Genomic DNA, 57,671 nt, shown 5'->3' with positions numbered 1-57,671 from the left:
CGGTCCTCTGCGCGGTCAGCGTCGTCAGCCACACCAGCCGGCACACCGCCGACAGCCTCGCCGCGCACGCCCTGCCCCGGCTGCGGGCGTGCGCGGCGGAGATGGCGGCGGAGCTGGCGCACGCCGGCGGCGAGGTACGGAGCGCGACGCTGTCCCCGATGCTCGACGATGCGTATCTGCGCGCTGCGAAGAGGGAACTGGGGCCGGACTTCCTGCAGTCACTCGCACGGGGCTTCGCGGTCCTGAGCACACTGCGCCTCCCCGGCGGCCTCACCCTGACCGATGTCGCCGAGGGCACCGGTCTCGCCCGCTCCACCGTGCGGCGGTGCCTGCTTGCCCTGCGGCATCTGGGGTATGTCACGGTGTCCGCCGACGGGCGGCGCTTCGTCCCGCTTCCCCGTGTCCTGGAGCTGGGGTACGCGCCGCAGTCGCGGCTCACCTTCGACGAACTGGCGGCCCCCCATCTGGCGGCCTTGGTCCAGCGGGTGCACGACTCCGCCTCGGTCGCCGTGCTCGACGGTGCGGAGATCAGATACGTGGCCAGGGTCGCGGCCACCCGCGTCATGGGCGTCGAACTGGCGATCGGCGCCCGGCTGCCCGCCTACGCCACGTCGATGGGGCGGGTGGCGCTGTCCGGGCTGACCGATACGGAGCTGGCTGACCGGCTGCCGCGGCCCCTGACGCCCCTCACCTCGTACACCCGCACCTCCAGGGCCGGCGTCACCGCGGCGGTCAAGGCGGTGCGGCGCGACGGGTACGCGCTGGTGGACCAGGAACTGGAGGAGGGGCTGCGCTCCATCGCCGTACCGATCCGGGATCAGGACGGCCGCGTCGTGGCCGCCGTGAACGTGGCCGCACACGCAGCCCACCGCAGCGCCGACGAACTGCGCGGCGACGTGCTCCCCGAGCTGGCCGCCACCGCCGGGCGGATCGAGGCGGATCTGGCGGCGGCGATCGAGAGGTACCCGGAAGTTCTCGTGTCCGCGGGGAAAAGGGTCCCGTCAAGGCGTTGACACCTACGACGACGCTGCTCCAAACTCAGGGCCCGATAGTGGACCTTATTTCACCTAGCGAACAATCGGGCAGACGTTGGTGTTGGCTGAGATCGTGAGGCTGGGCAGGGACCGGTGACGGATGCGTACTGAGGTCGGGATAATCGGGGCCGGACCCGCCGGACTCCTGCTCGCCCGGCTGCTGCATCGTGCCGGCGTCAGTTGTGTGGTGCTGGAAAGCCGTGACCGCGCCTACACCGAGCAGCGTCAGAGAGCCGGGATGCTCGAACAGGGCACCGTCGACGCCCTCCGGGCCGCGGGCGCGGGTGAGCGCCTCAACCGGGAAGCGCTCGAACACGACGGGATCGAGCTGCGATTCGACCGTCGTTCGCACCGGCTGGACTTCCCCACGCTGACCGGCGGCCGCTCGGTGTGGGTCTACGCGCAGACCGAGATCGTCAAAGACCTCGTCGGCCTCCTGGTCGAGGACGGCCCACCGCTGTTCTTCGAGGCCGAGGCGGTGGACGTGACGGGCCTGGACGGGGAGCTCCCGGTGGTCCGTTTCCGTACCGGCAGCGGCGAATCCATCCTCACCTGCGACTACGTCGTAGGCTGCGACGGCTACCACGGCATCACCAGGTCGGCGCTGCCGGCGTCGGTCGCCCGTACCTACGAGCGCACATATCCCTACGCGTGGCTGGGCGTTCTGGCCGAAGCGCCGCCGTCCAGTGAGGTGCTCGTCTACGCCCACTCCCCGCGCGGCTTCGCCCTGCACAGCATGCGCTCTCCCACCGTGAGCCGGCTGTACCTCCAAGTGCCGGCCGGCACGGACGCCGCGGCCTGGCCCGACGACCGGATCTGGGACGAACTCGACGCCCGCTTCGCCATCGACCGGGACTGGAGTCTCACCCGCGGCCCTATCACGTCCAAGGCCGTGCTGCCCATGCGCAGTTCGGTGACGGAGCCCATGCGCCACGGCCGCCTCCTGCTCGCCGGGGACGCCGCGCACATCGTGCCGCCGACCGGCGCCAAGGGCCTCAATCTGGCCGTCTCGGACGTAGTGGTCCTCGCCGAGGCGCTGGCCGACCGCAAGGACACGGGGTCCACCGCTCTGCTGGACGCGTACTCCGACACCTGTCTGCGCCGGGTCTGGCGGGCCGAGCACTTCTCCCACTTCATGACCACCACCCTGCACACCGACCCCGGGCAGAGCCCGTTCGACACGCGCCTCCAGCTCGCTCAGCTCGACCGCATCACCTCCTCCCTGCACGCCGCCGCCGATCTGGCGGACAACTACGCGGGACTTCCCATCGGCCGTCACAGGACATGACCACTAGGGGCTAGACATGCGTCGTTTGCTCGTAGGGCTCGCCGCCGCCGCACTCACCGTCGGCAGCCTCTCGGCGTGCACGGACTCCGAATCCGCCGACGGCACCGACTCGGCCGGCGACTCCGGCGAGACCACCGCCGTCAAGGTCGGCGTCATCCCCATCGTCGATGTCGCTCCCCTCTACCTGGGCGAGGAGAAGGGCTTCTACCGGAAGCACGGCATCGACCTCTCTCTCGTGCCGACGCAGGGAGGCGCTGCCGTCGTGCCCGGGGTGGTCAGCGGCGACTTCCAGTTCGGCTTCTCCAACGTCACGTCGCTGCTGGTCGCGCAGAGCAAAAAGGTGCCGGTCAGGGCTGTCGCCAACGGCGTCGCCTCGACCGGTCAGGACGGAGCCGACTTCGGCGGCATCACCGTGAAGAAGGACAGCCCGCTGAAGTCCGCCAGGGATCTGGAAGGCAAGAAGGTCGCCGTCAACACCCTGGAGAACATCGGTGACACCTCCGTGCGGGCATCGGTCGAGAAGGCGGGCGGAGACTCGTCGACGGTGGAGTTCGTGGAACTCCCCTTCGACCAGATGCCCGCGGCTCTGGACGCCGGACAGGTCGATGCGGCCTGGGTGGTCGAGCCCGGACTCGCCACGATCAAGGCCCAGGGAGGGCAGGTGATCGCCTCGAACTACGTCGACGTCGCCGCCGACCTCACGGTGGCCATGTACTTCACTTCCACCGAATTCGCCGAGAAGAGCCCGGACGTGGTGAAGGCGTTCCAGGACGCCACCCGCGAATCGCTCGCCTACGCCGACAGCCACCCCGACGAGGTGCGCCAGATCATCACCACCTACACCAAGATTCCCGAAGCGACGCTGAAGGACGTCACCCTGCCCAAGTGGCCCGAGGAGCCCAACCGCGACTCCATCGACACTCTTGCCGAACTGGGCAAGCAGGACGGGCTGTTCAGCGAGATCCCGAACCTGGATGAGCTGCTGCCGTGACCCGGATTCCCTTCGGGGGCAGGCGCAGCTCGGTGACGCTCGGCCTGGCCGGCATGGCCGGGCTGCTCCTGACCGTCGAGGTGCTGCCGCGGGCCGGCGCCGTCTCGGCCGACTATCTGCCGCCCACCACCCGGATCATGCGGGCCCTGGCCGTCGAGCTCAACGACCGGGCCTTCTGGCGGGCAGTCGGCGACACTCTCACCGGCTGGGCTCTGGGCCTGGCCATCGCGGTCGCGGCAGGTGTGCTGGCCGGAGTTGTGATCGGAAGCGTGCCGTTCCTCAGGGCGGCGACCGCTTCCACGGTCGAGTTCCTCCGCCCCATTCCGTCGGTGGCCCTCATCCCTCTCGCGGTCCTGCTGTACGGCACCGGTCTGGGCTCGACGCTGCTCCTCGTGGTCTACGCCGCCTTCTGGCAGGTGCTCATCCAGGTGCTGTACGGCATCAGGGACGTCGACCCCGTCATGCGGGACACCGCGCGTTCCTACAGCCTGGGCACGTGGGCGCGCATCCGCCATGTGCTGTGGCCCACCGCGCTCCCGTATGTGATGACCGGGGTGCGGCTTGCCGCCGCGGTCGCTCTGATCCTCGCCATCACCGCGGAGCTGATCATCGGTTCCCCCGGGCTCGGTTCCCGGATCGCGGTGGCCCAGACGTCCCAGGCCGTGCCCGAGATGTACGCCCTCATCATGATCACCGGTCTGCTCGGGCTGCTCATCAACATCGCCGCGCGGGCNGTCGAGCGCCGTGCGCTCTTCTGGCACCAGTCAGTACGCGGGGAGGCCGTCTTGTGAGTGGGCTTCTGCGACGTCTCGTCCTGGCACTGGCCCTGCCCGCTCTCCTGGCCGGTCTGTGGTGGCTGCTCTCCCGGGACAGCGAGAGCATCTACGCCCCTCCGCTGTCGACCATCCTCGCTGTCACCGACGACGTGTGGACCGCGGACCGGCTCACCGGCGATGTCCTGCCCAGCCTGCTCCGCCTGGCCGGCGGGTACGCCCTGGCGGCATTCGCCGGGGTCGGAATCGGCGTGCTCATCGGCAGCTACCCGGCCGTACGCGCGCTCACCGAACCGGTGCTGGAGTTCTTCCGTGCCATCCCGCCCCCGGTGGTGATTCCCGTCATCATGCTCTTCGCCGGCATCGGGGACACCATGAAGGTCACCGTGATCGCGGCGGGCTGTGTGTGGCCGGTCCTGCTCAACACGGTCGAGGGCGTGCGTGCCGTGGACGGCGTGCTCGCCGAGACCGCCCGCTCCTACGGCATCACCGGCGTCTCCCGGCTGCGGCGGCTCGTGCTGCCCGCCGCGGCGCCGCAGATCTTCACCGGGCTGCGGCAGGCGCTGTCCATCGGCATCATCCTGATGGTCATCAGCGAGATGTCCGCCGCCAGTAACGGTCTCGGATTCACGATCGTCCAGTTCCAGCGCAGCTTCGCCATTCCCGAGATGTGGAGCGGCATCCTGCTGCTCGGCACCATCGGATTCCTGCTGTCCGTCATATTCCAGATGGTCGAGAACCGGGCTCTCGGGTGGTATCGCGGACTCCGTGGCTCCCAAGGATCGGGCTGAGTCGTATGACATTCGTGGAGGGACGTCACCCGATGCTCGACGTACGGGGCCTGAGAAAAACGTACCGGGGGCACGGACGGGAGGTGGAGGCACTGCGTGATCTCACCTTCACCCTCGACCCGGGCGAACTCGTCTGCCTGGTCGGCCCGTCGGGGTGCGGAAAGACCACCCTGCTGAAGTGCGTCGCCGGACTGCTCACCCCCACGTCGGGAGAGATCCTGCTCGATGGACACCCCGTCACCGGGCCCCGGCCTGGAATGGCGGTGGTATTCCAGGAGTACAGCCGCAGCCTCTTCCCCTGGATGTGCGTGCGCGACAACGTCGAACTGCCGCTCCGGCAGAAGAAGTCCCTCGGAAAATCACGCCGGCGAGACCTGGTCGAAGACGCGCTGGACACAGTGGGCCTCATAGCTGCGGCCGACGCCTACCCATGGCAGCTCTCCGGCGGAATGCAGCAGCGGGTAGCAATAGCCCGCGCGCTGGCCTACGAGCCGGAGATCCTGCTGATGGACGAACCGTTCGCGGCTGTCGACGCACAAACCCGGGCGGGATTGGAGGACCTGGTCAGAAATCTGTGGCAAGAGCGCGGGATGACCGTACTCTTCGTCACACACGACATCGACGAAGCCGTCTACCTGGGACAACGCGTCCTCACGCTTTCGGCGTCCCCCACCGTGGTCCAGGACGAGCTGACCATCAGCCTGCCCCACGAGCGGGATCAGATGGAAACCCGGGCCGACACCCGGTTCGTCGAACTTCGTACGCACGTCTACGCCCAGATACGGGCCGCCTCGAAGGATTCTGCGCCAACGAAGTGACCGGCCGGACCCCCTATTTCACTGCCGCGCCGCCACCAGATGAGTGACCGGATGCTCCGCGAGCGCGGAGTTCGCTCGACCCTCATCCGCCGAGTCGTGTCCGCAACGAAAGGGCACCAAAGGACGTTCAGATCGGACTGTGGCCTTGTCCCGTAGCCGTTCGCGCGCTCCGTCTCCACTGTCGGACACGGTTCTTTGCTCTGGTTTCAGGAAGAGAGCCGCGGAGCAACGACGTTCGCGGGGCGGGTTTTTCGCCAATCTCGGTGGGGCTTGATTGCAGGCGGGTCGAAAGTTTCGTAAGTCGTCTCGATGACTGAGAACGAACGTGTCCGCTGGGTGGGTTTACCTCCACGCTTTACGTGCGGTCCTAGCCGGGGCGTGGTGGGTGCGGGGGTGTCCACTTACGACATAGGGAAATTATCATCGATTGACGTATTAATAAGGCGGCGACCTCATTTAGTGCGGCATTGGTGCAGCCTCCGGATCAACCACCCTCCGCGGATGCGTCCGTTGACTGTTCATATGGCCGACCATAGCGTCAACCGTATCTCCAACAGCCACCGGCGTCCGCCGGCCGGCTTGCCGATGACCGAGAAAGGGTGACACTGATGACAGGTTCATCAGCCCGACGTCGAACGAGAACAAGGGGCCGGCCTTCGATCGGCGGCAGTCGCACCGCACGCGTTCTCGGAGTGATCGCCGCCGCCTTCATGATTGTCATGAGCGCGACGAGTGTGGCGAGTGCCCGGGGCGGAGCCGCCGAGTCGGGCCGTGAAGCCGTGGCCGCCACCGTGAGCGGTCAGAACCCCTCAAGGGCGCTGCAGAACGAGATGGGCTTCATCGGCTGTTCCATGGCGGAGAACGTCGCGCAGGGGTACCGCGCGGTCGGCGGGACGCGGATGTGGGGTCCGTACGGGACAGGCGGCATGGTCGTGCAGGCGTGGACCGATCCCAACTCCAGCGCCTGGCAGTCGTTCGACCGGCAGAAGAACCAGTACGGGACCCCGACGGCCGTGTGGATACAGATCTGCATCTTCGCCCAGAACGGCGCAACCTATGACGAGGTGAAGCAGCTGATCGCCAACACCCGCCAGCACACCTCCTCCAGCACGACGATCTACATCACCGGACAGCCGTTCTACGACCCGGGCCAGAGCTGCTTCCTGGCAGGCGCCAACGGCCCCCAGCTCACCGACGACCTCGCCCGGCAGGCCGCCGCCGACCCGACGCAGAACGTCGTCTACTCCGGCTCGTTCCACCTCGCGAGCAACGAGGTCGCCGACGGCTGCCACGCCAACACGGCGGGTCAGCAGTCGCTCGGCAGACAGGCCATGGGGTTCTGGGGCTAGCCTCGCTGCTCCGGCCGGGCACGGCTGGTTGTGGAGCGGAAGCGCAAAAGTGCCCTCCTGACCTGGAACGATGACCTCTGCTGAGGGGAAGCGCGCCGACGGCTGCGGCGACACCTGTGGCCGCAAGCCCAGCTAGTGCCCCGAGTGAGGGGCGCCGTCGAGGGGCGGGGATGCGCGACTTGCGGCTGCACGACGCGCGCCGCACACCGCCTCCACTGTCCTGCTTCTGGCCGGGGATACCGGAGAGGAAAGTGACGGCAGCCGGGCGAGACAGGCCGCGGGCATGCTGACCAGGGTGGAAGGGGTAATCGGGACCACGGCTCAGACCGATCCGCCTCCGGGCAACGACGAGGCCCCGCAGCGGCGTGCCGGTGCGGGGCCTCGTTTTGCCTGGTCAGGCGGGGTGCGGAGGATACGAGATTCGAACTCGTGAGGGTGTGAACCCAACACGCTTTCCAAGTCGCCGTGCGTGGGTCCGCGGGCGGACTACGGCGTCCTGACCTGCGGTTGAAAGCGGCGATGAGCGTTCGGCGGGCCGTGCCGGACGGCAGTGAATGAGACCAAAACTGAGACCACCCCTGGTCCCGTCGTCCCACGTCAGGTCGTCTTCTGGGCATGATTTGCCGGATCTTGCGAGTTCACTCCGGACTGCTCGCCAGCGGGTCGGGAAGGGAACTGCGACCGGATTTGGCCGTCCTTCGCTCTTTACGCCATGCGCCCGACCCCACACTATCGGTAATCAAGATGGTTGAGGGGGCGGGGCCGATGGCTGTAGGAACGAGCAAGGCGTACTGGAGCGAACAGGGTCTGCCGAGTGTTCTGAAGCACAGTCTGCTTGGCCGCTACATTCCGCAGTTCGGAGGGATGACCGGGGCGCGCGATGGCCGGGTGATCTATCTGGACGGCTACGCCGGGGAGGGGCGGTATGAGAGCGGCGAGGCGGGATCGGCGGAGATCGCGATGCGAGTGGCCTCCAAGCATCTGTCGCAGCATCGGTTGCGCTGGACGTGCTTCTTCACGGAGCGGGAACCGAAGTCGTTCGAGCGCCTGGAGAAGGTGGGGGCGATCTACCGGAGGCAGGGGGTAGATGCCCGGGTGCACCACGGCGATGTCGACAGCGTTCTGGATGAGGTGTTACGTGCTGCCACCGGCATGCCGCTGTTCCTTTTCCTCGATCCATGCGGGCTCGGGCTGCCCTGGCAGCGACTGGTGCGCGCCATGGCGGCGCGCCGGACACCGAAGCGATGGCCGCCCACAGAGTTCCTGATGAACTTCAGCATGGTTGCCGTGCGCAGGCTGGGCGGAAACGCGCGATCAGACAGGGGCGTCGAGCGGTCCTCGGAGCGGTTCGACGAGGTGTGTGGTGGTCGATGGTGGCGGGACTTCTTTCCTGCTGGGAAGGTGACGGCGCCCGGTGCGGACGAGGCGGTGGCCGCGGAGTACGCACGACGGCTCGCCGCCGCCACTGGCATGCTGGTGCAGACGGTCCCAGTTGCGAAGGCCCCCCACCACAAACCGGTGTACCACCTGGTCTTCGGCACATGGCGTCAGCACGGATTGTGGGTCTTCGGAGATGCCGCCGCCCGGGCTCGCAATGCCTGGTGGGAGAAGCTGGAAGTGGCCGATACGCAGAACGACCCGGATGCCCTGTTCTCCATCACGTCGTTGATCCGCCCTGATCCGAAGATACTGACCGACGAGGCGGTGCCCGTGATGGCCCAGAACCTGGATCAACTGATACAGCACGGCCGACCGATCAAACTCGTCGATCACACGTTGGCGGTCTTCGGCGAATACTACGGGCAGGTGACCGAACTGGCTGCACGCCAAGCCGTCAAGCGCCTGCACCAGCAGGGCAAGACACCGAGCACCGGAGTCAGCAAAGGCGGAAGGAAGATCCGGGACTTGGTCGTAGAGCCGTTGCGCTGAATCATCCCACCGCTGCGGTCATCGGCATCTGGTCCCAGGTGCGGCCCTGCAGCAGGCGCCCGCTGACTTTCGGTGTGCGCCCACCCCACTGCTTGAAGAAGAAGGCCACTCCGGCTTCTTCGCAAGCATCCCGGATCTGAATCGCCCAGACTTCGTTCATGGGTCGGTGGCCGGGGCCTGACTCCCCACCGGCGATCACCCAGTGGATACCGGTCAGTTCCAGACCACCAAGCGAACCGAGCAAGGGTTCACAGGAAAGAAATCGCACCGCGGCTGGCACCCGTCTCAGGTCATCCACTCGGGGAAGCTCCTTGGCGCTCTCCACTGATACGCCCATCCACACGTTCGGCGGCCACGGTAGGTGCTCGGCGATCTGTCGGAGCCTGCGGGCCCGCTTGGTGAGGATCTGATAGGTGTGCTGCGGGGTATCGGCCATCACCTGGAAGACTTGCTGGACAAAGTCCAGCGGTACGCGGGCATGAAACAGGTCCGACATCGAGTTGACGAATACTGTTCGCGGGCGCTTCCACCCGTAGGGCACCCGCAGCGCGCCTGGATGCACCGTCAGCGCAAACCCTGGTCCTGACGTCCGTGGCTCACCGTCCTGCTGGTACTTCTCCGCGCCCATCGCCTTCAGCCGCTTCGCCAGTGCCAGCGCGTAGCAGTTGTCGCAGCCAGCAGACAGACGATCGCACCCGGTGGTCGGGTTCCAGGTCGCCTCTGTCCACTCGATCGAGCTACGGTCACTCACAGGACCCCCTCTGCATGCCGGCTGTTCGTCACCGCGCCCACGGTTCGCGGCGTGTCCAACGATGTCGAACCGCGTCGGACACCGCCATCCAACCACCGCCGCTAACTTCCCCAAATTGAATACACCAACGCACACCGCGAGGCGAGCGCAACAGGACAACCTCCCGACCGCAGAAGGCGCGGTTGTACCGGCCAGGCCGCCGGGGAGGACACCGAGGGCGGCTGCGGAGCCCTCGCCGCCGGGCTCCTCCAGATCGGCATCGAACCCGGAGACCACTGACCTCCGTGCCTCGGATCGCGGCCCGCCTGGCAGAACCCTCCCGATCGGCACGCGAACTGGCCATACTCGTCGGTGAGTTGTGGCAGTCATCAGACGGTCAGCGGGGACGCTATGACGGCGAACACAGGTACGGCGCGGGGCAGCACCCTCTTCGGCACCGCGGCGGTGGTCGCGGCCGTGGCCGGGGGCGTGGGGGTCTTGTGGGTTCCCGTGCGAGACGTCGCACTGGCTGGTTTGTGGCCGCTCGCGGGCTGGCTGGTCCTCGCTGGGGTCGCCTGGTGGTGTGCCGAACCGGCGCTCAACCGGAGTGCCGCGACCTCCCGCGGTGCGAGTGGCTTCCGGACGCGCCGGCTGAACACGGCCGGCCTCCTGGCGACGGTCCTGGTGGCCGAACTGACGATGCTCGGAGCCCGGTTCGCCCGCGCTCACGAGTACGCGTCGGCGTGGGCGTCCGGGGGCGTACTCCTCGTGCTGATCGCCGGGGCCTCCTGGCGTATCTCCGCCGTCAACAACGGCACGCGCGGCTGGGGCAGCCCCGTGCCGTCCGACAACTTCCCCGTCATCGTCGCGTTCGGTCTGGCCGAGGCATGCGGCGGCTGGCTCACCGCCCGGTTCGCCGTGGAGGGGCCGCCGTCGGCGGCCTGGGTGCTGGGCTGCGCCGTGGTGGTGCTGGCGGGGGGCTTCTGGCTGTCCGGGTCCTGGGGTGCCGATTACCCGCACCTGACGGTGTTCGGTTCGGCCGCGTTGCTGGGCGTGGCCGGTGTCGTGGCGCGTTCGGCGGTGCGCGGAGAGACGGCGGCCTCCTGGTCGGTGGGCGGGGCGGCCGCGGGGATTGCACTGCTCATCGTCCTGGTCCCTGCCCTGTCGGAGCTGCGGTGGCCCAGGGCGGGCCGGGGTGCGGGGGCTCCGCCAGGGGCACAGCTCGCCGGGGTGCTCGTGCCGCTCGGCAGCCTCGCGTGGGCGATGTGGAGCGGGAAGCCGTGGAGTGGGCCGGACTCTGGTGACCGGCTGGTGGAGGCGGGCTGGCTGGCGGTGGCGGCAGCCGGGCTGCTGGCGGCGCAGTACGGAATGCTGCTCTGGACGAACACGGCGCCATCGGCGGACCGGGCGTCCGGGCTGGCCAGCGTGGTCCGTACGACCCCACGTGGACACCCCCGCCCGGTGCCGGACGACCTCGCCCGGCTTACCGTCCCGCAGCGCCTCAGGAGCCCGCTCCAGTCCCCCGGCCTGATCAACCTTCTCCGGCGTGCCGCCCTGACCACTGGGCTCGCCGTCGACGAGATCTGGCCCCGGATCGCGCTGGTCGTACCCGACGAGGTCGGCCGGCGGATCCGGAGCGGGGAACGGAGCGTCCTCATCTGCCGGATCGCCGTCGCGAGTGCCCTGTGCACGACGGGCGTCTGGCTGTTCGTCACCCTCGCCGGCTTCGGCGGGATCGACGCCGAGCGGGGGGTGGCCGTGCTGCCTGTCGCGGGACCGCTGGCGGTGGCGGCTGCGGCGTTGGCGCAGGCGCGCAGGTCGCTGGTCGAGGTGTACGAAGCCAAGGCGGACGCGGTTGGTGTGTACCGGTACGACCTGGCGAAAAGGATGCACCTCTCCGTGCCGGAGAACCCTTCGGGCGCGGACATGCGCCGGCTGGCCGCCGAGTTGAGCGGTGACCGGGATCCGGACCTTCACGAGGAACGAGGTAGGGCCGGGCTCAGAGCGGGCGATCGTGCCAGGCCCGACGAGTTCGCCCTCGCCGTCGCGAGCATGGTGAGCACGGACCTGAGGAGCATGGTGCTCCACTCCGTACGGGACGAGCTGTCCTCCCTGACGGCGCGGAATCCGGTCGCTGGCACTCCTCTCACGGAAAGCCAGCTAGCCCTTCTCGCCCAGGAGGTCGCCCGCGCCACGGCACAGCCGGTCGGCACCCGGCTGGAGCGGCATCTGTCGGGTCTCCAGAGGAAGTTCCACGAGGAGATGCGGTCGGCTATCCGCACCTCGCTGACGGAGGCCGTGACCGGCCCCGCTCTGACGAACTTCGTCGGCTACTTCGCCGTCGTGCTGGAGGACAGCGACGCACGGGACGTACGGGCGGAGGGCGGCACGATCAGGGCACCTTCGGGGCGGCGCCTCCGGCTGTCGGTCTCTCTCGTACGCGACGAGCAGATGGGGGAGTTCCCCTCGGTGGTCGCGAGTCGGCAGGGCAGCACCTTCTTCGTCGTGGAGCCGATCCGTGTCGAGGGCGGCCGGAGTGCCGGCACCGCCTCCTTCGACGTCATGGCCGACAGCCCCACGCTCACACCCCTGCCCCAGCGCAAGAATCTCCGCGTCGAGGACAAGCAGCAGACCACTTTCGTGGTCCAGGTGCCGGAGGAAGGCAACCACGAGATCTGGCTGCAGCTCTATCAGGCCGGCCACCTCGTCCAGGTCGTCGCCCTGAAGATCGAGGCGACGGAGGCGACGGGAGAGGGATGAGCGAGGCTCGGCCGCCGGATGTCTCCGTCCGGGCCCTGACGACCGACGGGGCGACCCACCTGGAGTTCACCGCCCTGCGCGAGGACGTGGCACCGCTGCGCGTCACCCTCGTCGGCGGCGATGCCGCGCTGACCCGGGTCCGTGAGGCCCTGGACAAGGGGCTGACCCGCCTCAAGGACGAACTCACCGGCTTCGAGATCGAGGACGGGGAACTCGACCGGGTCTTCCAGAGTCTGCACCGCCTCGGCCGTACCCTGCTCTTCACCCTGTTCGGCCTGGAACAGTCCGTCCTCCAGGGGCTCCAGGCGTTCTGGAACAGGGCTCTGCCATGCGGCATGAACCCCACCCTGCCGCCCCCGCTCGTCGAATGCGTCGGTGTCCACGACGGCTTCCTGCCCCTGGAGTTCCTACCGCTGTTCCGGATGTTCCCGGGCGATCCGGTCGACACCCGGGGCGCCTTCGCGGCCGCGTGCCGGACCTTCGTCGGCTACTCGTGCGTGGTCCGCCGCGCCCTGCTCACCGCCCCCGTGCAGGGCAGGCTCGCCCTGCACACCGGGGCGCAGGGGCGTCTCCCCGCCCGCTACTTCTATTACGAGCACCTCGAAGGAGCGGCCGAGGAACTGGCATGGTTCGCCGACTCCGGAAAGCACCACATCGACCTCGAAGGCCCGTACCCCGACGGGGCGGACGGCGCACCGGACCTCGCCGCGCAGATCTTCGACCCCCGGCTCCTCCTCGACGGCACCCGACGCGAACTCCCGGACCAGATCCAGCACTTCGCCTGCCACTGCTACACCCGCTCCGACGACGCACTCGCCGCAGAGATAGAACTCAGCGGCGCCGGCCACCACTCCCGCACCACGGTCGGTGACCTCGGGGCCGACCTCCTCGCACTCGCCGCGAGCCGGGAACGGCGCACCTTCGATCTGCCGCTCGTGGTGATGAATGCCTGCGGCTCGGGCCGGATGCGCGCCCCCGGGGCGCCTTCGTTCCCGTACCTCTTCCTCAAGAACCGCAACCGAGGCTTCATCGGCACCGAGACCGAGATCCCCGACGACGTCGCCGCCGCATTCTCCAGAGCGCTGTACGAGCGCTTACTCATCCGTCGACTGCCGCTGGGCCGAGCGCTCCTTGAGTCGCGCCTGCACCTTCTGCACACGCTGCGCAATCCGCTCGGCCTCACCTACGCCGCGTACGCCGACCCCGGCCTGCACGTCTGTCCCACCCCTGAGGAGACACTCCATGCCCGAGCCCACCCCTGACGCCGACGCCGACGGCACGATCAGCGTTCTCGGCCTGGAGGACACCGACCACGGGCGCGCTGATCGCCTGTCCTTCCGCCGGCGGGAGGACTGGCGGGTCGCCCGCACGGAGATCCCCGCGGAAGCACTCCGGGCCCGCCTCGACGCCTTCGTGACCACGATGCAGGGCGTGATCGACTCCCTCCCGCAGCGCGCGGGCGAGTTCAGCCTCGACGAGGTCACCTTCAGCGCTGAGGTGAGTGCCAAGGGCACCGTGTCGCTGCTCGGCTCCGGGGGCGAACTGGGAGGGCAGGCGGGCATCACCTTCACGTTCACCCGGACCGGCACCCCTGGGGAGGAAGCTCCGGTCTCCCATGCTGCCGTCGCGCCGGGTCAGCGGAGGACGGGGTAGTTGGCGCGGAAGGTGTAGTCGAGTGGGCCGTGAAGGCGATCATGGGCTGGTCGTCTTCTGCGAAGCCCAAGCGCTACCAGCACGTCACCGACCCGCTCCTGCGCGAGGCCGCCCACAAGGTCGGCGGACTACTGTGGACGAAGCCGGACAGTGCCGTGATCGGGGACACCGAGCGAGCGCCTGACCAGGGCGCTCACGGCGCCACCTGAGGGGCGACTGCAACCAAAACTGCAACCAGTGCCCTCTACGGCCACAACGAGGCCCCGCAGCGACGTGCCGCTGCGGGGCCTTGTTTTGCCTGGTCAGGCGGGGTGCGGAGGATACGAGATTCGAACTCGTGAGGGTGTGAACCCAACACGCTTTCCAAGCGTGCGCCCTAGGCCTCTAGGCGAATCCTCCGCGGGCAACAGTACAAGACGGGGTGGGGTGGTCGCGAACTCGTTCGCCGGGGGTGGGATCGGTTAAGGTGGACTCGCCCCTCACGCGGCGCTAACTCGCTGAACTCCCCCAGGGCCGGAAGGCAGCAAGGGTAGGTGGGCTCTGGCGGGTGCGTGGGGGGCACCTCGTTGTGCGGGGTGGTGTGCGGGGGCGGGGGTTTTCGCGGGTGGACGCCGTTGTCGGCGGTCACCGATATCGTCGTAGTCGTGTCGCAGCTCGCTCTCTACCGCCGCTACCGGCCCGAGACCTTCGGCGAGGTCATCGGGCAGGACCATGTGACCGGCCCGCTGCAGCAGGCGCTGCGGAACGGGCGGGTCAATCACGCGTATCTGTTCAGCGGGCCGCGCGGCTGCGGGAAGACGACGAGCGCGCGCATCCTCGCCCGGTGTCTCAACTGCGAGCGGGGGCCGACGCCGGAGCCGTGCGGGGAGTGCCGCTCGTGCCGGGACCTCGCGCGCAACGGGCCGGGGTCGATCGACGTCATCGAGATCGACGCCGCGTCGCACGGCGGTGTGGACGACGCGCGTGAGCTGCGGGAGAAGGCGTTCTTCGGGCCGGCTGCCAGCCGGTACAAGATCTATATCGTCGACGAGGCGCACATGGTCACCTCCGCGGGGTTCAATGCCCTGCTGAAGGTGGTCGAGGAGCCGCCCGAGCACCTGAAGTTCATCTTCGCCACGACCGAGCCGGAGAAGGTCATCGGGACCATCCGGTCCCGGACCCACCACTACCCCTTCCGCCTCGTCCCGCCCGGCACCCTGCGCGACTATCTCGCGGACGTCTGCCGCGTCGAGTCGATCCCGGTCGAGGACGCGGTGCTGCCCCTGGTCGTACGGGCCGGGGGCGGCTCCGTGCGGGACTCGATGTCCGTCATGGACCAGTTGCTCGCCGGGGCCGGTGCCGAGGGTGTGACGTACGCCATGGCCACCGCCCTCCTCGGGTATACGGACGACGCCCTGCTCGACTCCGTCGTCGACGCCTTCGCGGCGGGCGACGGGGCGGCGGCGTTCGCGGTCGTGGAGCAGGTGATCGAGGGTGGGCACGACCCGCGGCGGTTCGTCACCGACCTGCTGGAGCGGCTGCGGGACCTCGTGATCCTCGCCGCCGTGCCGGACGCCGGCGACAAGGGGCTCATCGACGTTCCGGCGGACGTGCTGGAGCGGATGCGGCGCCAGGCCGACGCCTTCGGCGCGGCCGAGCTGAGCCGCGCGGCCGACCTCGTGAACGAGGGGCTGACCGAGATGCGCGGCGCCACCGCGCCGCGGCTGCAGCTTGAGCTGATCTGCGCGCGCGTGCTGCTCCCCGGCGCGTACGGGGACGAGCGTTCGGTGATGGCCCGGCTGGACCGCCTGGAGCGCAACGCCGCGACGGGCCCGCCGGCCATGGGGTACGTACCGGGACCGGACGCCCACCAGCCGCCCCGCGACGGTGTGGGTGGTGGGGGTGACGCCGTAGGCGGTGTGGGTGGTGCCGTCGGTGGTGGCGGTGGTGGCGGTGGTGCCGCTGGTGGTGGTGGGGGTGCCGCTGGTGGCGGTGGTGGTGGCGGGGGTGCCGTCGGTGCGGATGGTCGTGGCGGTGGCGCTGGTGGGGGCGCTGTCACCGGTGGGGGTGCTGAGGCTGCTCGGGCGGTCCTTGCCGAGCGGGGTGGTCCGGTTACTCCCGGTGCCGGGTCCTCCGGGCCCGGGGCTGGAGCCCCTTCGGCCGGCGGTGCTGGCGGGTCTTCTGGGGCTGGGGCACCTGTGGCCGGCGGTGCTGGCGGAGGGGGTTCTTCGCCGCCTCCGGCGGCCGGTGGCGGCGGGGGGCAGGCCCGTCGGCCCGGGGCCTGGCCCGGGAGTGCCCCGGCGGCGTCCGGGGCGGGGGGCGGGGGCGTAGCGCCCGCGGCGGCGGCTGCGCCCGGGCCCGCGGCCGGACCGGCGGCTGCGCCCGCACCCGTGGCGGGAGCGGCGGCTGCGCCTGCGCCTGGATCTGCGGGTGCGCCGGCATCTGGATCTACGCCCGCACCTGCGGGTGCGCCTGCGGCTGCGGCTGCGGGCGGTGGTGTCGTCGCTGCTACGGCCCAGGGGGTGCCCGCGCAGCAGGGCGGTGGTGTCGCGGGGGCCGCTTCCGTGCGGCAGATGTGGCCCGAGATCCTCGAGGCCGTCAAGCACCGGCGGCGCTTCACCTGGATCCTGCTCAGCCAGAACGCCCAGGTCACCGGGTTCGACGGCGGGACTCTCCAGCTCGGCTTCGCCAACGTCGGCGCCCGCGACAGCTTCGTCAACGGCGGCAGCGACGAGGTGCTGCGCGAGGCGCTCGCGGAGCGGTTCGACGTGCAGTGGAAGGTCGAGGCCATCGTGGACCCGACCGGCGGCAGCGGCTCCGGGGGGCCCGGCGGTGCGCCGGGCGGCTCCGGGGGCGGTCCGGGCGCGGGGGGCGGGTTCGGCGGCGGCGGTGCTGGCGGCGGCGCCGGGTTGCGGCAGTCCGTACAGACCTCGCCCGCGCCCTCCGTACCGGCGCCGGCTCCTCCCCGGCAGCCCCGGCCCGCGGCCGGCTCCGGCGGGGCGCCTCCGCCCGATCCCGGGCCGCCCCCCGATCCCGGCCCGCCTCCGCCGCCGCTGGAGGACGACATCCCCGACGAGGACGACCCCGACCTCGACGACACCGCCCTGTCCGGCCACGACCTCATCGTCCGCGAGCTGGGCGCCACCGTCATAGAGGAGATCCGCCACGACTAGGCCGCGTCCTCCGGAAGGATGAGGGCGGCCGGGGGAGCGGTGACTCCCCCCGGGGCAACCCCGGGGGAGCGCGTCCTCCCTGCGATGGACGGCAGCGCGGCGGCTGAGAACGTAGGCTCGCCTGGACCGGCCGGACACCCGGCCGGCGACCTCGACGGCGTAGGTCGAGATGCCGGCCGAGACGTAGGCACAGAGAGACGTAGGCACAGAGAACTGCGGTAGCGCGACAAGGAGCGAGCGACGTGATGCCTGGTGGTGGCCAGCCCGACATGCAGCAGTTGCTGCAGCAGGCCCAGAAGATGCAGCAGGAGCTTGCCTCCGTCCAGCAGGAGCTGGCCGAGACGCCGGTCGAGGGGAGCGCCGGCGGCGGGCTCGTGAGGGCCACGGTGACCGGCTCCGGCGAACTGACCGGTCTGGTGATCGACCCGCGCGCCGTCGACCCCGAGGACACCGAGACGCTGGCCGACCTCGTCGTGGCCGCCGTGCGGGACGCGAACAGCGCCGCGCAGCAGCTTCAGCAGGAGCGGCTCGGCCCGCTCGCGCAGGGGCTCGGCGGGATGCCGGGGCTGCCCTTCTGACCCCTCCCGGAGGCCCTCGGGGGCCCGTTCCCGCGGCCTCGCGGGGTCGTTCCCGGCCGTCCGGATCTGCCGGGTTCCGGAACCCGAGGCCACCCCAGAAGCGGGTTGAACCCGGCGGTAGCGGCTAGCTTGGTGCAGGAGAGCGGACACGAGAGAGGCGTTGCGTGTACGAAGGCGTGGTCCAGGATCTGATCGACGAGTTGGGCAGGCTGCCCGGCGTCGGTCCCAAGAGCGCGCAGCGCATCGCCTTCCACATCCTGCAGGCCGAGCCGGCCGACGTCCGCCGGCTGGCGCATGCACTGACCGAGGTGAAGGAGAAGGTCCGGTTCTGCGCGGTCTGCGGGAACGTCGCGCAGGAGGAGCAGTGCCGGATCTGCGCCGACCCGCGGCGCGACCCGGCCGTCCTGTGCGTGGTCGAGGAGCCCAAGGACGTCGTGGCCATCGAGCGGACCCGGGAGTTCCGCGGGCGGTACCACGTGCTCGGCGGCGCGATCAGCCCCATCGAGGGCGTCGGCCCGGACGACCTGCGGATACGGGAGCTGCTCGCCCGGCTCGCGGACGGTGCCGTCACGGAGCTGATCCTCGCCACCGACCCCAACCTCGAAGGCGAGGCCACGGCCACGTACCTGGCCCGCATGGTCAAGGCCATGGGTCTGAAGGTGACCCGGCTGGCCAGCGGTCTGCCGGTCGGAGGGGATCTTGAGTACGCGGACGAGGTCACGCTCGGGCGCGCTTTCGAGGGGCGGCGATTGCTCGATGTCTGATACGGAACCACGTGCCCGCCGGCTGGATCCCGGCGCAGCGCCCAGCAGCCCGGCAGGCCGCCGCACGCGGCCGGGTGGCGCGCGGGGCGCCGACAGAGGAGGTCTGCTCGATGTCTGACGCCACCCTGCACCAGGCGACGCAGGACCCGGACAGCTTCGCGGTCCAGATCGCCGACTCGATCGAGAGCTTCATCGTCGCGGTCACGGAGGTCGCCAAGGGCGACGAGCCGAACAGCGCCGTGCCCTTCCTGCTGCTGGAGGTCTCGCAGCTCCTGCTGGCCGGCGGCCGGCTCGGCGCGCACGAGGACTTCGTACCGGAGGAGCGGTACGAGCCGGACACCGGGCCCGAAGCGGACGTCGACGAGCTGCGTGAGCGGTTCGCCGAGCTGCTGGACCCGGTGGACGTCTACTCCGAGGTCTTCGACCCGTACGTGCCGCGCAGCACGCCTGTCGCCAGCCGGATCTCCGACGACCTGGCCGACGTGATCACCGACTTGCGGCACGGCCTCGCGCACTACACCACGGGGCGGGTCAACGAGGCGCTGTGGTGGTGGCAGTTCTCGTACCTGTCCAACTGGGGCCCGACCGCGAGCGCCTGCCTGCGCGCGCTGCAGTCGCTGGTGGCGCACGTACGGCTGGACACGCCCCTGGGGGAGCTGGACGGGCTCGACACCGACAGCGACGCCGCGCTGGACGACGGGCGGCTGGAGGAGGAGGCGGGGCGCGTGATGGCGGAGGAGATCGCGGAGCCGCTGGGGCTCCGGCGCAGCTGAGCGCGGGGGCTGGGGCCTCGCCGGGCGGCTGGGGCTGCCGCGTATCCGGGAGGCTCAGGCTGCGGCGTATCCGAGAGGCTGCGGCTGCTGCGTACTCGGGTCTGGGGGCGTGGTGTTACGGGCCGGGGGCGCGCCCCGTAGCGCGTACGGCGCGCGGGTGCGGCGTACGCGCCCGGATTGTGGGGCTCCGGATGTGAGCTGCCTTACGTTTCCGTGTGCCTTCCGCGGGTCCCGGGCAGGTGCGTCACCGAGCCGGCACGCCCCGTTGCGTACCCGCCGGCTCGGTAGAATGAGCCGACCGAAACACCATTGCGAGGAGCGCACGTGGGCCTTGTCGTGCAGAAGTACGGCGGCTCTTCCGTCGCCGACGCCGAGGGCATCAAGCGCGTCGCCAAGCGGATCGTCGAGACCAAGAAGGCCGGCCATCAGGTCGTCGTCGTGGTGTCCGCGATGGGCGACACGACGGATGAGTTGATCGATCTCGCCGAGCGGGTCTCACCGATCCCCACCGGCCGCGAACTCGACATGCTGCTCACCGCGGGCGAGCGGATCTCCATGGCCCTGCTGGCGATGGCGATCAAGAAACTGGGGCACGAGGCGCTGTCGTTCACCGGCAGCCAGGCGGGCGTGATCACCGACGCCGTGCACAACAAGGCGCGGATCATCGACGTCACACCCGGCCGGATCCAGGAGGCGGTGGACAAGGGCGCCATCGCGATCGTCGCCGGCTTCCAGGGGGTTTCGCAGGACAGCAAGGACATCACCACGCTCGGCCGCGGCGGCTCGGACACCACGGCGGTGGCGCTGGCGGTGGCGCTGGAGGCGGAGGTCTGCGAGATCTACACCGACGTGGACGGCGTGTTCACCGCCGATCCGCGGGTGGTGAAGAAGGCCCGTAAGATCGACCGGATCCCGTACGAGGACATGCTCGAACTGGCGACCAGCGGGTCGAAGGTCCTGCTGCACCGCTGCGTCGAGTACGCCCGCCGGTACAACATGCCCATTCACGTCCGTTCCTCGTTCTCGGGGCATCCGGGCACATGGGTAGGCAATATCTCCGAGGGAGCAGAAGGCATGGAGCACGCGATCATCTCCGGAGTCGCGCACGACGTCTCCGAGGCGAAGATCACGGTGGTCGGTGTCCCGGACAAGCCGGGCGAGGCCGCCGCCATCTTCCGCGCGATTGCGGACGCCGAGATCAACATCGACATGGTGGTGCAGAACGTCTCGGCCGCCGCCACCGGCCTGACCGACATCTCCTTCACCCTGCCCAAGACCGACGGCCACCGCGCGATGGAGCTGCTGACCAAGGCGCAGCCGTCGATCGGCTTCGAGTCCCTGCGCTACGACGACCAGGTCGGCAAGATCTCCCTCGTCGGCGCCGGCATGCGCTCGCACCCGGGCGTCACGGCCACGTTCTTCGAGGCGCTGTCCAACTCCGGGGTCAACATCGAGCTGATCTCCACCTCCGAGATCCGTATCTCGGTGGTGACCCGCGAGGACGTCGTCAAGGACGCGGTACGCGCCGTGCACTCGGCGTTCGGCCTCGACAGCGAGAGCGACGAGGCGGTCGTCTACGGCGGCACCGGCCGCTGAGCGGGTTTGCCACCTGAGCGGGTTTGTCACTTGAGCGGGTTTGTCACTTGAGCAGGTTGTCACTTGAGCAGGTTTGTCACCGATCCGTTGGTCCATACCGCTTGCGCCGAACACCCTTGCCATCCGAGGATTGCGGTTCGCGCCGTCTGCAACCGCGGCGGCGCCGCGAAGCGTCTCTGTCCCTGCCCGCATTGGCCGGCCGCACGGGTAGCGAGGGAGTGGGCATGGCGGTACGCGTGGTGACACCACCGGTGTTGCCGCCGTGTGCGTACAACCTTGACAGGGGTCGGTGTGTCAAACAGGCGTGGCAGAGGCACTCAGCATTGCGACCCTTCCGGCCGGCCCCGCGCTGCGCCCCGGTTCCTCCGCGGCGCCCCGGGGGCTGCCGGTGATCGCGCCGTGGTCCGGCCGGTCTGCCGCGAAGAAGTCCGCGGGGGACGCTGACGACGCCATGGCGGAGGGCACCAGCGTCGACCACCTCACCGAGACGTACCAGACCCACTACCGGTCGCTGCTCGGTCTCGCCGCGCTGCTGCTCGACGATCTCGCCTCCTGCGAGGACGTGGTGCAGGAGGCGTTCATCCGCGTGCACTCGGCGCGCAAGCGGGTCAAGGACCCGGACAAGACCCTCGCCTATCTGCGGCAGACGGTCGTCAACCTGTCACGTTCCGCGCTCCGTCGGCGCATCACCGGGCTGAAGCTGCTCTCCAAGCCCATGCCCGACATGGCCAGCGCGGAAGAGGGTGCGTACGAACAACTGGAGCGCGACCAATTGATCCAGGCGATGCGCGGGCTGCAGCGCCGGCAGCGCGAGGTGCTCGTGCTGCGTTACTTCGCGGACATGACCGAGGCTCAGGTGGCCGAGGCGCTGGGCATCTCGCTCGGCTCCGTCAAGGCGTACGGCTCCCGGGGCATCGCCGCACTGCGGACAGCCATGGGAGCGCGGACATGAGCGAGCGTTTCTACGGATCGGGCCCGCCGTGGGAGCGGGGTTCCGAGGGATCCGGCGGGTCGGGCGCGGGGGCCGGGACCGGGGCCGGACGCGGGGCAGTGGACGTGGCGGAGACGGCTGGGACGGCGGAGACTGCCGAGTTGCCGGATGCGCCGGATACGGCGGATACGGCGGAGGCGCCGGCGGGCTCGGACGAGTTGACGGCGGCGGTGTCCGGGGCGGCGGTGCCCGAGGCGGCAGGACCGGACGACGGGGCGGCGGCGCGGGGTGCGTCGGGTCCGTCGGAGGGATCCGGCGGTGCGGAGGGGCTGGACGGCCCTGGTGTTCCGGACGGCTCTCGTGTCGGTGTTCCCGACGGGCCGGGTGGTCTGGGCGGGCCGCGTGGGTTGAGCGGTCCGGTCGGCTTCGGTGGTACGGGCGGTCCCGGCGGGGCCGGGATCCCGCGGTGGCCCGGCGGCTACGGCGACGGGGACGGCGGTGACGACGCGGACGGCGAGGACGAGCTGCGGCTGCTGCTGCACTCCGCGGTCGACGGCCTGGAGCCGGCGCCCGGCACGCTCCAGTATCTGCAGCGGGCGGTGCCCGCGCGGCGCGCGCGCCGCCGCCAGTTGGTCGCGGTCGCCGCGGTCGCGGTGGTCGCGCTGGCGGTCTCGGTGCCGGCGCTGATGAACGTCGCCGGCTCGACCAGCGAGAAGAGCCCGCGTCAGGACGTCGCCAACAGCCAGCCTCCCGGCGCCGGGCAGGGCGGGGGCGGCACCGTGGAGGGCAACGACTCCGACGCCACCGCCGGCAGCAAGGAGCCGGGCGGCAAGGAGGAGAAGACGCACAGCCCCGGGCCCGACGAGAACACCGCCGCCCCGACCGGCGGCTCCGAGGACACGACGGTCGCGGAGCCGTGCGCGCCGGCGCAGATCAGCGAGCCGGTCGCGGCCAGCCGCACGCCCGACGAGGCGGGCCGGGTCACCGGCTCCTTCACCGTCACCAATGTCTCCAGCACCGCCTGCGCGGTCGAGTCGTCCGAGGGCGTGCGGGTGGGCGGCACGTTCGGCGCGGCGAGCGCGAGCGCGGTCGACACCCGAACGCACACGGTCGGCGACGCCGCCACGGACCTGCTGCCGCCGCCGGAAGCGACCGGCGCGCTGGTGCTCGCGCCCAGCGAGTCATACGTGGTGGAGTTCGCCTGGGTGCCGGAGACCAGCAGCGACGGCGGCTGCACCACCTCCGCCACCACGCCGGCCCCGGACCCCAGCGACGACACGCAGTCCTCGCCGGACGAGACCCAGTCCGAGACCGACCAGGGGACCGAGACTGGCGGCGGTGACACCGGCGGCACCGGCGAACCGGGCGAAGGCGACGGCACGGGCGACGGCTCCGTCACCCTGACCCACTCGCCGGAGGCCGACTCCTCCGCCGTGGCCAGCGTCACGGTCGAGAACGCCTGCGCCGGCACCGTCTACTACACCGAACCGCTCCCCGGCACCTGACCCGGCCGCGTTTCCCGCCCCCTGGGCGGGCGGCCGTCGGGGAGGCCGTACCGTGGAGGCGTGTACCGGTTCCTGCTGACGCCCCGGTGGTGGGTCGTCAACGTCCTCGCCGCAGTGGCCATCCCGGTCTGCCTCGTCATGGGCGCCTGGCAGTTGAGCCGCTTCGAGACCCGCGTGGACACCCACCAGGCACAGCAGGAGAAGCGGGACGGCGCCGCCGACGACGCCGCCGGCCGGCCGATGGGCGAGCTGCTGCCCGTGACTGAGGAGACGACCGGTGACGCGGCGACGGTCACCGGGCGCTACGGCCCCCAGCTCCTCGTCCCCGACCGCACCCTCGACGGCGAGACCGGCTTCTACGTGCTGACCCTCCTGCGCACCGACGACCCCGTGGGCGCCGGCCCCGTGGGCGACGACGCCGCCGGAACCCCTACCTCCGTTCCGGTGCTCCGCGGCTGGCTGCCCGGCGAGGCCGACCCGGCGAAGGCCCCCGAGCCGCCCGCCGGCGAGGTCACCGTCACCGGTGCCCTGCAGGTGTCCGAGAACCAGGGCTCCCCCGGCGTGCACACCGAGGGCGGGCTGCCGCGCGGCCAGGTCGGCATGATCAGCGCCGCGGCGCTGATCAACGTCGTGGACGAGCAGGTCTCCCCGGCCTGGATCACCCTCTTCGAGGCCGACGGCGGGATGCGGCCCGTCCCCGCCGAGGTCCCGGAGGGCAGCGGGCTCGACCTCAAGGCGTTCCAGAACCTCGGTTACACGGCCCAGTGGTTCGTCTTCGCCGGCTTCGTGATCTTCATGTGGTACCGGCTCTTCCGCCGCGAGGCGGAGGTCGCGCGCGACAGGGCCCTCGGCCTCACCTCCCCCGATCCTGACGAGAGCGGTCCCCGGGACCGGGACCCGGCCGCTGCGGCTGCGACGGCTGCGGAGCCAGGTCCGGAAGCAGATGACGCCGGACGAAGTCGAGCTCCAGCCTCAACTGCTTGATCCGCTCCTCCACGACCAGCGAGCCGTGTCCCGCGTCGTAGCGGTAGACCTCGTGCGGATGCCGGCGCTCGGCCAGCCGTCCGACGTAGTTCTCCACCTGCTGGATCGGGCACCGCGGATCGTTGACCCCCGCGGAGACGAACACCGGCGCCCGCACCTTGTCCACGTACGTCAGCGGTGACGACGCGGCGTAGCGCTCGGGGACGTCCTCCGGTGATCCGCCCATCAGCGTGCGGTCGATCGCCTTCAGGGCCTCCATCTCGTCCTGGTACGCCGTCACGTAGTCCGCGACGGGCACCGCCGCCAGGCCCAGCGCCCAGGCGTCCGGCTGCGTGCCGAGGGCCAGGAGCGTCAGATACCCGCCCCACGAGCCGCCGCCGACGACCAGCCGCTCCGGGTCCGCGAGACCGGAGGCGACGGCCCACTCCCGCACCGCCGCGATGTCCTCCAGCTCGATGAGCCCCACCCGGTGCTTGAGCGCGTCGGTCCACTCCCGGCCGTAGCCGGTGGAGCCGCGGTAGTTGACGCGGACCACGGCGAAGCCGTGGTCGACCCAGGCCGCAGGGCCGGCCGCGAAGGCGTCGCTGTCCTGCCACGTCGGGCCGCCGTGCACGTCGAACAGGCAGGGGAACGGGCCCTCGCCCGCCGGCCGCTGCACCAGCGCATGGATCCGCCCGCCGGGCCCGTCGACCCAGGCGTCCTCCACCGGCACCGAGCCCGGCGCCGCGGGTCCCGGCGGCTGCAGCACCACGGCCCCGTCGGCGGACCGCACCTGCGGCGGCTCCGCGCCCGACGACCAGTGGAACTCCACCGTGCCGTCCGGCCGCGGCGTCGCCCCCGAGATCGTCCCCGGCGGGGTCTCGACCCGGGTCAGGGCGCCGGAGTCGGCGCCCTGGAGCCCGTACCGCCACAGCTCGCTGCGTGCTTGGTACGTATGGAGCACGAGCAGCGCGCTGCCGTCCGGATACCACTCCGCCGACACGTCCCCCGGCAGGTCGAGCTCCAGCTCCCGGGTCTGCCCCGAGACCGGGTCCCAGACCATCGGCTCCCACCGCCCGCGCCGCTGGTGCCCGACGAGCAGCCGCGCGTCGCCGGCCACCGGCGCGAAGCCCAGCACCTCCAGGCCCAGCTCCTCCCGGCCGCCCTTGGTGTCGTCCAGCTCGGCGACCACCGCGTCCCCGCCGGGGGCGCCGGCGAGCCGCAGCACGCGCAGGGCGGCGTGCATCGCGTCGCCGTGCTCGGTGTGCTCGATGGCGAGCAGCCTGCCGTCGTGCGAGAGGTCGCCGACGCCGGCGGACTCCCGGTGCCGGTAGATCTCGCTGGGCTCGCCGCCGGGCCGGACGAGGTGGATCGTCGTGCCCGTCTCCTCCGTGGAACGGCCGATCACCGCCGTGCCGTCCCGCCCCAGCGCCAGCCCCGCCGAGTACGCCGCCGGCAGCCCCGGCGCCGCCGCCCGGTCCTGCCCCGGCGCGGCGCCCGCGAACGGCTGCCGCCGCCACACCCCGAACTCGTCCCCGTCGGTGTCGCAGAACCACCACACCCACTCGCCGTCCGGTGTCAGCGCGCCGTCCGTCGTGCCGTTCGGCCGGTCCGTGACCTGGCGGACGCCGCCCGTGCGGCGGTCCCATGCGTACAGCTCGAACGTGCCGGTCTGGTTCGACACGTACAGCGCGCGGTCCGGCGCGTCCTCCGCCCACCCGGGCAGGCTGATCCGCGGCGCCCGGAACCGCCGCTTCCACGCCGGCTCCGCACCCGCCGGCCCGCCGTCTCCGGCACCTGCGCCGTCTCCGTAGCTCTCGTAGCCCTCGCCGCCGAAGCTTGCGTCGTCACCGGCACGTCCCGCTTTGCCCCCGTCGATCTCGCTCATGCCGCCATTCTGCGTCCTCGCCCCGGCCGTTCGGCGACCGCACCGCCAATCTGTGGATTACTGCCCAGTTGTGGATAAACTCCCGCCGCCGCGGACCCCGGCTCCCCGATCCCGGCTCCCCGATCCCGGCTCCCCGATCCCGGCTCCCCGATCCCGGCTCCCCGACCCCGGCTCCCCGATCCCGGCAACCGCCCCCGGCAGCCGCGCGTCCTACGGCCGACCGCCCGACACCACGTACTCGAACAGCGCCTTGTTGCTGTTCCGTTTGCGGATGACCTCCACCTCGACCCCCGCGAAGCCCGCCTCGCGCAGCAGCGCCGCGTACCACTCCTGCGCCGGCACCTGGTTCCCGTAGAAGGTCGAGTTGCCGATCACGTAGACCACCTGCCCGCCGCCGCGCACGTTCTCGTACGCCGCCCGGAAGTGCCCCCACATGTCGTGCACGTACTTGCCCACGTAGTTCGCCAGCAGCGGCCCGTTCCGCCCGCCGTCCCGGCGGATCGCCGCCTGCGTCCGGGCCAGCTCGCCCGCGACCGGCTCCGGCACCCCCTCGGCCTCCGGCTCCGGCGGGCGCCAGGCCCGTACGCGCGAGGTGGCCGCGCCCCAGGTGCCGCCGATGGCCTGCCAGTCCAGCCGGCCCGCGTCCTCCGCCCGCCGCAGGTGCCGCATCCAGTACATGTACGGGCGCAGCTCGCGGATGTACGACATGCGGTTGACGTACGGCGGCGAGGTCAGCAGCAGGTCGCAGGGGGCGAGCCGGTCGGCGGCGGGCTGCATGTCGCGGGAGTCGCCGTACAGGACGCGCGCCGTGCCGGGCAGCGGGGCCGCGGCGCCGGTGAGCGTGGTGCCGGCCTCGCGGCGGAAGGTCTCCAGCACAGCCCGGGCGGCGGCGAGGTCGAGCGCCTGGAGAGTGCCGCCGCCCTCCTGTTCCCCCTGTCCCGCCTGTTCCTCCTTGAACGACATGCTCTGGTGGTTGAACGCCGCATTGCTCGACGCGATCAGCGTCCGGCAGAAGGCCACGTCCAGCAGGTCCCGCCCGCCCGGCGGCAGCCCGCCTGCCGCGGCGTCCAGCGCCCGCCGCACCGCCTTCAGCGCGTCCAGCGCGCTCCGGGCCCACCACCGCCCGATGTTGTGCAGCTCCGGCTGCCACAGCCCGTCGGCCTCCGGCAGCAGTTCCTCGGCGCGGTGCACCAGCGGCGCGAGCGCCCGCCGGGTCTCGCGTAGCTGGTCCGGCTCGTACGCGGCCGTCTTCGTCTTCCCCAGCCAGATCAGGAAGGGGTTCACGTCCAGCGACTGCCCCGTCAGCCCGTGCTCGGCGGCGGCGAGCGGGGTGGTGCCGGTGCCGGAGAAGGGATCGGTGACGACGGAGCCGGGCGGCATCTCGGCGGCGTAGCGGCGCACGAGGCTCACGGAGTAGGCGGGGGTCAGCCGGAGCCAGCCGTGGCGGCCGGCGCCCGTGTTGGCGCGGTAGGTGAGGTGTGCGTTCTGACGGGTGTCCGACCGCATGCTCTCGCTCTCGCCGATGGGGGCGGGGGGTAGCGAGGATCGTAGTGGGCGGCGGCCGGTCGCCAGGTGTGAACGGGCAAGTCCCCTCCGTACGGGGGCGATGGTGATCCGCGATCTTCCCGTGGGCTTATTGCGGCGGCATTGCAGCAACGCCTCCGGTGCATCAAGCTGGTTCCGCCGGGCGGGGTCCGGCGGTAGGTGATCGTCTTCCCGCCGGTGCGCTCCGGCTGCCTGTGCGCCGGGCCCCGCCCGTCACGTCCCCGGTTCCTTCCCGGCGCGATCTCCCGTACCGGCTCGCAAGCGCTTGTCGGCGCATCCCCCATCTGCTTGACTCCGGCTGCCAGTGCCCCAACGCACCGGGGGAGGACCCCATGGAGTTCACCCGCAGACGCCTGCTGTCCACCCTGCCCGCCGCCGGCCTGCTGGCGGTCCTCCCGGCCCGCCACGCTGCCGCGGCCGAGACCGCCGAAGCCGCCCAAGCCGCCGACCCCGCGCTCCTCCTCGCCCACACCCGCGCCGTCTTCGCCGGCACCCCTGAGGTCAACGCCCGCCCCGAGGCCGCCGCCAAGGTCGCCGCCCTGCACGGCACCGCCCGCGCCAACCTCGCCGCGATGGCCGACACCGGCACCGCCACCGGCGAGCTGTTCGCCGGTGTCCCCCTCGGGACCAGTGACGTCAACCTCACCACCTCGTACCTCAAGCTCTACGAGATCGCCCTCGCCACCCGCGCCCCCGGCGGTGACCTGTACGGCGACACCGCCGCCCAGGGCCGCGCCGTCGAGGGCCTGGTGTGGCTGCACGAGCACTACTACGGCGACCACTCCCGGGGTTACTACGGCAACTGGCACAACTGGGAAATCGGCATCTCCACCCACGTCGGCAAGACCTTCGCGCTCCTCGCCGACGTCCCCGGCGCCGTCCCCGCCGGGCTGCTCGCGACGTACGTCGCGTCCATGGACGCGTACCTCCGCAACGGCAAGGACGGCGACGTCGACCTCGACTCCCGCTTCCACACCGGCGCCAACCTCGCCGACATCACCACCAACCGCATCATCCAGGGCGCCCTGCTCGCCGCGGCCGGGGAGCCGGGCGGCGAGGCCCGTATCGCCAAGGCCCTCGAAGACCAGCTCACCGTCTTCGCCACCATCGACCCGTACGACATCCGCCACGGCAACACCGACGGCTACTACGCGGACGGCTCGTTCATCCAGCACCACTCCGTCGCGTACACCGGCTCGTACGGCAAGGCGCTGCTCACGCGCGTCGTCCAGACGCTCAAGATCCTCGACGGCACGGGCTTCGCGAACACCGACGCGCTCGTGCCCGTGGTGCAGCGCTGGGTGCGCGACGGCTTCGCGCCGCTGATCTTCGAGGGCTGGATGATGGAGGTCGTCAAGGGCCGCGCCGTCTCCCGTACGACGTCCGGCTACGCCGACGTCGCCGTCATCGTCGAGGCCGTCGTCGACCTCGCCGACTACGCGACCGAGGCCGAAGCCGCCGCTCTCAAGAGCTACGTCAAGCACATCCGCGCCACCTCGCGCGCCGCGCTCGACCCCGCCAGGTTCGTCTCCCCCGTCAGCGTCGTGCGCTACGCGGACATCGTCGGCGACGGCACGATCCCGCCCGCCGACCTCAACCCCGCCGCGCGCAGCGTCGCGTTCAACGCCATGGACAAGCACGTCCACCGCCGCCCCGGCTTCGCGTTCGCGCTGGCGCGCAGCTCGGACCGCATCAGCAAGTACGAGTACATGAGCGGCGAGAACCTGATGCCCTGGTTCCAGGGCGACGGTGCGTACTACCTGTATCTCTCCGGACAGGATCAGACGCGCGCGTACGGCGTCGACTACTACACCGTCGTCTCCCCCTACGGCCTCGCCGGTGCCACCGCGCCCGTCGAGCGGCGCGGCACCGTGCCGGAGCTGTACGGCGGGCTCTGGTACGACAACCCCGGCCACCCGCTGAACTTCACCTCGTCCTCCGAGTCGCAGAACACGTACGTCTACTTCCCGCGCGGCACCAACAGGCACTCCGGCGGCGCCGTCCTCGGCGCGTACGGCACGTCCGCGATGGTGCAGTCCGACGACGTCGCGTACGCCGAACGCGACCTTCTCCCGGACGACTTCGCCGTCTACCGCAACGCGACCGCCACCAAGTCGTGGTTCATGCTCGACGACGAGGTCGTCGTCCTCGCCGCAGGTGTCGGCGACCCCGCCGGCCGCACAGTAACTACTGCTGTCGACGCGCGCACCGCGGACCCCTCCGCCGCCGTCACCGTCACCGGCGCGCACCGCGACGGCAGCGCCTGGGAGGGGCCCGGCACGGCACCGCTGAGCTGGCTGCGCTACGCGGACGCCGCCGAGGGCACGGCCGTCGGGTACGTCTTCCTGGACGCACCGGCCGTCCGGGTCGGCCTGGAGGACGTCACGCGCAGCCGCCGCGCCGTACGGACCTCCAACCCGGACACGGCGGTGACGCGCACCGTGTTCAGCGCCACCGTCGACCACGAGCCGCGGCGCGGGCGCGCGCGCCTGGCGTACGCCCTCGTGCCGCACGCCTCCGCCGCGCAGTTGGACACGTACCGCAGCCGCCCCCCGCTGACCGTGACCGCCAACACCCCGCACCTGCAGGCCGTCCACCACGCCACCCTCGGCCTGACCGCCGCCAACGCGTTCACCCCCGGCCGCCACGACACCGCCGGGCTGAGCATCGACGGCCCCGCCTCGGTGCTCGTACGGACCGGGGACGACGGGCGCGTCGGCGTGGCCGTCGCGGATCCGACGATGGACCGCGGCACGGTCACCGTGGTGCTGCGCGGGCGAGCGCTGCGGAAGACCGCGGGGGACGACGGGGTCCGGGTCAGCCCGGTGCCCGGCGGGACGAAGCTGGAGGTGGACACGCATCACGCGTACGGCAGGAGCCTGACGTCAACTCTGGAGGGCTAGCCGGTACTTCGTCCGGTTCGGGGCCATGTGCGCGGAGGCCGGCGGGGCTACGCTGAGGTCACAGGGGCTCGGGCGAGCCGGCGGCCGGACCGGGGGAGGACGAGTGTCTGAGTTGTTCCTGCGTGGCCTGAGCCGGTGGCAGGCGGACACGCAGCGCGAGGCCGTGGCGGACGTGTACGTCGCGTCGTACAACGGCACGTCGGGCGGGGTGCCCGGGCGGGAGGGCTTCCTGCGGCGGCTCGAAGACCACGTGCAGCGGCCGGGATTCGAGATGGTGCTGGCCGGGGGCGACCGGCCGGTGGGCTGCGCGTACGGCTTCCGGGCCGACCGCTCCGGCGAGTGGTGGCCGGACTTCCCGGAGGGGCCGCCGCTGGCGCTGACCGAAGTCACCTCGTCCCCGCGGGCGTTCGTGGTGGCCGAGCTGATGGTGGTGCCGGACCAGCGCCGCCGGCACATCGCCACGCGGCTGCAGCAGCACCTGCTGGCCCGCTGGGCGCCGTCGCCGGCGGTGGCGCTGCTGCCGCAGGGCAACGCGGCGGCCGATGCGGCGTACCACACCTGGGGCTGGACGCGGACGGGCAGCCTCCACCCGGTGCCGCCGACGCCGCCGCTGGACCTCTGGACGCACCGCAGTCCGCCGCACTGACACCGACGGCGGGAAGCGCCCGCCCGACCGGCGGTAGGTTTGTGCTGGCTTCCGGGAGGTTTGCGCCCGGATGGCGGCAGAAGGGTCCAGGGCACAGGGGGTTCCGGTTGGCCGGGCAGGCGCGGCGGTTCTGGGCGGAGCTGGCGGCGGTGTACGAGGCCGCCGGCCGGCCGACGCTGGACCGGCTCGTGCGCCTGGGCCGCGAGCAGAGCCCGCCCGCGGCGGTCGCCGACTCGACGCTCAGCGGCTGGCTGAACGCGCGCACCGTGCCGGGTCCTGCGCACACGCGGTACTTCCTGGTGCTGACGGCCTTCCTGCAGAGCGAGGCCGGCCGCGGCGGCCGGGCCGGATACCCCGCGCGGCCGGAGGCGTGGTGGGGAGAGCTCCTCGGGCAGGCCCGCCGGGAGCGCAACGCCAACCGCGGCGGCCGTCCTTCCGCCGACGGCACGGCGCCCCCGCCCGCCGGAGCGCCCCTGCCCGCCGAAGCGCGGCCACCCGGCGCGTATCCGCCGGCCGAGCCGCCCCGGACTGCTGAGCGGGCCCCCGCCGACCTCTCCGCGCTCCCGGCTCCCGGCCCCTCCTTCGTCGGCCGTACGGACGAACTGACCGCGCTCCTCGACCTGTTACGCCCGCCGCCGGACGGCGCCACGCCGCCCACGCCCCCCGTGGCGATCTCCGGCCTCGGCGGGGTGGGCAAGACGTCCCTGGCCCTCCACGCGGCGTACGAGGCGCGGCGCACCGGCTGGTTCCCCGGCGGGGTGTACTTCGTCGACCTGCACGGCGCCGACGAGACCCCCGTCACCGCCGACGGCGCCCTGCGGGCACTCCTCCGCTCCTTCGGCGTCGAGCCCGAGCACACCCCGCCGACCGCGGACGAGCGCGCCGGACTGTACCGGTCCGTACTGGAGCGGGTCGCGGCCGACCGCGGTCCCGTACTGCTGCTCGCCGACAACGCGGCGACCTCCTCCCAGGTACGGCCCCTCCTGCCGGGCCACCCGGCGCACCGCGTCCTGACCACCTCCCGCAACGTGCTCGCGCAGCTCGGCGCACACCAACTGCGCCTCGGCATGCTCCCGCCGGAAGCCGCGCTCACGGCGCTGCACGAGGCGCTGACCGCCGCCGACCCCGGCGACCGGCGGCTGGCGCGGGAGGACGGCGCGGCGAGGGAGCTGTGCCGGCGGTGCGGGCACCTCCCGCTCGCCCTGCAGATCGCCGCGGCCCTGCTGGTCGCCGACCCGGGCAAGCCCGTCGCCGAACTCGCCGACGAACTGCGGGACATGGCCACGCGCATGCGCTACCTGGACGACGGCGAACGCGCCGTACGGGCCGCCTTCGACCTGTCGTACCGCCTGCTGACCGACGAGCAGGCCCACCTCTTCCGGCTGCTCGCGCTGCACCCCGGCGCGGACGTGTCGGTGGCCGCGCTGACCGCGAGCTACGGCGGGCCCCTCCCGGTCCGCGGCGTCGACACGCTGGTCCGCGCCCATCTGGTGGAGCCGCGGGACGCGCACGGGCGCTGGCGGATGCACGACCTCGTACGCGCCTACGCCGTGGCCGAAGTCCGCGCCGACCGGCGCCTGCACGAGCGCCACGAGGAGGCGAGGGGCCGGCTGCTCGCCCACTACGGCGACCGGGCGACGGCGGCCAGGAGGCGCCTGCTGACGCCGTCCGCTCCCGATGCGCCCGCCGTCCCGGCCCCGGATCCTGCCGGCTTCGCCGACCGCGAGGCGGCTCTCGCCTGGCTCGACGCCGAGCGCGGCTCGCTGGTGGCGGCAGCCCGCTGGGCCGCGGAGCCCGCCCACGCGCGCGCGGGCGTGCGTCTGGCGCTGAACCTCGGCGAGTACTTCGGGCTGCGCCGCCGCTACGACGACGCGGTGACCGTGTACGAGCACGCGCTGCGGGCCAGCCGCGGGCTGGGCGACCGGCGCAGCGAGGGCAAGTGCGCGAACAACCTGAGCGTCGCCCTGCGCTGGACGCAACGGCTGGAGGAGGCCGTCGCCGCCTGCCGCACCGCGCTGCGGGCGTACGACGACCTGCCGGACACGTACGCCGCCAGCCGCGGGCGGAGCTGGCACAACCTCGCGAACGCCCTCGCCCTGCTGCGGCTCTTCGACGAGGCCCTCGCCGCCGAGGACCAAGCGGCGCGTATCGCCGTGGAAGCGGGCGACGCGGGTGCGCTCGCCCGTGCGGAGAACGGCCGGGGGCACGTGCTCCTGAAGCAGCAGCGGTACGACGAGGCGCTGACGGCCCTGCACCGCGCGCGGAGCCTGATGCCGGACACCCATGACCCGCCGCTGGGGGGAATGGTGACCAACAACATCGGCAGGGTGCTGCGGGGGACGGGCCGGCTGGACGAGGCCGCGAGCGCACACCGGAGCGCACGGGCCGTCTTCGCCGCCCTGGGCGACCGCGAAGGCGAGGCCACGTGCCGCAACGAAGTCGCCCTCGTCCTCGCGGACCAGGGGCGGTTCGCCGCGGCGGCCGAGGAGCAGCGCGGCGTGCTCGCCGTCCTGCGGGGGATCGGCGCGCGGTACCGCGAGGCGCTCGTCGGCCACGACCTCGGCCGCAGCCTGGAAGGGCTCGGGGAGCACGAGGAGGCGGCGGAGGTGTACGAGCACGCCGCGTCGGTCTTCGCGGAGCTGGGGGCCGACTACCACCGCGGGCTCTGCGACGAGCGGCTGGCCGCGCTCCGCGCGCTCCCCGGTGCGCGGGGGACGGGAGGGCCCGGATGAGCGCCCCCGGCACGGCGAACGATGACACCGGCACCGGCACCGGCACCGGCACCGGCACCGGCGTCGGTGCGGTGCGGCCCGCGCGCCTGTCCCCGACCGCCTCGCTGCTCTACGTCCAGCCCACGACCCTGTGCAATCTCGACTGCTCGTACTGCTACCTGCCCGACCGTACGCGCGCCCGCCGCATGCCCCGCGAGGTGGCCGACGCCGTGGCCCGCGGCGTGTCCGCCTGGGCCGAGCGGCACCCCGTGCGCGTCGTGTGGCACGGCGGCGAACCCCTCGCGGCCGGGACCGGGCGCTTCGAGGACCTGCTGGACGCGTTCCCGGGCGGCAGCCGCCATCCCGTACGCCACGGCGTGCAGACCAACGCCACGCTCCTCGACGGCTCCTGGTGCGAGCTGTTCGTCCGCCGGCGCGTCCACGTGTCGGTCAGCCTCGACGGCCCGGCCGGCCGGAACGGGGCACGCGCCGACCGCGCCGGGCGCGACAGCACCGAGCGCACCCTGCGCGCCGTCGGGCTCCTGCGCTCGTACGGCATCCCCTTCACGGCCATCGCGGTGGTCCGCAGCCCTTCGGCCGCGACGGCCGACGCGCTGTACGACTGGTTCGCCGGGCTGGGCTGCACGTCGCTCGGGGTCAACCTCGTGGAGCGGAAGGGGGCGTGGCGCGAGACCGGGACGCCGGAGTACGGCCGGGTCGTGGAGTTCTGGGCGGCCCTCACGGCCCGCGTCCAGCACGACGGGCGCCTGCGGGTACGGGACGTCGACGACGCTCTGCGCTACGTCGGGGACCAACTCGCCCGGGGCGGAGGACGGGCCGCGGACGGCCCGCACCGGCCGGTGCCGATGGTCATGTGGAACGGCGACGTGATCCCCGTGGGGCCGGAGCTGGCGGGCTTCTCGTCCCCCGCGTACGGGCGGTTCGCGGTGGGCAGCCTGCGCACGTCCGGGCTGGACGAGGTGATGGCGCGCGCCGCCGGGGTCCCGTGGGTCGCGGAGGCGATGCGCGGGGTGGCGTCCTGCCGGGCCGTGTGCGACCACTTCGGGTACTGCCGCGGGGGCAACCCTGCGAACAAGTACTTCGAGACCGGTCGATTCGACGTCACGGAGACCGAATACTGCCGCAGCAGCAGAAAAGCGTTGATGGACGGAGTGCTTCTCCATGCTGAACGACAGTGAACACCCGGGCGGGAACGGGTCCCTGGCGGACCGTATCGGCCGGCTGCGTGACCCGCTGGCCGCGCTCGCGCGGTCGGTTCCCGCCGCGGAGGGGCGCGAACCGCGCCCCAGCGCATCAGCGGATCCCCTCGAATGGGAGGGGTGGGACTCCTGGGACGAACCAGAAGAGACGGACGGGCCGGAGAACCTCGGAGAGCCGGAGACAGAGCCGGAGACAGAGCCGGAGACAGCGGACGACGCGGCGGAGGCGACCGGGGCCGGCGACCAGGCCGACGGGACCGGAGGCCCGCGGGGCGACGGCTGACCGCACCCGCGGTGCTGAACCTGCTCCTCAGCCTCACCGAAGCCCCGGCGACCGCTCCCCGGCCGGATCGGCCGCGGAAGGCGGGTCAACCTGAGTCCGCCTTATTCACCCGGAAGAGGCGAATAAGGAGCGGATGGGACAGAAGTGGCTACGCTCGTCCGCGTGCCGGGTACCCACGCCGCCGTGCTGCCGCGACTCTGCCGCGCCGTGATCGCTCTTCTCGCGGGTCTTGCGATCATCGTGCTGGCCCCGGTGTTCGCGTGCGTGGACGCCGGTACGCCGCACCACGAGGGCGAGAGCCTGCGGGGGACCACGCTGGCGCTGGCGCTGGCGCCGGTGGCGTACGCGGAGGCGGCGCACGACCACGCGGTGGCGCACGACCACGCGGCCGGCCACGGCGGGGCGGGCCGGGACGACGCCGCGGCCGGCAACCGGGCCGACAGCCGCGCTGACGGCCCTCTCGCCGCCCCCGCCGCAGACCACCTCCACGACCACGCCACCCACGCCGACTGCCGCGCGGCGTGCTGCGAGCCCGCCGCCGCCCTCCCGCGCGCCGTCGTACGCGACGACCCCGCCGGCTCCGCCGCCCTCCCCGCGCCGCCCGCCCCCGCCCCCGTCGCCGCTGCCGCCGCGCTGCCGGCAGCCGAAGCGGCCCCCGCCCTGCCGCCGTCCGCCGGCCTCCGCCCGGCGCCCCGCCACGGCCCCGCCCTCCTCCGTCTGGTCTGCGTCAGCCGTACGTGACGGCCCCCGCGCGCACGGCCGCGCCCCCGGCCCCCACGTACGTACGCGAACACCCGGCCCCGTACCCACGCGGCCGTGGAAGGACCACCCATGCACTCCACCATCCGCACCGTCGCCCCCGGCGACCTGGCCGGCTTCGCCGCCGCACACCGCCTCCCCGCCCCCGCCGGCGGCGCCCGCAGCACCCCCGCGGGGCTCGTCGGCAACACCCCCGTGCTGTGGATCGGCGAGCCGTTCAGCCCGGCCGGCCACGGCTTCTGGGCCAAGCTGGAGGGCGCCAACCCCGGCGGGCTCAAGGACCGTTCTGCGCTGCACATGGTCGCCGCCGCCCGCCGCCGCGGCGAACTGCCGCCGGGCGCGCCGGTCGTCGAGTCGACCAGCGGCACCCTCGGCCTCGGCCTCGCGCTCGCCGGGATCACGTTCGGCCACCCGGTGACCGTCGTGACCGACCCGGGGCTCGAACCGCTGCTGCGGCACCAACTGGCCGCGTACGGGGCGCGCGTCGAGATCGTACGCGCCCCGCATCCGTCCGGCGGCTGGCAGCAGGCCCGCCGCGACCGGGTCGCTGAACTGCTGGCCGCGCGGCCCGGCGCCTGGTGCCCGGACCAGTACCACAACCCCGACAACCCCGCCGCGTACGACGCGCTCGCCCTCGAACTCGCCGTGCAGCTCGGCCGCGTCGACATCCTCGTCACCGCCGTCGGCACCGGCGGCCACTCCGCGGGCGTCGCCCGCGCGCTGCGCGCGTTCTCGCCGGGGATGCGGCTGGTCGGCGTGGACTCGGTGCGCTCCACGGTCTTCGGGCAGCCGGCGGGCGAGCGGCTGATGCGCGGGCTAGGCAGCAGCATCCACCCGCGCAACGTCGACCACGCGGCGTTCGACGAGTGCCACTGGGTCGCCGCGCACGAGGCGGTGTGGGCGGCCCGGCGGCTCGTGCGGCACCACTACGCGGGGGGCGGCTGGAGCGTCGGCGCGGTGGCCTTGGTCGCGGGGTGGCTGGCGCGTACGCACGGGCCCGCGGTCCGTATCGCGGCCGTCTTCCCCGACGGCGTGCAGCGCTACTGGAACACCGTCTTCAGCGACGACTACTGCCGCGCCCACGACCTGCTCGACCGCCCGCCGGCCGCGTGCCCCGACGAGATCGCGCACCCGGCGGAGCGGACCGTCGAGCGCTGGACGCGCTGCGGCACCGTCACTGCCCCGTCGGCGGTGCTGCCTCGATGAGCGGCCTGGTGGGGGAGTTCCGCTCGTACGGTGCCGGGGTGCGGCTGCTGATGGTGCAGCAGTTCACCATCAACACCGCCTTCTACATGCTGATGCCGTACCTCGCCGCCCATCTCGCCGACGGGCTCGGCATGGCCGCGTGGGCCGTGGGCCTGGTCCTGGGCGTACGGAACTTCTCCCAGCAGGGCATGTTCCTGCTCGGCGGCACACTGGCCGACCGGCTGGGCTGCAAGCGCATGATCGTCGCGGGGTGCGTGCTGCGGACGGCGGGGTTCGGGCTGCTGGGCTTCGTGCAGTCACTGCCCGCGCTGGTGGCGGCATCCGCGCTGACGGGCTTCGCGGGGGCGCTGTTCAACCCGGCGGTGCGGACGTACCTCGCGCAGGCCGTGGGGGAGCGGCGGCGCGTGGGGGCGTTCGCGTTGTTCAACGTCTTCTATCAGACGGGGATGTTCGTCGGGCCGCTCGTCGGGCTGGCTCTGCTGGCCGCCGACTTCCGGCTGGTGTGCACGGTCGCGGCGCTGCTGTTCCTGGGGCTGACGGTGGTGCAGGTGCTGGCCCTGCCCGAGCGGGACACGGTACGGGCCGTACGCCCGGGGGCGCGCGGGGTACTGGCCGACTGGCGCACGGTCGTCTCCAACCGCCCCTTCATGCTCTTCTCCGCCGCCATGATCGGCTCGTACGTGCTGTCGTTCCAGGTGTATCTGGCGCTCCCCCTCCAGGCCCACCGTGCCTTCCCGGCCGCCGGCGACGGCGTGACCACGGCGCTCTTCGCCGTCTCGGCGGGCGTGGCGGCGGCGGGCCAACTGCGCGTCACAAGTTGGGCGAAGAAGCGCTGGCCGGGTCAGCGTGCGCTGGTGTACGGCATCGCCCTGATGAGCGTCGCCTTTCTGCCGCTGTTTCTCACCGGGGCGCCACCGGCCGGCGGCGGCGCGGCGGCGCGGACGGCGGCGCTCGCCCCGCTGCTGCTCGCCGCGGCCCTGCTGGCGCTGGGCACGGCCCTGGCGTACCCCTTCGAGATGGACACGGTGGTGACCCTGGCCGGTGGCCGCCTCGTCGCCACGCACTACGGGCTCTACCACACGGTGTCCGGTCTCGGCATCACGCTGGGCAACCTGGGGACGGGCGCGCTGTGGGACGCGGCGGAGGGGTATCCGCGGCTGCCGTGGCTGGTGCTGACCGCGACGGGCGCGGCCTGCGCGGGCGCGCTGGCGGCACTGGCCCACGGCGGGCGGCTGCGCGCGGTGCGGCCGGAGCCGGCGTCCGCGTGAGCGGCACGCGCGCGGTGGTTCCCGACAGACGTCGGCGACCACCGGGTCGGCCCGTGACGGCGCCCGGTGGATCACGCCGTCAGCCGTTCCTCCAGCGGCCGTATCGCCACGCTTGCGACCAGCACCAGGAGGCCGACCACCACCCATGGCAGCACCCGCTCCACGCCGTACAGGAGCCCGAAGAGGCCCGGCGTGACCATGTCGGCCGTCGCGAACGAGTACTGGAACGCCGCCAGGTACGTGCCCCGCGCCCCCTCCGGCGCCGCGTCCGCGGAGAGCGCGTTGGAGGCCGGCCCGTGCAGCATCTCCGCGACCGCCCAGAGCAGCATCACCAGCGCCAGATAGCCGACCAGCACCGGGCCGCGCGGCAGCAGGACCGCGAACGCGACGGCCCCGCACCACCCCGCCCACGCCACCCCGCCCCAGGCCATCGCGCCCCCGCGGGAGGTGGTCCGGCGGATGCGGTGGGTGACCGCGGCGGTGGAGGTGGCGACGACGGCGGTGGTGAGGGTCAGAAAGACGCCGACCGCCCAGCCGGGCGCGGCCAGCCCGCGGACGACGTAGACGGGGGTGGCCACGGCGAGGAGGACGGTGCAGATGTTGAACAGGACGTTGACGCCGATCAGCAACAGATAGGCGCGGTTGCGCAGCAGGTGCCGTACGCCGTCGGCGGGCTTGCCGGCGACGGCGCCGGCGGCCGGCCGCGGGCGGCTCCGTACGAAGAAGGCGACGGCACCGGCGGCGAGGACGAAGGACAGCGCGTTCGCCAGGATCATCCCCCGGTACGCGTGCTGCGAGGCGAGCCCCAGCAGCACCCCGGCGAGCACCGTCCCGGCGCCGGTCCCGGCCGCGCGGACCATCGCGGCGCGGGCGAACCACTGGTCCCGGCCGCGGCCGTCGGCCTGTTCTGCGATGAACGCGAAGACCGACGACCAGTACACGCGCAGCCCGGCCGCCTCGACCAGCGCCGCGGCGAACAGCGACACCGGCCCGTCCACCGCCAGATACAGCAGGAACCCGCCCGCCTGCAGCAGTTGCCCCGCGATCACCACCGGCCGCGGGCCGATGCGGTCCACGACCCGCCCGACGAGCAGCGGAAGCAGGAGCGCGGCGGCGGTCGCGGCGGTCATCAGCAGGCCGACGCGCGCCTCGGAGAGGTCGGTGGCGGCGAGGAAGTAGACCATGGACAGCGGCAGATAGAGCCCGGACCCGACGGCGTCGATCCCGAGCGCCACCGGAAGCGCCCAGGCCGCCCCGTCCCGTCCCTGGCCCCGCCCCTGTCCCTGTCCCCGCACCTGCCCTCCGGTCCGCACCGACAGCCCCCGTCCGCGCCCCGACAGCCAAGTGCAACGTTGTAACCCGATGTCCCCGCGAAGTCAATCCGCTGCACGGCACCCGGTTTAGCCTGTGCCGTATGGCAGTACTGGACGCGCTGCACCGTTTCAACCAGCGGCATCCCTGGAGCCACAACGACCACTACGGCCCGTGGATCGCCCGGCAGGTGGCCGCGGCCGGGGCGCGGGACGTGCTGGACGTCGGGTGCGGATCGGGGAACCTGGTGGCGTTGCTGCGGCGGCGCGCGGGGGCCGTGACCGTGACCGGGCTCGAACCCGACGCCGCGCTCGCCGCCGTCGCGGCCCGGCGGTTCGACGGCGATCCCGCGGTCACCGTCGTACGCACCGACTTCGCCGGCCGCGAGCCCGGGCGGCGCTGGGACGCCGTCACGCTCGTCGCCGTACTGCACCACATGCCGCTGGTCCCCACGCTGCGTGAGCTGCGCGACTGCCTCGCGCCGGGCGGGCGGCTGGTCGTCGTCGGGTGCTACCGCGAGGCCGGGGCCGCCGACCTCGTCGCCTCCCTGCCGGCCGTGCTCGCCAACCCGCTCGTCGGGCTGGCCAAGCACCCGGCACGCGCGGACGCCGTGCCCGTGCACATGACCGCGCCCACCGCGGAACCCGCGGAGACCCTGGCCGGGATCCGCGCCGCCGCGGCGGCGGAGCTGCCGGGGGCGCGGGTACGCCGGCGGCTGTTCTGGCGCTACAGCCTCGTCTACGACGCACCGGCCTGAGCGGGCCGCCCCCTTCGCCCGGCGCGGTCCGCCCGCCCCCCGCGGCGATATTCGCTTGCGTGTCCGGGCGCGGATCAGGATCGTGTGTACGGTGAGTGACGACGACGTACCCAAGCGGTGGACCGAGGCCAGCGTCTACCCCGACATGTGGGCGGACCCCGACAAGGACCCCCGCAACAACGACGCCAGCCCCGACGGCGAGCTGGCCACGCTGCAGGACTTCCTGACGGGCTACCGGCTGACTCTGACGATGAAGTGCGAGGGCCTCGACGCCGAGCAGTTGGCGCGGCGTTCCGTGCCGCCGTCGACCATGTCGCTGCTCGGGCTCATACGCCACCTCGCCGAGGTGGAGCGCGACTGGCGCAACTGGGTCGTGCCGGAGGACCCCGCCCCCAGGATCTACGGCGAGCGCGACGCCGACTTCCACGGCGCCGCCGCCGACCAGGCGCTCGTCGACGCCGCCTTCGCCGACCTCGCCCGCGAACAGGCCGCGTGCGACGCGGTGCTGGCCGAGTACACCGACCTCGGTGCCCGGCTGCCCAAGGACAACACGTCGGTGCGCGAGATGTGGGTGCACCGGGTGGAGGAGTACGCGCGCCACTGCGGCCACGCGGACCTGCTGCGCGAGTGCGTGGACGGCCGGGTGGGTCAGTAGCGGCCCGCGGTAGCTGACGGCGGGTGGCCCAGCGGGGCAACCCGCCCGGGACCCCATCGCGTTCGACGAGTGTGCGACGTGAAGTGGGGACCGGATGGCAGGCGCAGGATGCTGAGGCGGGGCGCGGCGGAGCCGCCCGGGTTCGAGGAGTTCGTGGCGGCCCGTGGGCCGCGGCTGCTCCGCGTGGCCTGGCTGCTCACCGGGGACGCCCAGCTCGCCGAGGACCTGCTGCAGACCGTGCTGGCCAAGGTGTGGCCGAAGTGGGAGCAGATAGCGGACGGCAGCCCAGAGGCGTATGTCCGTACGGCCATGGTGCACACCAACATCTCCTGGTGGCGCCGCCACTGGTGGGGCGAGGTGCCGCACGGCGAGCTGCCCGACACGGCCGCCCCCGCCGACGCGTTCGCCCAGGTGGACCTGGAGCAGTCGCTCGCCGCCGCGATACGGCGCCTCCCGCCGCGGCAGCGCGCGGTGGTCGTGCTGCGCTTCTTCGAGGACCTGAGCGTCGAGGACACCGCGGCGACCCTCGGCTGCGCGCCGGGCACGGTCAAGAGCCAGTCCGCCAAGGCGCTGCGCACGCTGCGCGGGCTGCTGCCGGCGGCCGAGCTGGTGGAGGGCGGTGAGTCCGGTGGCCGGGAACGCTGCTGAGCCGGCGGGGGCGCAGGACCGGGAGCCCGTCGAGGAGGAGCGCGCGCTGCGCGCGCTGCTGGAGCGGGCCGTCCCGCGGCCGGCCGCGCCCGCCGAGCGGATGGAGCGGATACGGGGACTGGTGCTGCGGCGCCGCCGCCGGCGGCGCGCGGTGTGGGGGGCGACCGCGACGGCCGCGGCCGTCGGCGTACTGCTGCCGCAGATGCTCCCCGCCGACGGCCCGCCGCCCCGCACCGTGCCCCCCGCCGCCGGCGCCGGGACGCCGGAACAGCGGGACGCCGAGACCCGGTTGGCGGAGCTGTCCGACCTCACGCTGCGGGTGCCCACGGGCTGGAGCAGCCGCACGGTGCGTACGGACTCGCCGGAGGGCGCGTACGTCGGCTACGTCGCCAGCCTGTCCCTCAGGCCGTCCCCCGAGCCCTGCCCCACCGGCGTGGACGGCACCTGCACCACGCCGCCGCGGCAACTGCCCCGCCGCGGCACGCTGATCACGCTGCGACTGCTCTACGGGCCGAAGAAGCCCACCCCCGGCGTGCTGCAGTCGCGCGAGGTGGGCAAGACGTGCTTCGTCGCGGGCGGCACCGAGGAACTGTGGGCCGTACGCAGCCCGGCGGGCGCGGCGGAGGGGGTCCACGTGCTCGCGACGGTCTGCCTGGCCGCGCCGGCTGACGGAGACGTCGCCGAGGCCAGGACCGTACTCGGCTCGATGCGCTTCGACCCCGCCGCACCACCCCGCCGACCGAAGCGGAGCACCAACTGATGCTGTCCCGCCGCCGGCTGCTGTACGCGGCCGGACTCCCCCTGCTCGCCGCGGCGGGCTGCACATCCGCCGACCCGCCCCGCGCACAGAGCGACCCGCCGCCGGCCCCCGCGCCGACCCCCTCGCGCGTCACGGCGGCCCCCGCGCGACTGCCGCGGGACATACCGGGACTCGGCCCGCGCACCCGCGCGCGCGTGCCCGCCGACGCCCGCCAGGCGCTCGTCGTCACCGGCACCTCCCGCCGCTCCTCCGACGCCACCGCCGTGCTCTACGAACGCGGCCCCGACGGCTGGCGCGGCGGCCCGGCCTGGCCCGCCCGCAACGCGCTCCGCGGCTGGACCCGCCACCACACCGCCGGGGACCTCCGCACCCCGGCCGGCGTCTACGGCCTCACCGACGCCGGCGGCCTCGACCCCGACCCCGGCACGGAACTCCCGTACGACCACGGCCCCGCCTTCACCGCCACCGGCCGCGGCTACGAGGGCGAGTCCCTCGCCGGCTCCTTCGACTACGTGGTGGCGATCAACTACAACCGCGTGCCCGGCACCACCCCGCTCGACTGGACCCGTCCCCTGGGCGACGGCCGCGGCGGCGGCATCTGGGTCCACGTCGACCACGGTGGCCCGACGAGCGGGTGCGTCTCCCTGGCCAAGCCGCACATGCGCACCCTGCTGCGGAGCCTGGACCCGGACAGGCACCCGGTGGCGGTGCTGGGCCCGCAGCACTGGCTCGCGCGCTGATCCGGCGCCGCTGTCAGACCCGGCCGCTATCGTGTGGTGACGGAGAGTGAGTTGGGCCGGAAAGGGCAGGGGGCGCCATGAGATGGCTGATCGGGATCGCCGGGACGCTGGCCGTCGGTGCGCTCGCGGCGGTGGTGTCGTCGGAAGCGACCGGTGCCTGGGAGAAGTTGAAGGCGCGGCTCTCCCGGCGCGGGGAGCTGAGGGCGGGAGCCGGGGATCCGCTGCCGGCGGGGGCGGCGCATTTCGTCAACCGCGCGGAGGAACAGGCGGTGGCCGACGCCGCCTTGCTGACCCCGCCCGCGCGGGACGGGGCGCCGGGGTACGTTCCGCTGCTCGCGGTCAGCGCGATCTCCGGCATGGGCAAGACCGCGTTCGGGACCCACTGGGCGAGGGCGAACAAGGGGCGGTTCTCCGGCAATCTGCTGTACGTGAACTTCGAGGCGCTGCCCGGCGGTTCGCAGTCCGCCCGGCTGTCGGCGGCCCTCGGCGAAGCCCTGCAGCAGCTCGACGTGGGCCCCGGCCACCTGCCCGGTTCGCTCGCGGGGCTGACCCGGCTGTACCGGCAGGAGTCGGCGCGCCGTCCGGTCCTCGTGGTCCTCGACCAGATCACCGAGGCCGCGCAGGTCCGCGCGCTCCTCCCGAGCTGTCCCGGCAGCGCCGTGCTGGCGGCCGGCCCGTCGCGTATCGGCGAGCTGACGCTCATGGGGGCGCGGTTGCTGCCCCTGGAGCCCCTGGCGTCCGAGGCCGGTCTGCAACTGCTGACGCACCTCGCCGGGGACGCGGGCCGCATCGGGGACGAGCCCGAGGCGGCCCGCCGGGTGGTGGAGTTCTGCGCGGGGCTGCCGGTGGCGTTAGGCATCGTCGGGGCCAGGCTCGCCATGGAGCCGCGCCTGACGCTGCCTGCGCTGGCGGCGGAGCTGTCGGATGAGGAGCAGCGGCTTGCGGGCCTGTCGCTCCCCGGGGAGGAGCTGGGCGTGTCCGCGGTGATCGAGATGGCGTACGGGAAGCTGCCCGCGGAGGCCGCCCGGCTGTACGGGCGGCTCGGCATGCTGCCCGGGCCGCGGTTCGACGACGACGTCGCGGCGGCCGTCGGCGGCGTGCGACCGGCCGCGGCCCGGCGGGTGCTGGCCAGGCTGGAGTCGGCGGGCCTGGTCGAGGCGGCGGACGGCAACGGGCGGCGGCGCTTCGTGAGCCTGGTGGGCCTCCACGCGCGCGCCCGCGGGACGGCCGAGCCGGAACCGCAGCGCACGGCGGCGCTGACCCGGGTGATCCGCCACTACGTACAGCGGGTGGCGCAGGCCGACGCGGCGGTCATGGGGATGCGCCTGCGGGTCACGGACCACGGGGAGGTGCTGCGGGACGCGCCGCCGAGCCCGTTCACGGGCGACGGCGCGAAGAGCGACGCGCTGCGGTGGCTCCGCCGCGAGCGGGCCGAGCTGCTGGCCGTCCACGAGGCGGCGGACGGACTCGGAGACCACCGTGCCGTCTGGCAGTTGGCGGAGGGCCTGACCGCGCTGTTCCTCAACCACCGGTATCTGCAGGACTGGACGGCCACGGGGCTGCGCGGGGTGGAGGCCGCCGCGCGCGACGGTGAGCCCGCGGCGGAGGCCCGGATCGCCGCGCTGACGTCACGGCCGCTGACGGACCTCGACCGGCTGGACGAAGCGCAGGCCCTCCTCGAACGCGCGGGTGCCCGGATCGCCGGCGTACGCGAGGGGCACGCGGGCCACGCCCACCTGCCCGTGCTGCGCTCGTCGGTGCTGGAGTTCACCGGCCGGCTGTGGGACCGGCTGGACCCGCCCCGCGCCATCGGGACGTACCGGGAGGCGCTGACCGCGTACCGCGAGGCCGGAGAGGAGCGCGGGGCGGCCATCGCCCGCTATCTGCTCGGCTGTGCGCTGGACGCGGCCGGGCGGGCGGCGGAGGCCGAGGAGACCCTGCGTGCCGCCGCCGACGGCTTCCTGGACCTGTCCGGCTACGGACCCGAGGGCGACCAGCGCATGGCGGGCCGGGCCCGGGCCGCCCTGGGGGACGTCCTGCTGCACCTGGGGCGCCGCCCCGAGGCGCTCGCCGAGTACGCCCGTGCGGCACGGTCGCTGGAGATCCAGAAGGCGGCGCACTACGAGGCGGTCGTGCGCGAGAAGCTGGCGGCGCTGGCGCACGAGGACGGCGACATATCCGGGCACCGGGAGCAACTGGCCCGGGCCGCCGGGCTGTACGGGGAGGAGGGGAACCCCCGGGCCGGTGAGCTCAGGGACGAGTTGGCGCGCCGGTACCCGGCAGCGGAGTGAGCAGCACGTCCTCGGTGCGCCCCGCGAAGCTCAGCTCCGCCGCCCCGGACAGCGGCGCGCCGCAGCGCAGCCGCGCGTAGACCACGGCCGCCGCCACCGCCGCGTCCACCGGCGCTCCGGTGACGGCGACCTCGGCGGTCGCGCCGTCCCGGACGGCCACGACGTGGGTGCCGCCGGCCGTCGGCACGCCGGCGGCGAGGCTGCCGGGGAAGTCGCCGAGGAGCCCGCGGGCCTGGCGGGCGGCGGCGTACGCACTGCGGGCGGCGGCGGGCAGCGTGAGGACGGACGCGCGCTCGGCGGCGGCGGAACGGCCGTCGCGTACCTCGCAGGACAGGTGCCGGAAGGCGCGGGGGCCCTCGGGTGCGGCGTGGTCGCCGGGATGGCGGGCGGCGGCTGCGGCGGGGAAGCGGGTGACGGAGACGGTGTGCCCGTCCGCGGCGCCGCTCACCGCGGTCCGTACGACGGCCGCCGCATCGGCCGGCGGCAGGCCGTCGGGCTCGGCGCGGGGAAGGGGGAAGGCGGGCAGCCGCGGTGGCTCGCCGCCGGGCTCCGGCAGGCGGAGCAGGCGGTACAGCGCACCGCGCAGCAGCGCCTGCGACTTCCCCGGGGCCGGGAACGCCTGCGCCGCGATGCGCGCCGGTTCCCCGGTGTCCTGCCGCTCCACCGCCCGGTCGAGCTGCGGGTGCAGCGGGCGGGAGGCGTCGAGCCGTACGGCCGCGCGGCCCAGCTCCGCCATCGGCGTGCCGGGGACCACCTCGTCGCCGAACGCGGCCTGCAGGACGGGGATGCCGAGGGCGGCGGCGTAGAAGGTGACGGAGCCGTGGTCGCCGACGACGGCGTCCGCGGCGAGGAGCGTCGCCTGCCAGCCCCGCGCGGGCGGGATGAGGAGCAGCCCGGCCTCACGGGCCGCCGTGAGCGCGGTGCGCAGGTGCCAGGAGCCGTGGGCGGAGCGGACGTTGGGGTGGGTGACGAGGGCGACGCGGTGGGTGTCGGCGGGCAGCTCCGCGAGCAGCCGCAGCGGCAGCTCCGGATCCTGCCCGAGGAGCGACTGCGGCCCCCAGGTGCTGCTGACGACGACGAGCCGGCCGCCTGCGGGCACGCCGAGGGCGGCGCGGTACTCGGCGCGGAGCGCGCCGGAGACGAGGAGGCGGTCGTAGCAGGGGTCGCCGGCGTGGACGACGCGGGCGGCGGCGCGCGGGGCATGGGCGAGGAGGGTGTCCGCCTGCCCGGGGTACGACACCACGTACCACGCGCGCTCCTGCTGGAGCAGGGCCGCCGGGACCACCCCGGCGAGCCGCCGCCCGGAGCCTCGGGAGTCGGGGACGAACTTGTGGAAGCCCACGCCGTGGGGGAGCACCAGGACGGGGCCCCGGGTGCGGCTGAGGTCCGCGTTCTCGCTCGCGGTGACGATGGCGTGGTAGTCAAGACCGGGGAGTTCGTCCCAGGGCACGGTCACGGCGTCGGCCGCGGTCAGCAGTTCGCTTACGCCGCGGTGGAAGGCGGAGGTGGGGTCGAGGGCGAAGACGACGTCCACGCGGGGGTCGTCACGGAGGAGGGAGGGCAGGGTCTCCAGCAGGCGGACGGTGGAGATGACCGTGCGCGCTACGGCGAGCAGGGTGCGGTCGGCCGGAAGCGTGCGCCAGCGGTTCGCGGTTCGCGGTTCGCGGTTCGCGGTTCGCGGNGCGGTTCGCGGTTCGCGGTTCGCGGTTCGCGGTTCGCGGCATTCTTCCGTATCGCTGCTTATGTCAACCCCCGGGCGATAGTTGCTTCCCTGCTCTGCCGTCACCGTAGCCCCGGCCTCCGATGTCAGTAACCCGGGTTACTCTTCGGAGTCGTACGGACTCGCTACGGCGCGCAGAGGGAGGGGTGTGATGACGGATCCGGTGTCGTTGGCCGCGATCTCCGGCGTGCTCGGCGCGGTCGGCATGGGGGTGGCCAACGAGGTGGGCAGGGCGGCGTGGGAGACCACCGGTGCCCTGGTGCGCAGGGCGGCGGGGCGGGAGGTGCCGGCGCCGCGGCGGTCCGCCGAGGTGGCGCGGGTGGCCGCGCTGCTGCGGGAGGGAGCCGAGCGCGATCCCGAACTCGCCCGCATGTGGGAGCGGTTCGCCTCGACGCTGCCGCTCGGTCCCGGCCCCGGCCCCGTGGGTACGCCCCGACTGCCCGCCGCGTCGCGGCACTTCACCGACCGCCGCCCCGCGTTACGGCTGCTGGACCGCGAGGCGGACCGCAAGTTCGACGGCCGGCCGCGGGTGGCGCTGCTCCACGGTCCCGAGGGCATCGGGACCACCGCCACCGCGCTGCACTGGGGCAGCCGGCGCGCCGAGACCTTCCACGACGGGCAGGTCCACGTCGACCTGCACGGCTGGTCCGCGCAGAGTGCCCTCGGCCCCGCCGTGGTCGCCGGCCGCTTGCTGCGGGAGCTGGGGCTGCCGGCCGAGGAGACCCCGCACGCGGCGGACGAGCGGCTGGCCCTGTGGCGGCGGCTCGTCGCCGGCCTGCGGCTGCTGGTCGTCCTCGACCACGCCTACTCCGCGGCCCAGGTGCGCCCGCTGCTGACCTCCGCACCCGGGGTGTGCACGCTCGTGACCGCCCGCCATCCGCTGCCGGGGCTCGACGCCGTGCCCGTGCCGCTGGGCCCGCTGGCGTCGAAGGACGCCCGGCGGCTGCTCACGCACTTCGCCGGTGCCGAGGCCGTGGCCGCGGCGCCGGAGGCGGCCAAGGACCTGCTGGTGCGCTGCGCGGGATCGCCGTACGCGCTGCGTACGGCCGCGCCGCTGCTGTCGGCGTACTCGCAGCCGGCAGCCCCGGAGCCGGCCGCCGCGGACGCGGCCGGGCCCGTCGCCGCCCTGACCGAGGCCGCCTACCGCGCGCTCGACGCCGACGCCGCCCGGCTGTTCCGGCTGCTGGCTTTACGGGACTGGCCCCACCTCGACGCCCAGGCCGCGACATGGGCCACGCAGCCGGCCCCGGCCGCCGCGCCGAACGCCCGGGACGCACAGGACGCGCAGGACGCCCAGGGCCCCGCCGCGGTCCTGCTCGGCCTGCTCGCCGACCGCGGCCTGCTGGAGCCCGCCGGCCCCGACCGGTACCGCTTCCGGCCCGCCGTGCGCCGCCACGCCGAGCTGCTGGCCCGCCACGAGGACGGCCCGCAGGCGTGCGCCGAGTCCCTCGCCCGTGTCGTACGCGGCTACGCCGGCCTCGCCGAGGACGCCGCCCACCAGGCGCTGCCGCAGAGTTGGCGCGTACCGGAGCCCGCCGCGCCCGGCCCGTCCCTGGACCCCGCCCAGGCCCTCCGCACCCTCGTGCGGGAAGCGGCGAACCTCGTCGAGGCCGTGCAGGGCGCCGCGGACACCGGCGACCGGGCCGCGGCCGTGCGCCTCGCGCGCTCCCTGTGGCCGTTGCAGCTCAAGGCCGGCCGGCACGCCGAGGCGGTCCCCGCGCTCCGCGCGGCCATACGCCTCCTCGCGGCCGACCGCGAACCGGGCCCCACCCTCCTGCGCGACCGGGCGGCCCTGCGCTTCCAGTTGGCCATGAGCCTGACGGAGCTGCGCGAATTCCCCGAGGCCGAGGCCGAGTTCCGGGCCGCCGCCGAAGACGAGCGGGCAGCGGGGCACATACGCGGGCGCGCCTCGGTGGTCGAGGCGCTGGGCCTGCTGCGGTTGCGCCAGTGGGAGTGGCCCCAGGCGCTGGCGTTCTTCGACGAGGCCCACGCGCTGTACGGGACCCTCGCCCCCGGCGACGAGGGGCATGCCGACCTGGACCGCGCCCTGCCGCTCGTCGAGCGCCACCGCGGGCGCGCGCTGCGCGGCGCCGGCCGGTTCGCGGAGGCGGGCGCCCTGCTGCGCGGGGCCGTGGCGTCCTTCGAGGAGATCGGGGACGACTACAACCGGGCGCGCGCCCTGACCGACCTCGCCGAGACCCACGTGCTGGCCGCCGCGCCCGCCGCGGCCATGCCGCTGGTAGACGAGGCCATCGCCCTGCTCGACGCGCAGCAGGCGGAACACCCGCTGGCCTACGCGCGGTCCGTACGGGCGCGCTGCGTCACGCTCTGATCCGGGCGACGGCCACGCGGTGCTCGCGCGCGCCGGTACGGACCAGCAGGCCGTGCTCGGCGAGCTCGTCCGCGCCCCGCCCCGCCGCCAGCCAGGCGTGCAGGGCGGAGGCGTACGCCGCGGGGTCGGCGTCGGCCCCGGGGTCGGCGGTGAGGGCGAGCGTGTCCCCGGCGCGGGTGCGGACGGTGCAGTCGCCGGGGCCGGTGACGTATGCGGCCAGGGCGCAGTGTGCGTACCGCCGCAGGGCATCCGTGCACCAGGCGGCGGGGGAGCCGAAGCGCGGGTCGTCGGGTGCGCCGTGGCGGAGGATCACGTCGGCCAGGTCCAGGCGGCCGGGGTCGCGGGTGTCCTCGGGCACGGCGGTGTGCACGGCGGTCTGCATGGGGGTCTGCATGGCGGCGTCCACGTCGGCCAGCCCGCCGCCGTCACCGTCCGGCTCGTACGCGGGATCGGCCCAGCGGCGCACCACGACCGCCCCCGCGCCGGACCCCGCCCCCGCGCCGGACCCCGCCCCCGCGCCGGACCCCGCCCCCGCGCCGGCAACCGCGCCCGCCCCCGCGGGCAGCCCCGTCAGCACCCGCATCGGCGCGCTGCGGCGCACCGGTTCGTACGCGGGCAGCGGCAGCGGTTCCAGCAGCGCCGGCCGCTCGGGCTCGGGCAGTTCCATGAGCCCGTAGAACAGCTCCCGCAGCCGCCCCGCCGACTCCCCTGGCACCGACGAGGTGAACCGCGCCGGCCCCGGCTGCGGACGGTGGCCGTCGATCAGCGCGTCGAGCTGCGCGGGCAGCGGCCGGAGCGGATCCAGCCGCGGCGCGTCGGTGAGGAAGCCGGCCAGCGGCGCCCGCGGATCGACGTGCGCGAGCGGAGCCGCCGCCAGCGCCACCGGTACGCCGAGGGCCGCGGCGTAGTACGTCACGGCCCCGTGATCCCCGATCACCGCGTCCGCCGCGAGCAGCGCCTGCCGCCAGCCGCCCAGCGGGTCGACGAGCGCCAGCCCGCCGCGCCGGGCCCCGTCGAGCCAGGCCCGCACCTGCCCCGGGCCGTGCCCCTGCCAGATATTGGGGTGCAGGACGGCCGCCACCCGGTACTCGTCGGCGGCCAGCTCGCCCGTCAGCCGCGGCAGCAGGGCCGGCAGCACGTCGCCCGCCCCGCCGTCGCCGAACAGCCCCTCCGGGTTCCAGGTGGCGGACACCACGACGAGCCGCTGCCCGTCGCGTACGCCCCACGCCCGCCGGAACCGGTCCCGGTACGCGCGGGCGGCGAGCATCCGGTCGAAGCACGGGTCCCCGGCCAGCACCGCGGCCCCGGCCGCCTCGGGACACGACTCCCGCAGGCGCTCCACCTGCTCGGGGTGCGAGAGCACGAAGGCTTCGGCCACGGGCCGGCCGTCCTCAAGCAGCCACTCCGGCGCCAGTCCGAAGACGGGAGCGGGACCTCCGGCGTCCGGCGACCGGCGACCGGCGACCGGCGACCTGAGCCTCTTAGTATATCCCACGCCATGTGAAAGAATTACCAACTTGCCGTCTATTGCGCCTATTTGGCCACCCAGGCTTGCCGAGACGGCCAGGTCGACGGGCGTACGGACCGCCTGCTCCCACGGCAGCACCGGCACCCCCACCGCCGCGAGCAGTTCGCCGACGCCGCCCTGGAACGGCGACGAACCCGTGCACGTCGCCAGCATCTGCACCCGCAGGTCGTCGTCGAACAGCGGCATCACGTCCAGCAGCCGGGTCGCCGACGTCACGTTGTGCACGACGAACAGCACCCGCCGGCACCGCCCCCGGGAGGCCCACCGCCGAGCCCCTTCCCCCACCGGAACCCGTACCCAGCCCTCCCGCGCCTCCGCCATCCCAGCCCCCACACCCACCGCCAGCCCGACGTGACCCGCCACCCTAAACGGTGCGGTGCGGCACCGGGAGACGGCGGCTAGCCTGCTGGGATGGGCATGGCGGAGTTCGTTCTCACCGCGGTGGGCACCGTGGCCGGTGTCGTCGGCACGTACTTCGCCTACGCCTCCGTACGCGCCCGCCCCGCCCGCCGCCGGCTGCCGCCCCCCGCCAACGCGCCGGAGCCGGCCCGCACACCTCTCGCCGCGGGCCCGGACACGTACGACGTCTACGTGTCCCACAGCCGCACCGACGCCGCCTGGGCGCGCACCTTCGCCGCCCGACTGCGCGAGAACGGGCTGCGCGTCGCCGACGACGAGGTGGTCTGCACCCCCGGCGGCGTCCGGGTGCACGCCGTCGAGCAGGCGATCCGCGACTCCTCCCACGGGCTGCTGGTCTTCAGCCCGGAGTCGACGGACGACGGGTGGGTGCTCCAGGAGTACGCGGCCCTGATGGAGCGCTCGATCGAGTCGGGCCGGCTGTTCATCCCCGTGCTGGTCGGTGACGCCGTCCTGCCGGAATTCGCGCGTACGCGATTCAGCGCCGATTTCCGTGGCGTGGACGACGACACCTACCGCCGCCGGCTGGAGCAGGTGGTCCGGGCGTTACGGGCCCGTTGACCCGTCGCCGTCCACGATGCCGTCGGCCTCCTCCGAAACCTCGACGTCTTCGGCGGCGTCCACGTCCCGCACGCCCTTCGGCAGCGCCGTTCTCCTGGCATGCCGCTGGGCCGCCTCGATCATGTCGAAGGCACGCTGCATCGGCATGTAGCGCAGCAGTTCCTCCGCGTTCCCGCTGACGATCTCCGGCACCCCCATGTCCTTCATGTCGTGCAGGTACCTCTGCATGGCGATGGTGTTGGCGCCGAGCCTCTCGATCTCCCAGCCCAGCACCGCGGTTTCCACCAGCCGGTCCTCCCGCTCGCCGCGCCGCACGCGGTCGCGGATCCGCTCCCGGATGACGGAGTTCTCCTCCTCCGCCTCCAGCTCGCGGGTCTCCATCTGCTTCTCGGCGAGCCGCCGCCGGGCCCGGTCGAGTTCGGGGTCGGTGGACTCGAATTCGCCCAGCGTCGTCACCGGTGCCTTGATTCCCCAGGCGGCGAGTGCTTGACGAACCTTGTCGGAGAGCTCCATACGCGTACTCTCGTACTTGCTGAGGAATTCCTCCACTGTGGAGCCCGAGGCGATGCCGTTGAAATACCCCTCGACCATGCCGCCCAGCACCCGCTCCACGAACCGCTGCACCGGCAGCGGATCGTCCACCAGCCCGCCGAGCCGCGAGGCGTTGGCGTCGCCGAACCTGCTGACCAGCTTGGGAGCAGCGGTCTCCGGGATCTCCAGGGTCTGCGAGAAGTCCACCTGCAGCCGGTGACCCTGGACGTTCACCATGATGGGGTGCAGTGCGGCGTCGAAGTTGCTGGGCGAGCGTTCCTTCTTCGTCCATTCGATGACGAGCGTGCGCGTGGGAATGAGGACGACACGGACGAACCAGGGGTTCAGCGCGTACACGGAACCCTCGCCCAGCGTTTCCTCCTGCACGCCCCGCTGGCCGCCGTTTTCGAGGAACTTCCACGGCAGCCGGAAGTTCGCGTGCCCCGGGATGATCGGCCCGATGGGGCGCTCGTCCTTTCTGGCTTCGGCGCCGTCCAGGGTGACGACCACCCCGGACTCGCCGATCCGGATGCCGATTTCCTTGAGATGCTCCTCCGTGAGCCCGTCCTGGCGGGACTTTCCCACGGTGGCGGTCGAGATCACCTCGAAGAGGTCCGGGTTGATGTTGTAGTACGACCCGCCGGTGAGGATCGCCAACTGCCGGCCCTGTTCGCCGCCGCCGCGCAGGAATGCCTCGCCGTCCTGGAAGTCGTTGCATTCCACATAGCGGCCGAACGGCCGGTCCGGCGGGCGTACATTGCCGTCCTTCGCGATGACGAGCGCCACGGTCCCCGTCGGCACGTACGTACGCGGCGCCAACTCCACATCGAAAAGTTCCCTGTTGATGTAGTAAGTGGAGTCGCCGGGGAGGACGGCCAACTGCCGGCCCTGTTCGCCGCCTTCGCGCAGGAATGCCTCGCCGTCCTGAAAGCTGTCGCATTCCACCTGCCGCCCCAGCGTCCGCTGCACGGGCCGCCTGGCGCCCTCCCGCGCCGTCACCAGCCCCACCATGTCCGCCGGCACGTCCGTACGCGGCCCCAGCTTGACCCGGTACAGCAGCGGAGACAGCCAGTAGACCTGCCCCGGGAGCAGCACGCGGGCCTGTACGCCACGTACGTTGCGCTCGGGCGTAATGCGCTTGAAGCGCCCCTTCGCGTCGCCGCGTCCGAAGCGGCGCGTGACGATCCCCACCTTGTCCGGGGGGACCACATGGAGGCCGACCCTGAGCCGCGGGCGCCCGCGCCGCGGCGGCGGCTGGGCGGCCGTCCGGGGTTTGGTCGCGGGGGTGGGCTGCCGCTCGGGCCGCGCCAGGGCGACCAGTACGACGAACACGACGGCCACCACCAGCAGGGCCACGAGTAACACGGTGATCATTCGGCTCCGCCCTCCGCTCGCATACGCAGGTGCACGGCAAGCACGGTCTCGGTCCACTGGTCGTACCAGTCGGGATAGCGCTCGTTCTGCGGGTTACGGAGCGTGGGAAAGAACCCGGGAGGTCGCGCCGGGCAGGTGAACGCCCGGTATTCCGCAACGGCGTCCTCCACCGAACCACGCCAGCCGTACGCCAACGAGAGTGCCAGGAAATCCCGGTGGCGCGCACTCGCCGGACGCGCCTTTTCCCGCTGCGCCCGAAATCCGTACCGCCCGCCCGAGTGCTCCGCCCAGACGGCGTCGACCTCGCGCAGCAGCGCCGCGCTCAACCGCCGCCCGTCGCTCTGCCGCAGCCAGCCGTTCTCCAGCCGGTCGACGGCCCGCAGCAGCAGGGCGGTGGTCAGCACGTCGGCGTGCTCCCACTCCTCCTCCGCGAGCAGCGCGCCGAGCTGCACTCCGGCAGGCGCGTCGGGCGCGAGGCTCGCCGCCAGGGCCGGGGCGGGGGCCGGGGTCTGGGCCGGGGTCTGGGCGGCGGGTGGTGGGGCAGGCGCGGGGGGCTGCGGAGGCGCGGGTGCGGTGGCCCGGGCCGCGTCCTTCAGGTGGCGCAGCAGGTCGAGTTCGCCGGGCCCGGGGAGTGCGCCCGTACGGGCGTCGAAATGCCAGGTGCTCGCCAGCAGAAAGTGCCGGTCGCCCCGGACCAGAACGGGAAAGAAGGGACGGCTGTGCCGCTGCCCTTCCAGGATCTCCCGGGTGATGTCCTCCGAGTTCTCGGCCTCCGGGGACATGAGGACGATGATCCCCAGCGCGTGCCGGATCTGCGCGCGTATCGTCCACAGGACGTCGTCGCCCCACGTCAGATGGCTGATGGACCATACGGGAAGACCGGCCCGGGTCAGCGCCGGCAGCAGCCGGTGCGCGTAGTCGCGCTGCTGACGCGCGTAGCAGACGACGAAGGAGGGCTCCGCCGGTACGTCGAGGGGGCGGGCGGCGGCCCGGTCGCGGAGGTCCATGGCCTCGGACTCGCCGTTGGCGCCGGGCTCTTCGTCCAGGATCACCCGGGCCAGCTCGGTCACCTTGGCGTGGAACGCCTGCCCGGTGACCTCCCGGAAGTCGACCCATAACCGGGTGGCGGCGAAGGGCAGCGCGCCGATGTCGACGTCGTCGTGGAGTACGGGGATGAGCCGCAGCCCGCGCTGCGTCGAGGCGGTCAGCAGCGCGGCGTACTCCTGCAGCACCCACGGCTTGTGCACGGCCGCCGGGCTGAGTACCTGGATGCCGTGCGTGGAGCGGCGGATGGCCGCTTCGAGCTGGTGGACGACGACGTCGCCGGGCAGCAGGCTGCACTCGTCGAAGAAGACCCGCACCCCGTTGCGGTGGAGCCCCGCCGCCAGCTCCCCGGCCCATGCGCGGTCCTCTGCCGCGTAGGAGATGAAGACGTCCGCCACGCCGTTCCCCCTCGCCGAGACGCGCCATCGCTCCGCGCGTCCAGCATACGGGCGGAGCGGCGTCCGGGACCCGGGTCGCGGAGCGACCTGCGCCGTTTCCCGCCCGGTGCGCGGCGGGGCGGTCCCGGGACGGGGGACATGCGGGGGCCATGTCGTTCCGCTCGGGCATTTACCCCGGGGGGTATATTAGCCCGCGTGGGCGCGCATGGGCCCCGCGGGGTCGGTGCCGCCGTCGTGACCAGCGAGAACCGAGGTGAGACTCCATGTCGTACGACCGCACGGTGCAGCTCAGGAGCACGTTCGAGGAGGCCGTGGCCGCCACGCGCGCGGCGCTGGCCGAGCAGGGGTTCGGCGTCCTGGCCGAGATCGACGTCCAGGCGACCCTGAAGGCGAAGCTCGACCACGACATGGAGCCGTACCTGATCCTGGGCGCCTGCAACCCGCCGCTGGCCCGCCGCGCCCTGGATGCGGACCGCTCGATCGGCCTGCTGCTGCCCTGCAACGTCGTCGTGCGGGGCGACGGCGGCGGTCAGGTCGTCGTGCAGGCGATCGACCCGGGCACCATGGTCACCCTCACCGGCCTGGGGGCCATGGAGCCCGTGGCCGAGGAGGCCGCCCAGCGGCTCGACGCGGCACTCGCCGCGCTCACCGCCGGGCAGGCGTGACCCGCGCCCTCGGCCGAGCCGCATCCGGAACGGATCGCACCACGCGTCACAGCGCGACCGGTTGTATACCCCCCTGGGTATCTTGTACGCTGACCCGGAAAGTACCCCCGGGGGTATACCGGACAGGAGATGCCCATGACGGCCGCCGCACCCAAGCTGGGAGAGAAAGACGCTCCCGCCCCTCCCTGCCCCGACCTCCCCGAGACCGCGCTGGTGGGCGGTGCAGCGGTGGAGAACCTCGACCTGCAGACGACCCTGGACGACAAGACACCGCTCGTCATCGGCGTGGTCCTGGTCCTCGGGTTCGTGCTGCTGCTCGCCGCGCTCCAGGCCCCCCTGGTCGCCCTGCTCGGCACGGTCACCAACCTGCTGGCCACCGCCGCCGCGTTCGGTGCCGCCCGGCTCATCTTCCAGGAGGGCTACGGCGCCGACCTGCTCGGCTTCACGTCACAGGGATTCCTCGACGGCTGGGCGCCGGTGTTCTTCTTCGCCATGATCTTCGCGATCGCCATGGACTACACCGTCTTCCTGCTCTCCACCGCGAAGGAGCACTACGACAGGACCGGCGACCCCCGCACCGCCGCGGTCGCCGCCCTCGGCCACTCCGGGCGCGTCATCTTCGCCGCCGCCGCCGTCATGGTCGCCGTCTTCTTCACCTTCGCGCTCTCCGGCCCGCTGCCCCCCAAGGAGATGGGCATAGTGCTGGGCATCGCGGTCCTGCTCGACGCGGCCCTCGTACGGCTCGTCCTGCTGCCCGTCCTGCTCCGCCTCACCGGCCGCGCGGCCTGGTACAGCCCCGCCTGGCTGAAGCGCGTCCTGCCCGACATCCACTTCAGCCACGGCTGATCCGGCCCTCCGGCTGCCGCCACCCACGAAGGAGCTTCCCAATGCTGATGTCAAGCCGCTGCCGTGACGGGTGGTGTGGCTTCGTAGCACGCTCCGTCGCGGATCATGGCCCACAGGACGTTGACGCGGCGGCGCGCGAGCGCCAGCAGCGCCTGCTTGTGGCCCTTGCCCTCGGCTCTCTTGCGCGCGTAGTACGCCTTGGAGGCTGGGCAGCCCTTAAGACTGGAGAGCGCGGAGAGGTACATAGCGTTGAGCAGGCCGCGGTGAAACCGGCGTGGTCTGCGGA

Annotated in this window: 45 protein-coding genes, 1 tRNA gene, 1 other RNA gene and 2 pseudogenes (1 of these 49 running past the window's edge); 39 read left to right on the top strand and 10 right to left on the bottom strand. The window is 73.0% G+C overall.

Annotated features, from left to right (window positions below; all coding sequences use genetic code 11):
• From B124_RS24940 to tcmP, 8 genes are all read left to right on the top strand, one after another.
• Positions 1-1,013 carry the 3' portion of an IclR family transcriptional regulator domain-containing protein gene (locus B124_RS24940; protein ID WP_496505183.1) on the top strand. 709 nt of this gene lie to the left of the window's left edge, so only the last 1,013 of its 1,722 coding nucleotides appear in the window; its start codon lies beyond the left edge, outside the window; it ends in the stop codon at positions 1,011-1,013.
• A 121-nt stretch (positions 1,014-1,134) separates the two neighbouring features.
• Positions 1,135-2,322, top strand: a complete 1,188-nt coding sequence (locus B124_RS24935) for a 4-hydroxybenzoate 3-monooxygenase (RefSeq protein WP_496505182.1) — start codon at positions 1,135-1,137, stop codon at positions 2,320-2,322.
• Between the two features lie 16 nt (positions 2,323-2,338).
• Positions 2,339-3,313: an ABC transporter substrate-binding protein gene (locus tag B124_RS24930; protein ID WP_496505181.1), complete on the top strand. Its 975-nt coding sequence runs from the start codon at positions 2,339-2,341 to the stop codon at positions 3,311-3,313.
• Between the two features lie 53 nt (positions 3,314-3,366).
• Positions 3,367-4,104 carry an ABC transporter permease gene (locus B124_RS24925; protein ID WP_496505208.1) on the top strand — a complete coding sequence of 246 codons (738 nt, stop codon included), beginning with the start codon at positions 3,367-3,369 and terminating at the stop codon, positions 4,102-4,104.
• On the top strand, positions 4,101-4,877 hold the full coding sequence (locus B124_RS24920; protein ID WP_496505180.1) for an ABC transporter permease: 777 nt from the start codon (positions 4,101-4,103) through the stop codon (positions 4,875-4,877). The genes B124_RS24925 and B124_RS24920 overlap by 4 nt, the downstream gene beginning before the upstream one ends.
• A 5-nt stretch (positions 4,878-4,882) precedes the next feature.
• Entirely contained in the window at positions 4,883-5,695 is an 813-nt protein-coding gene (locus B124_RS24915; protein ID WP_496505179.1) for an ABC transporter ATP-binding protein, read from the top strand.
• Between the two features lie 719 nt (positions 5,696-6,414).
• Positions 6,415-7,044 (top strand): hypothetical protein, encoded by a 630-nt coding sequence (locus B124_RS24910; RefSeq protein WP_496505178.1) that lies wholly within the window; start codon positions 6,415-6,417, stop codon positions 7,042-7,044.
• A 765-nt stretch (positions 7,045-7,809) separates the two neighbouring features.
• Positions 7,810-8,973, top strand: coding sequence for a three-Cys-motif partner protein TcmP (gene tcmP / locus B124_RS24905; protein ID WP_496505177.1), 1,164 nt, complete (start codon positions 7,810-7,812; stop codon positions 8,971-8,973).
• Between the two features lies 1 nt (position 8,974).
• On the opposite strand, the gene B124_RS24900 is transcribed toward tcmP, so the two are convergent.
• On the bottom strand, positions 8,975-9,724 hold the full coding sequence (locus tag B124_RS24900; protein WP_496505176.1) for a DUF5131 family protein: 750 nt from the start codon (positions 9,722-9,724) through the stop codon (positions 8,975-8,977).
• 390 nt (positions 9,725-10,114) lie between these two features.
• On the opposite strand from B124_RS24900, the gene B124_RS24895 reads away from it, so the two are divergent.
• The 4 genes from B124_RS24895 to B124_RS24880 are packed head-to-tail and all read left to right on the top strand — an operon-like array spanning position 10,115 to position 14,325.
• Positions 10,115-12,463 carry a hypothetical protein gene (locus B124_RS24895; RefSeq protein ID WP_496505175.1) on the top strand — a complete coding sequence of 783 codons (2,349 nt, stop codon included), beginning with the start codon at positions 10,115-10,117 and terminating at the stop codon, positions 12,461-12,463.
• Positions 12,460-13,725 (top strand): CHAT domain-containing protein, encoded by a 1,266-nt coding sequence (locus tag B124_RS24890; protein WP_496505174.1) that lies wholly within the window; start codon positions 12,460-12,462, stop codon positions 13,723-13,725. Before B124_RS24895 ends, B124_RS24890 begins: the two co-directional genes overlap by 4 nt.
• The gene (locus tag B124_RS24885) at positions 13,706-14,116 is read left to right on the top strand and encodes a Pepco domain-containing protein (RefSeq protein ID WP_496505173.1); all 411 of its coding nucleotides are present in this window, start codon (positions 13,706-13,708) and stop codon (positions 14,114-14,116) included. Before B124_RS24890 ends, B124_RS24885 begins: the two co-directional genes overlap by 20 nt.
• Before the next feature lie 29 nt (positions 14,117-14,145).
• On the top strand, positions 14,146-14,325 hold the full coding sequence (locus tag B124_RS24880; protein WP_496505172.1) for a hypothetical protein: 180 nt from the start codon (positions 14,146-14,148) through the stop codon (positions 14,323-14,325).
• A 105-nt stretch (positions 14,326-14,430) separates the two neighbouring features.
• Here B124_RS24880 and B124_RS24875 read toward each other — a convergent pair.
• Positions 14,431-14,515, bottom strand: a tRNA-Ser gene (locus tag B124_RS24875).
• 71 nt (positions 14,516-14,586) lie between these two features.
• On the opposite strand from B124_RS24875, the gene ffs reads away from it, so the two are divergent.
• The 9 genes and pseudogenes from ffs to B124_RS24830 form a co-directional block, all read left to right on the top strand.
• Positions 14,587-14,683, top strand: an RNA gene (gene ffs, locus B124_RS24870) — signal recognition particle sRNA small type.
• A 77-nt stretch (positions 14,684-14,760) separates the two neighbouring features.
• Positions 14,761-17,268, top strand: coding sequence for a DNA polymerase III subunit gamma and tau (locus B124_RS24865; protein WP_496505171.1), 2,508 nt, complete (start codon positions 14,761-14,763; stop codon positions 17,266-17,268).
• A gap of 269 nt (positions 17,269-17,537) precedes the next feature.
• Positions 17,538-17,846, top strand: a complete 309-nt coding sequence (locus B124_RS24860; protein WP_496505207.1) for a YbaB/EbfC family nucleoid-associated protein — start codon at positions 17,538-17,540, stop codon at positions 17,844-17,846.
• Positions 17,847-18,010: 164 nt separating this feature from the next.
• Positions 18,011-18,610: a recombination mediator RecR gene (recR, locus tag B124_RS24855; protein WP_496505170.1), complete on the top strand. Its 600-nt coding sequence runs from the start codon at positions 18,011-18,013 to the stop codon at positions 18,608-18,610.
• 110 nt (positions 18,611-18,720) lie between these two features.
• Positions 18,721-19,383, top strand: a complete 663-nt coding sequence (locus B124_RS24850; protein WP_496505169.1) for a DUF5063 domain-containing protein — start codon at positions 18,721-18,723, stop codon at positions 19,381-19,383.
• Positions 19,384-19,707: 324 nt separating this feature from the next.
• A complete protein-coding gene (locus B124_RS24845) occupies positions 19,708-20,979 on the top strand; it encodes an aspartate kinase (RefSeq protein ID WP_496505168.1) in 1,272 nt (423 codons plus the stop codon).
• A gap of 388 nt (positions 20,980-21,367) precedes the next feature.
• On the top strand, positions 21,368-21,931 hold the full coding sequence (locus B124_RS24840) for a SigE family RNA polymerase sigma factor (protein ID WP_496505206.1): 564 nt from the start codon (positions 21,368-21,370) through the stop codon (positions 21,929-21,931).
• The gene (locus B124_RS24835; RefSeq protein ID WP_496505167.1) at positions 21,928-23,415 is read left to right on the top strand and encodes a hypothetical protein; all 1,488 of its coding nucleotides are present in this window, start codon (positions 21,928-21,930) and stop codon (positions 23,413-23,415) included. Before B124_RS24840 ends, B124_RS24835 begins: the two co-directional genes overlap by 4 nt.
• 60 nt (positions 23,416-23,475) lie before the next feature.
• Positions 23,476-24,183: pseudogene (locus B124_RS24830) on the top strand (SURF1 family protein); the annotation flags it as partial.
• An 85-nt stretch (positions 24,184-24,268) separates the two neighbouring features.
• Here the strand turns inward: B124_RS24830 and B124_RS24825 are convergent.
• Positions 24,269-26,266: a S9 family peptidase gene (locus tag B124_RS24825; RefSeq protein ID WP_496505166.1), complete on the bottom strand. Its 1,998-nt coding sequence runs from the start codon at positions 26,264-26,266 to the stop codon at positions 24,269-24,271.
• 210 nt (positions 26,267-26,476) lie between these two features.
• On the bottom strand, positions 26,477-27,772 hold the full coding sequence (locus B124_RS24820; RefSeq protein WP_496505165.1) for a DNA methyltransferase: 1,296 nt from the start codon (positions 27,770-27,772) through the stop codon (positions 26,477-26,479).
• Between the two features lie 371 nt (positions 27,773-28,143).
• Here B124_RS24820 and B124_RS24815 point away from each other — a divergent pair, with 371 nt between their 5' ends.
• The 8 genes from B124_RS24815 (at position 28,144) to B124_RS24780 (ending at position 38,807) form a co-directional block, all read left to right on the top strand.
• A complete protein-coding gene (locus B124_RS24815) occupies positions 28,144-30,714 on the top strand; it encodes a polysaccharide lyase family 8 super-sandwich domain-containing protein (protein WP_496505164.1) in 2,571 nt (856 codons plus the stop codon).
• Between the two features lie 103 nt (positions 30,715-30,817).
• Positions 30,818-31,360, top strand: a complete 543-nt coding sequence (locus B124_RS24810) for a GNAT family N-acetyltransferase (RefSeq protein ID WP_496505163.1) — start codon at positions 30,818-30,820, stop codon at positions 31,358-31,360.
• A gap of 107 nt (positions 31,361-31,467) precedes the next feature.
• The gene (locus B124_RS24805) at positions 31,468-34,092 is read left to right on the top strand and encodes an ATP-binding protein (protein WP_496505162.1); all 2,625 of its coding nucleotides are present in this window, start codon (positions 31,468-31,470) and stop codon (positions 34,090-34,092) included.
• Positions 34,089-35,270, top strand: a complete 1,182-nt coding sequence (gene amcB, locus B124_RS24800) for a cyclophane-forming radical SAM peptide maturase AmcB (protein WP_496505161.1) — start codon at positions 34,089-34,091, stop codon at positions 35,268-35,270. The genes B124_RS24805 and amcB overlap by 4 nt, the downstream gene beginning before the upstream one ends.
• Positions 35,254-35,574: a hypothetical protein gene (locus B124_RS24795; protein WP_496505160.1), complete on the top strand. Its 321-nt coding sequence runs from the start codon at positions 35,254-35,256 to the stop codon at positions 35,572-35,574. The genes amcB and B124_RS24795 overlap by 17 nt, the downstream gene beginning before the upstream one ends.
• Before the next feature lie 162 nt (positions 35,575-35,736).
• A complete protein-coding gene (locus B124_RS24790; RefSeq protein ID WP_496505159.1) occupies positions 35,737-36,315 on the top strand; it encodes a hypothetical protein in 579 nt (192 codons plus the stop codon).
• A 90-nt stretch (positions 36,316-36,405) separates the two neighbouring features.
• Complete coding sequence (locus B124_RS24785) at positions 36,406-37,539, top strand: PLP-dependent cysteine synthase family protein (RefSeq protein WP_496505158.1); 1,134 nt, start codon at positions 36,406-36,408, stop codon at positions 37,537-37,539.
• The gene (locus B124_RS24780; protein ID WP_496505157.1) at positions 37,536-38,807 is read left to right on the top strand and encodes an MFS transporter; all 1,272 of its coding nucleotides are present in this window, start codon (positions 37,536-37,538) and stop codon (positions 38,805-38,807) included. The genes B124_RS24785 and B124_RS24780 overlap by 4 nt, the downstream gene beginning before the upstream one ends.
• A gap of 71 nt (positions 38,808-38,878) precedes the next feature.
• Here the strand turns inward: B124_RS24780 and B124_RS24775 are convergent, their stop codons facing one another.
• Complete coding sequence (locus B124_RS24775) at positions 38,879-40,042, bottom strand: MFS transporter (protein WP_496505156.1); 1,164 nt, start codon at positions 40,040-40,042, stop codon at positions 38,879-38,881.
• 179 nt (positions 40,043-40,221) lie between these two features.
• Between B124_RS24775 and B124_RS24770 the strand changes: the two genes are divergently transcribed.
• The 6 genes from B124_RS24770 to B124_RS24745 all read left to right on the top strand — a co-directional run bounded on the left by B124_RS24770 (position 40,222) and on the right by B124_RS24745 (position 45,969).
• On the top strand, positions 40,222-40,875 hold the full coding sequence (locus B124_RS24770; RefSeq protein WP_496505155.1) for a class I SAM-dependent methyltransferase: 654 nt from the start codon (positions 40,222-40,224) through the stop codon (positions 40,873-40,875).
• Between the two features lie 91 nt (positions 40,876-40,966).
• Entirely contained in the window at positions 40,967-41,530 is a 564-nt protein-coding gene (locus tag B124_RS24765; protein WP_496505154.1) for a DinB family protein, read from the top strand.
• Positions 41,531-41,638: 108 nt separating this feature from the next.
• The gene (locus B124_RS24760) at positions 41,639-42,178 is read left to right on the top strand and encodes a SigE family RNA polymerase sigma factor (protein ID WP_496505153.1); all 540 of its coding nucleotides are present in this window, start codon (positions 41,639-41,641) and stop codon (positions 42,176-42,178) included.
• The gene (locus B124_RS24755; protein ID WP_496505152.1) at positions 42,159-42,938 is read left to right on the top strand and encodes a hypothetical protein; all 780 of its coding nucleotides are present in this window, start codon (positions 42,159-42,161) and stop codon (positions 42,936-42,938) included. The genes B124_RS24760 and B124_RS24755 overlap by 20 nt, the downstream gene beginning before the upstream one ends.
• Positions 42,938-43,678, top strand: coding sequence for a hypothetical protein (locus B124_RS24750; protein ID WP_496505151.1), 741 nt, complete (start codon positions 42,938-42,940; stop codon positions 43,676-43,678). Before B124_RS24755 ends, B124_RS24750 begins: the two co-directional genes overlap by 1 nt.
• A 77-nt stretch (positions 43,679-43,755) precedes the next feature.
• Positions 43,756-45,969, top strand: coding sequence for a hypothetical protein (locus B124_RS24745; protein WP_496505150.1), 2,214 nt, complete (start codon positions 43,756-43,758; stop codon positions 45,967-45,969).
• Here the strand turns inward: B124_RS24745 and B124_RS24740 are convergent.
• Complete coding sequence (locus B124_RS24740; RefSeq protein WP_496505149.1) at positions 45,929-47,503, bottom strand: hypothetical protein; 1,575 nt, start codon at positions 47,501-47,503, stop codon at positions 45,929-45,931. The two genes, B124_RS24745 and B124_RS24740, sit on opposite strands and share 41 nt — an antisense overlap.
• Positions 47,504-47,840: 337 nt before the next feature.
• Here B124_RS24740 and B124_RS24735 point away from each other — a divergent pair, with 337 nt between their 5' ends.
• Positions 47,841-50,021, top strand: a complete 2,181-nt coding sequence (locus B124_RS24735) for a tetratricopeptide repeat protein (RefSeq protein ID WP_496505148.1) — start codon at positions 47,841-47,843, stop codon at positions 50,019-50,021.
• Here B124_RS24735 and B124_RS24730 read toward each other — a convergent pair.
• Positions 50,011-51,870 (bottom strand): hypothetical protein, encoded by a 1,860-nt coding sequence (locus B124_RS24730; RefSeq protein ID WP_496505147.1) that lies wholly within the window; start codon positions 51,868-51,870, stop codon positions 50,011-50,013. The genes B124_RS24735 and B124_RS24730 overlap by 11 nt on opposite strands.
• 96 nt (positions 51,871-51,966) lie before the next feature.
• Here B124_RS24730 and B124_RS24725 point away from each other — a divergent pair, with 96 nt between their 5' ends.
• Positions 51,967-52,527: a toll/interleukin-1 receptor domain-containing protein gene (locus B124_RS24725; protein ID WP_496505146.1), complete on the top strand. Its 561-nt coding sequence runs from the start codon at positions 51,967-51,969 to the stop codon at positions 52,525-52,527.
• On the opposite strand, the gene B124_RS24720 is transcribed toward B124_RS24725, so the two are convergent.
• Positions 52,513-54,432, bottom strand: coding sequence for an SPFH domain-containing protein (locus B124_RS24720; protein ID WP_496505145.1), 1,920 nt, complete (start codon positions 54,430-54,432; stop codon positions 52,513-52,515). The genes B124_RS24725 and B124_RS24720 overlap by 15 nt on opposite strands.
• Positions 54,429-55,874: a TIR domain-containing protein gene (locus B124_RS24715; protein ID WP_496505144.1), complete on the bottom strand. Its 1,446-nt coding sequence runs from the start codon at positions 55,872-55,874 to the stop codon at positions 54,429-54,431. The genes B124_RS24720 and B124_RS24715 overlap by 4 nt, the downstream gene beginning before the upstream one ends.
• Positions 55,875-56,137: 263 nt before the next feature.
• Between B124_RS24715 and B124_RS24710 the strand changes: the two genes are divergently transcribed.
• A complete protein-coding gene (locus B124_RS24710; RefSeq protein WP_496505143.1) occupies positions 56,138-56,539 on the top strand; it encodes a DUF302 domain-containing protein in 402 nt (133 codons plus the stop codon).
• A gap of 135 nt (positions 56,540-56,674) precedes the next feature.
• The gene (locus B124_RS24705) at positions 56,675-57,385 is read left to right on the top strand and encodes an MMPL family transporter (protein ID WP_496505142.1); all 711 of its coding nucleotides are present in this window, start codon (positions 56,675-56,677) and stop codon (positions 57,383-57,385) included.
• A gap of 50 nt (positions 57,386-57,435) precedes the next feature.
• Here the strand turns inward: B124_RS24705 and B124_RS24700 are convergent.
• Positions 57,436-57,671 (bottom strand): annotated as a pseudogene (locus B124_RS24700) (IS110 family transposase); the annotation flags it as partial.

The sequence above is a fragment of the Streptomyces sp. CNP082 genome (assembly GCF_059570535.1).
Note: the sequence above shows the minus strand (reverse complement) of the source record. Positions and strands in the feature narration are given on the sequence as shown.

Bases quoted from the DNA above. Each gene is read 5' to 3' on its own strand.
- B124_RS24820 (WP_496505165.1), bottom strand. From the start codon at position 27,772: ATGCGGTCGGACACCCGTCAGAACGCACACCTCACCTACCGCGCCAAC.
- B124_RS24895 (WP_496505175.1), top strand. From the start codon at position 10,115: ATGACGGCGAACACAGGTACGGCGCGGGGCAGCACCCTCTTCGGCACC.
- B124_RS24935 (WP_496505182.1), top strand. From the start codon at position 1,135: ATGCGTACTGAGGTCGGGATAATCGGGGCCGGACCCGCCGGACTCCTG.
- B124_RS24860 (WP_496505207.1), top strand. From the start codon at position 17,538: ATGCAGCAGTTGCTGCAGCAGGCCCAGAAGATGCAGCAGGAGCTTGCC.
- B124_RS24885 (WP_496505173.1), top strand. From the start codon at position 13,706: ATGCCCGAGCCCACCCCTGACGCCGACGCCGACGGCACGATCAGCGTT.
- B124_RS24850 (WP_496505169.1), top strand. From the start codon at position 18,721: ATGTCTGACGCCACCCTGCACCAGGCGACGCAGGACCCGGACAGCTTC.
- B124_RS24720 (WP_496505145.1), bottom strand. From the start codon at position 54,432: ATGATCACCGTGTTACTCGTGGCCCTGCTGGTGGTGGCCGTCGTGTTC.
- B124_RS24770 (WP_496505155.1), top strand. From the start codon at position 40,222: ATGGCAGTACTGGACGCGCTGCACCGTTTCAACCAGCGGCATCCCTGG.
- B124_RS24825 (WP_496505166.1), bottom strand. From the start codon at position 26,266: ATGAGCGAGATCGACGGGGGCAAAGCGGGACGTGCCGGTGACGACGCA.
- B124_RS24735 (WP_496505148.1), top strand. From the start codon at position 47,841: ATGACGGATCCGGTGTCGTTGGCCGCGATCTCCGGCGTGCTCGGCGCG.
- B124_RS24815 (WP_496505164.1), top strand. From the start codon at position 28,144: ATGGAGTTCACCCGCAGACGCCTGCTGTCCACCCTGCCCGCCGCCGGC.
- tcmP (WP_496505177.1), top strand. From the start codon at position 7,810: ATGGCTGTAGGAACGAGCAAGGCGTACTGGAGCGAACAGGGTCTGCCG.
- B124_RS24705 (WP_496505142.1), top strand. From the start codon at position 56,675: ATGACGGCCGCCGCACCCAAGCTGGGAGAGAAAGACGCTCCCGCCCCT.
- B124_RS24745 (WP_496505150.1), top strand. From the start codon at position 43,756: ATGAGATGGCTGATCGGGATCGCCGGGACGCTGGCCGTCGGTGCGCTC.
- B124_RS24750 (WP_496505151.1), top strand. From the start codon at position 42,938: ATGCTGTCCCGCCGCCGGCTGCTGTACGCGGCCGGACTCCCCCTGCTC.
- B124_RS24725 (WP_496505146.1), top strand. From the start codon at position 51,967: ATGGCGGAGTTCGTTCTCACCGCGGTGGGCACCGTGGCCGGTGTCGTC.
- B124_RS24890 (WP_496505174.1), top strand. From the start codon at position 12,460: ATGAGCGAGGCTCGGCCGCCGGATGTCTCCGTCCGGGCCCTGACGACC.
- B124_RS24780 (WP_496505157.1), top strand. From the start codon at position 37,536: ATGAGCGGCCTGGTGGGGGAGTTCCGCTCGTACGGTGCCGGGGTGCGG.
- B124_RS24915 (WP_496505179.1), top strand. From the start codon at position 4,883: ATGACATTCGTGGAGGGACGTCACCCGATGCTCGACGTACGGGGCCTG.
- B124_RS24930 (WP_496505181.1), top strand. From the start codon at position 2,339: ATGCGTCGTTTGCTCGTAGGGCTCGCCGCCGCCGCACTCACCGTCGGC.
- B124_RS24730 (WP_496505147.1), bottom strand. From the start codon at position 51,870: ATGGCGGAGGCGCGGGAGGGCTGGGTACGGGTTCCGGTGGGGGAAGGG.
- B124_RS24835 (WP_496505167.1), top strand. From the start codon at position 21,928: ATGAGCGAGCGTTTCTACGGATCGGGCCCGCCGTGGGAGCGGGGTTCC.
- B124_RS24785 (WP_496505158.1), top strand. From the start codon at position 36,406: ATGCACTCCACCATCCGCACCGTCGCCCCCGGCGACCTGGCCGGCTTC.
- B124_RS24710 (WP_496505143.1), top strand. From the start codon at position 56,138: ATGTCGTACGACCGCACGGTGCAGCTCAGGAGCACGTTCGAGGAGGCC.
- B124_RS24910 (WP_496505178.1), top strand. From the start codon at position 6,415: ATGAGCGCGACGAGTGTGGCGAGTGCCCGGGGCGGAGCCGCCGAGTCG.
- B124_RS24760 (WP_496505153.1), top strand. From the start codon at position 41,639: ATGCTGAGGCGGGGCGCGGCGGAGCCGCCCGGGTTCGAGGAGTTCGTG.
- B124_RS24795 (WP_496505160.1), top strand. From the start codon at position 35,254: ATGCTGAACGACAGTGAACACCCGGGCGGGAACGGGTCCCTGGCGGAC.
- amcB (WP_496505161.1), top strand. From the start codon at position 34,089: ATGAGCGCCCCCGGCACGGCGAACGATGACACCGGCACCGGCACCGGC.